Source organism: Leucobacter chromiireducens subsp. chromiireducens (genome assembly GCF_016758255.1).
GTDB classification, from domain to species: domain Bacteria; phylum Actinomycetota; class Actinomycetes; order Actinomycetales; family Microbacteriaceae; genus Leucobacter; species Leucobacter chromiireducens.
Genome location: NZ_QYAD01000003.1, coordinates 460222 through 502342 on the forward strand (window position 1 = coordinate 460222; position 42121 = coordinate 502342).

Annotated in this window: 41 protein-coding genes and 1 rRNA gene (1 of these 42 cut by a window edge); 13 read left to right on the forward strand and 29 right to left on the reverse strand. The window is 68.3% G+C overall.

The annotated features are described in order from the left end of the window. On the forward strand, positions 1-742 hold the 3' portion of the coding sequence (locus D3226_RS10790; RefSeq protein WP_202382533.1) for a dicarboxylate/amino acid:cation symporter. It extends 665 nt beyond the left edge of the window; the window shows 742 of its 1407 coding nt (coding positions 666-1407); its start codon lies off the left edge, out of view; it ends in the stop codon at positions 740-742. A gap of 82 nt (positions 743-824) precedes the next feature. On the opposite strand, the gene D3226_RS10795 is transcribed toward D3226_RS10790, so the two are convergent. From D3226_RS10795 to D3226_RS10805, 3 genes are read right to left on the reverse strand one after another with little or no spacing between them, the layout of a single operon-like run. After that, the gene (locus D3226_RS10795) at positions 825-1538 is read right to left on the reverse strand and encodes a hypothetical protein (RefSeq protein ID WP_202382534.1); all 714 of its coding nucleotides are present in this window, start codon (positions 1536-1538) and stop codon (positions 825-827) included. Further along, positions 1535-2458, reverse strand: a complete 924-nt coding sequence (locus tag D3226_RS10800; protein WP_202382535.1) for an ABC transporter ATP-binding protein — start codon at positions 2456-2458, stop codon at positions 1535-1537. Before D3226_RS10800 ends, D3226_RS10795 begins: the two co-directional genes overlap by 4 nt. Continuing rightward, positions 2455-2820, reverse strand: a complete 366-nt coding sequence (locus D3226_RS10805) for a GntR family transcriptional regulator (protein WP_202382536.1) — start codon at positions 2818-2820, stop codon at positions 2455-2457. The genes D3226_RS10800 and D3226_RS10805 overlap by 4 nt, the downstream gene beginning before the upstream one ends. A 158-nt stretch (positions 2821-2978) precedes the next feature. Here D3226_RS10805 and D3226_RS10810 point away from each other — a divergent pair, with 158 nt between their 5' ends. Next, on the forward strand, positions 2979-3824 hold the full coding sequence (locus D3226_RS10810) for a siderophore-interacting protein (protein ID WP_202382537.1): 846 nt from the start codon (positions 2979-2981) through the stop codon (positions 3822-3824). Positions 3825-3955: 131 nt separating this feature from the next. Next, positions 3956-5296, forward strand: a complete 1341-nt coding sequence (gene gad / locus D3226_RS10815; RefSeq protein WP_202382625.1) for a glutamate decarboxylase — start codon at positions 3956-3958, stop codon at positions 5294-5296. An 84-nt stretch (positions 5297-5380) separates the two neighbouring features. Here gad and D3226_RS10820 read toward each other — a convergent pair whose 3' ends face one another. The 6 genes from D3226_RS10820 to D3226_RS10845 all read right to left on the reverse strand — a co-directional run bounded on the left by D3226_RS10820 (position 5381) and on the right by D3226_RS10845 (position 11222). Beyond that, complete coding sequence (locus D3226_RS10820; protein ID WP_202382538.1) at positions 5381-6460, reverse strand: ATP-binding protein; 1080 nt, start codon at positions 6458-6460, stop codon at positions 5381-5383. Next, positions 6457-7134, reverse strand: a complete 678-nt coding sequence (locus D3226_RS10825; RefSeq protein WP_202382539.1) for a response regulator transcription factor — start codon at positions 7132-7134, stop codon at positions 6457-6459. The genes D3226_RS10820 and D3226_RS10825 overlap by 4 nt, the downstream gene beginning before the upstream one ends. Before the next feature lie 331 nt (positions 7135-7465). Beyond that, positions 7466-8116, reverse strand: coding sequence for a response regulator (locus tag D3226_RS10830; RefSeq protein WP_202382540.1), 651 nt, complete (start codon positions 8114-8116; stop codon positions 7466-7468). Next, entirely contained in the window at positions 8113-9438 is a 1326-nt protein-coding gene (locus D3226_RS10835) for a sensor histidine kinase (protein WP_202382541.1), read from the reverse strand. Before D3226_RS10835 ends, D3226_RS10830 begins: the two co-directional genes overlap by 4 nt. Positions 9439-9480: 42 nt before the next feature. Then, complete coding sequence (locus D3226_RS10840) at positions 9481-10332, reverse strand: ABC transporter permease (RefSeq protein WP_202382542.1); 852 nt, start codon at positions 10330-10332, stop codon at positions 9481-9483. After that, complete coding sequence (locus D3226_RS10845; RefSeq protein ID WP_202382543.1) at positions 10329-11222, reverse strand: ABC transporter ATP-binding protein; 894 nt, start codon at positions 11220-11222, stop codon at positions 10329-10331. Before D3226_RS10845 ends, D3226_RS10840 begins: the two co-directional genes overlap by 4 nt. A gap of 114 nt (positions 11223-11336) precedes the next feature. Between D3226_RS10845 and D3226_RS10850 the strand changes: the two genes are divergently transcribed. Then, positions 11337-12386, forward strand: a complete 1050-nt coding sequence (locus tag D3226_RS10850) for a beta-eliminating lyase-related protein (protein ID WP_202382544.1) — start codon at positions 11337-11339, stop codon at positions 12384-12386. Positions 12387-12393: 7 nt separating this feature from the next. On the opposite strand, the gene codB is transcribed toward D3226_RS10850, so the two are convergent. The 3 genes from codB to lysE all read right to left on the reverse strand — a co-directional run bounded on the left by codB (position 12394) and on the right by lysE (position 14941). Beyond that, positions 12394-13728 carry a cytosine permease gene (gene codB / locus D3226_RS10855; protein WP_202382545.1) on the reverse strand — a complete coding sequence of 445 codons (1335 nt, stop codon included), beginning with the start codon at positions 13726-13728 and terminating at the stop codon, positions 12394-12396. After that, the gene (locus D3226_RS10860; RefSeq protein ID WP_202382546.1) at positions 13725-14240 is read right to left on the reverse strand and encodes a nucleoside deaminase; all 516 of its coding nucleotides are present in this window, start codon (positions 14238-14240) and stop codon (positions 13725-13727) included. The genes codB and D3226_RS10860 overlap by 4 nt, the downstream gene beginning before the upstream one ends. Before the next feature lie 92 nt (positions 14241-14332). Further along, complete coding sequence (lysE, locus tag D3226_RS10865; protein ID WP_202382547.1) at positions 14333-14941, reverse strand: L-lysine exporter; 609 nt, start codon at positions 14939-14941, stop codon at positions 14333-14335. A 171-nt stretch (positions 14942-15112) separates the two neighbouring features. On the opposite strand from lysE, the gene D3226_RS10870 reads away from it, so the two are divergent. Further along, a complete protein-coding gene (locus D3226_RS10870) occupies positions 15113-16003 on the forward strand; it encodes an ArgP/LysG family DNA-binding transcriptional regulator (protein WP_202382548.1) in 891 nt (296 codons plus the stop codon). Positions 16004-16025: 22 nt separating this feature from the next. Here the strand turns inward: D3226_RS10870 and D3226_RS10875 are convergent, their stop codons facing one another. Beyond that, the gene (locus D3226_RS10875; protein WP_337248977.1) at positions 16026-17354 is read right to left on the reverse strand and encodes a TRAP transporter large permease subunit; all 1329 of its coding nucleotides are present in this window, start codon (positions 17352-17354) and stop codon (positions 16026-16028) included. A 125-nt stretch (positions 17355-17479) separates the two neighbouring features. After that, on the reverse strand, positions 17480-19117 hold the full coding sequence (locus D3226_RS10880; protein ID WP_337248978.1) for an amidohydrolase: 1638 nt from the start codon (positions 19115-19117) through the stop codon (positions 17480-17482). Between the two features lie 112 nt (positions 19118-19229). Here D3226_RS10880 and D3226_RS10885 point away from each other — a divergent pair, with 112 nt between their 5' ends. From D3226_RS10885 to D3226_RS10895, 3 genes are all read left to right on the forward strand, one after another. Continuing rightward, on the forward strand, positions 19230-19901 hold the full coding sequence (locus D3226_RS10885) for a TetR/AcrR family transcriptional regulator (protein ID WP_202382550.1): 672 nt from the start codon (positions 19230-19232) through the stop codon (positions 19899-19901). Next, positions 19901-20824 carry an AEC family transporter gene (locus tag D3226_RS10890; RefSeq protein ID WP_202382551.1) on the forward strand — a complete coding sequence of 308 codons (924 nt, stop codon included), beginning with the start codon at positions 19901-19903 and terminating at the stop codon, positions 20822-20824. Before D3226_RS10885 ends, D3226_RS10890 begins: the two co-directional genes overlap by 1 nt. A gap of 165 nt (positions 20825-20989) precedes the next feature. Then, positions 20990-21565 carry a nitroreductase family protein gene (locus D3226_RS10895; protein WP_202382552.1) on the forward strand — a complete coding sequence of 192 codons (576 nt, stop codon included), beginning with the start codon at positions 20990-20992 and terminating at the stop codon, positions 21563-21565. Positions 21566-21629: 64 nt separating this feature from the next. On the opposite strand, the gene D3226_RS10900 is transcribed toward D3226_RS10895, so the two are convergent. From D3226_RS10900 to D3226_RS10950, 11 genes are all read right to left on the reverse strand, one after another. After that, on the reverse strand, positions 21630-22052 hold the full coding sequence (locus D3226_RS10900; RefSeq protein ID WP_202382554.1) for a hypothetical protein: 423 nt from the start codon (positions 22050-22052) through the stop codon (positions 21630-21632). 3 nt (positions 22053-22055) lie between these two features. Further along, a complete protein-coding gene (locus D3226_RS10905) occupies positions 22056-22847 on the reverse strand; it encodes a uroporphyrinogen-III synthase (protein ID WP_202382556.1) in 792 nt (263 codons plus the stop codon). A 195-nt stretch (positions 22848-23042) separates the two neighbouring features. Beyond that, positions 23043-23303, reverse strand: a complete 261-nt coding sequence (locus D3226_RS10910) for a DUF3618 domain-containing protein (protein WP_202382557.1) — start codon at positions 23301-23303, stop codon at positions 23043-23045. After that, positions 23300-23824, reverse strand: a complete 525-nt coding sequence (locus tag D3226_RS10915; RefSeq protein WP_202382559.1) for a phage holin family protein — start codon at positions 23822-23824, stop codon at positions 23300-23302. Before D3226_RS10915 ends, D3226_RS10910 begins: the two co-directional genes overlap by 4 nt. Then, positions 23821-24147 (reverse strand): YtxH domain-containing protein, encoded by a 327-nt coding sequence (locus D3226_RS14740; protein WP_237462684.1) that lies wholly within the window; start codon positions 24145-24147, stop codon positions 23821-23823. The genes D3226_RS10915 and D3226_RS14740 overlap by 4 nt, the downstream gene beginning before the upstream one ends. 95 nt (positions 24148-24242) lie before the next feature. Then, the gene (locus D3226_RS10925) at positions 24243-25577 is read right to left on the reverse strand and encodes a hypothetical protein (RefSeq protein WP_202382561.1); all 1335 of its coding nucleotides are present in this window, start codon (positions 25575-25577) and stop codon (positions 24243-24245) included. Next, positions 25574-26674: a CPBP family intramembrane glutamic endopeptidase gene (locus tag D3226_RS10930; protein WP_237462686.1), complete on the reverse strand. Its 1101-nt coding sequence runs from the start codon at positions 26672-26674 to the stop codon at positions 25574-25576. Before D3226_RS10930 ends, D3226_RS10925 begins: the two co-directional genes overlap by 4 nt. A 114-nt stretch (positions 26675-26788) precedes the next feature. Beyond that, entirely contained in the window at positions 26789-28174 is a 1386-nt protein-coding gene (locus D3226_RS10935) for a glycine--tRNA ligase (RefSeq protein WP_202382564.1), read from the reverse strand. A 169-nt stretch (positions 28175-28343) separates the two neighbouring features. Beyond that, entirely contained in the window at positions 28344-29720 is a 1377-nt protein-coding gene (locus D3226_RS10940; RefSeq protein WP_202382565.1) for an NAD-dependent succinate-semialdehyde dehydrogenase, read from the reverse strand. Positions 29721-29956: 236 nt separating this feature from the next. After that, positions 29957-31465, reverse strand: a complete 1509-nt coding sequence (locus D3226_RS10945) for an APC family permease (RefSeq protein ID WP_202382566.1) — start codon at positions 31463-31465, stop codon at positions 29957-29959. A 166-nt stretch (positions 31466-31631) separates the two neighbouring features. Continuing rightward, complete coding sequence (locus D3226_RS10950; RefSeq protein ID WP_202382567.1) at positions 31632-32570, reverse strand: 2-hydroxyacid dehydrogenase; 939 nt, start codon at positions 32568-32570, stop codon at positions 31632-31634. A 59-nt stretch (positions 32571-32629) separates the two neighbouring features. Here D3226_RS10950 and D3226_RS10955 point away from each other — a divergent pair, with 59 nt between their 5' ends. Next, positions 32630-33457 carry an endo alpha-1,4 polygalactosaminidase gene (locus D3226_RS10955; protein WP_202382568.1) on the forward strand — a complete coding sequence of 276 codons (828 nt, stop codon included), beginning with the start codon at positions 32630-32632 and terminating at the stop codon, positions 33455-33457. 34 nt (positions 33458-33491) lie between these two features. Here the strand turns inward: D3226_RS10955 and D3226_RS10960 are convergent, their stop codons facing one another. Further along, on the reverse strand, positions 33492-34052 hold the full coding sequence (locus D3226_RS10960) for a pyridoxine/pyridoxamine 5'-phosphate oxidase (RefSeq protein ID WP_202382569.1): 561 nt from the start codon (positions 34050-34052) through the stop codon (positions 33492-33494). A 101-nt stretch (positions 34053-34153) separates the two neighbouring features. On the opposite strand from D3226_RS10960, the gene D3226_RS10965 reads away from it, so the two are divergent. Then, the gene (locus D3226_RS10965; protein WP_202382571.1) at positions 34154-35263 is read left to right on the forward strand and encodes a type I restriction endonuclease; all 1110 of its coding nucleotides are present in this window, start codon (positions 34154-34156) and stop codon (positions 35261-35263) included. Positions 35264-35345: 82 nt separating this feature from the next. On the opposite strand, the gene D3226_RS10970 is transcribed toward D3226_RS10965, so the two are convergent. Next, entirely contained in the window at positions 35346-37793 is a 2448-nt protein-coding gene (locus D3226_RS10970; RefSeq protein WP_202382572.1) for a M28 family peptidase, read from the reverse strand. A 272-nt stretch (positions 37794-38065) separates the two neighbouring features. Next, complete coding sequence (locus D3226_RS10975) at positions 38066-39043, reverse strand: FUSC family protein (RefSeq protein ID WP_202382574.1); 978 nt, start codon at positions 39041-39043, stop codon at positions 38066-38068. Between the two features lie 460 nt (positions 39044-39503). Here D3226_RS10975 and D3226_RS10980 point away from each other — a divergent pair, with 460 nt between their 5' ends. From D3226_RS10980 to D3226_RS10990, 3 genes are all read left to right on the forward strand, one after another. Continuing rightward, positions 39504-39728 (forward strand): hypothetical protein, encoded by a 225-nt coding sequence (locus tag D3226_RS10980; RefSeq protein WP_202382576.1) that lies wholly within the window; start codon positions 39504-39506, stop codon positions 39726-39728. Between the two features lie 214 nt (positions 39729-39942). Then, entirely contained in the window at positions 39943-40524 is a 582-nt protein-coding gene (locus D3226_RS10985) for a TetR/AcrR family transcriptional regulator (protein WP_202382578.1), read from the forward strand. After that, a complete protein-coding gene (locus tag D3226_RS10990; RefSeq protein WP_202382580.1) occupies positions 40521-41672 on the forward strand; it encodes a GDSL-type esterase/lipase family protein in 1152 nt (383 codons plus the stop codon). Before D3226_RS10985 ends, D3226_RS10990 begins: the two co-directional genes overlap by 4 nt. A gap of 160 nt (positions 41673-41832) precedes the next feature. Here D3226_RS10990 and rrf read toward each other — a convergent pair. Further along, a 5S ribosomal RNA gene (gene rrf / locus D3226_RS10995) occupies positions 41833-41949 on the reverse strand. Positions 41950-42121 lie beyond the last annotated feature (172 nt).

Below are 42121 nucleotides of genomic sequence, written 5' to 3' on the forward strand. Positions count from 1 at the left end.
GATCATCCGCATCGCACCGCTCGGCACGGTCGGCCTGATCGGCAACGCGGTCGCCGAGTACGGCTGGAGCACGATGGGCTCGCTCACCGCGTTCGTCGGGGTGCTCTACCTGGGCCTCGCGCTCGTACTGTTCGTGGTCTACCCGATCCTGGTCCGCGCGCACGGGCTGTCGGTCAAGCAGTACTTCTCGGGCGTGTGGCCCGCCGTGCAGCTGGGCTTCGTGAGCCGCTCGTCGATCGGCACGCTGCCGCTCACGCAGCGCGTCACCGAACGCAACCTAGGCGTGCCGCGCGGCTACGCGTCCTTCGCCGTGCCGCTCGGCGCGACAACGAAGATGGACGGCTGCGCCGCGATCTACCCGGCAGTCGCCGCGATCTTCATCGCGCAGTTCTTTGGCATTGAGCTGACCATCGTGCAGTACCTGCTCATCGTGCTCGTCTCGGTGGTCGGCTCGGCGGCGACCGCCGGCACCACTGGCGCAACGGTGATGCTGACTCTCACGCTGTCGACGCTCGGGCTGCCGCTCGAGGGCGTTGGCCTGCTGCTCGCCGTCGATCCGATCATCGACATGGGCCGCACCGCGGTGAACGTTGCCGGCCAGGCGCTCGTGCCCGCGATCGTGTCGAAGCGCGAGGGCATCCTCGATGAGGAGCTCTACAACGCGCCGCGTCGCGGCCAGGCGTTCGACAACGAGGACGTGGACTCGGCAGCGGGCCCCACCCCCGCGGCGCAGCTCGCGTAACCACTCCATCAACGCACTCAGGCGAGGGCGATCCGGTTCACTCCGGGTCGCCCTCGCCTGTTGTTCTGTGCCGCGACTCCGCTTAGCGCACGGAAGCTCGGCGCATCGCGAACCAGGTCCCCACGAGCGCAACCAGGATCGCGAGGACTGCGCTGAGCGCAACCCCGCCACGGGTGATACCCGCGAAGATCTCGCCCAAGTTTGGCGCGAGAATGAGCACCGTCAGCGCGAGCGCGAGGCCGAGTGCAAGACCCAAGATCCCGGGGCCCTTCGCTCCGAAGCGCACCCAGATCGCACCGAAGAGCCCACCCACCGTGAGGCAGAACAGCACCCCGAGGAAACCGCTCACCGCGAGGATCAGGGGGTTGCCGGCGCCGACCGCGTACACGTCGAGCACGTACGCGTTCGAGAACCAGTGCCCGGTGGCGAGCTCGAGGCCGAGGAGCGCCACGAGCAGCAGCGCAACGTAGGCGGCCTGCAGCACATTCGAGATCATCGTGCCGAGGATGAAGTTGCGGCGCGTGGTGCCGAGGGCGAGCGCGAAGGGGTAGGTCGTCGCGACGGCCTGCACGCCGTAGTAGATGAGGAAACCGGGGAGCGACCACACCACACCCATGTTCATACGCGCGCCATCAATGTATTCGGCACTGCCGCTGGCCATGCCGGTGGCGCGCTGAATCGCGAGCGCGATGATGATCGACACAAGGAGCACGATCACCAGGATGATCGCCGGGGTGCCGAGATAGTTGCTGAGCCTGTTGAGGTGCAGCCGGGTGACCTTCAGTGTGCGGTTCATGAGCGGTTCCCTTCCAGGCTGGGCGTGCGGGCGGCGTCGGCCGCGAGGTCATCGTTCACGCCGTAGGCGGCAACGAGGTCCTGCAGCGAGACGGGGGTGATTTCAAGGCCGACATCCGTCGCCGCGGCGCGCGCCTCGGGTGTGAGCGCCTCGTCGACCACCGCGGACGCAAGCCCGCCGATACCGCGGCGCGAGAGCACCGGCCGGCCGACGAGGAACCCGTCGAGCGCGGACGCCTTCCCGGCGAGCTGATACGCACCGCCGCGCAGCTCCTCAACGTCCTCATGACGCACGACGCGGCCCTGGTCGAGCACGATGACGCGCTCGAGCAGCCGATCCATCTCGTCGATGAGGTGCGTGGAGAGGATGATGGTGCGCGGATGCGCCACGTAGTCACTCAGCAGCTCGTCGTAGAAGATGGCGCGCGCCGTTGCGTCGAGTCCGAGGTAGGGCTCGTCGAAGAAGGTGATCGGCGCGCGGGAGGCGAGGCCCAGCACGATGCCGAGCGCGGAGAGCTGGCCGCGCGAGAACTTCTTCACCACGGGCTTCGTGGGAATGCGGAACTGCTCAATGAGCCGGTCGGCGAGCTCCTGCGACCAGTTCGGGTAGAAGATCGCTGCGGCACGGATCGCGTGCTTCAGCTTGTAGTCGTCGGGGTAGCGCTGGTTGTCGCGCACGAAGCACATCTGCTCGATGGTTTCCGCCCGCTCGAAGGGGTCGTGGCCCGCGACGCGGAGGCTGCCTGAGCTCGGGCGATCCTGCGCGGTGAGGAGCGACATGAGCGTCGTCTTCCCGGCGCCGTTTCTGCCGAGCAGCCCGGTGATGGCGTTCGCTCGGATGTCGAGCGTGACCCCGTCGAGCGCCACGGCGCCGCGGTAGCGACGCGTGAGCTCGCGGGTCTCGATGGCGATGTCGGTCATGAGTTCGGCTCCTCCTTCTCGGAGATGATGCGGATCAGGTCTGTGGTGGTGAGGCCGAGCGAGCGGGCCTCCTCAAGCAGCGGGTCGACGTAGCGCTCGGTGAAGTCGCGCTGGCGCTCCGCCTGAATCTGGGCGCGCGCGCCGGGGGTGACGAACATGCCGATGCCGCGTCGCTTCTCGAGCACGCCCTGGTCCACCAGAACACCGAGCGCCTTCCCCGCCGTCGCGGGGTTGATGCGCAGGTGCGCGGCCAGCTCGTTCGTGGAGGGCACCTGCTCCCCTGCGGCGTACACCCCGCGCAGCACCTCGTCGGCGATGCGGTCGGCCAGCTGCAGAAAGATCGGTCGAGTGTCGTCGAACACATCCACCCCTTCCTTGGTTCATTACTTCACTAATGAACCTACGCACCACATTCCAGGTTGTCAAGAATCTCGCTTCATCAGATGATGATGTGGGTGGGCTTACTTCACACATTTCGTTGCGACGGGCCCACACCCCGCCCCCAGCAAGGAAGTGCCGCATGCCCGCTCAGAACATCACCGTCTCCCACGCCGACACCGGACTCGTCACCGCCGAGGTGGCACGAGCCGAACGCATCTCGCCCAGCTTCGTTCGCGTGACCGTGAGCGGGGCCGACGTGCGCGAGTGGCGCGGCCTCGGCTTCGACCAGTGGTTCCGTCTCGCCATCCCCGTGGCAGGCGACGCAACCCGGTTCGATCGGATGTCCGAGCGCTTCGACATGCGCGGCTACCTCCGCTACCTCACCCTCCCGAAGGCCACACGCCCCGCGATCCGCAACTACACCGTGCGCGAGTTCCGGGCGGAACTTGGTGAGATCGATATCGACTTCGTGGTGCACGGCGGCGGACACGACGATGAGCACGGCGGCACCGACGCCGGGGTGGCTGGGCCGTGGGCGACCGGACTCCCCGTTGGCGCACGCGTCGCACTGATCGACCAGGGCTGCGGCTTCGCGGCGCCGAGCGAGGCGGCTCCGCACGTGCTGCTCGCGGGCGACGAGAGCGCGCTTCCCGCCGTCGCAGGGATCCTCCGCGATCTCCCCGCTGAGGCAACGGGCGACGCGATCATCGAGGTGCCGGAGGCGGCAGACCGGCAGGAGCTCGTGCACCCCGCCGGCGTTCGCGTGCACTGGCTCAACCGGGCAAACACCCCCGCCGCTCGACCCGGCACCGCGGCGCTCGACGCGCTCCGCGCGCTCTCGCGTGAACCCGGCACCCGGATCCCCAGCCGCGCGTTCGTTGCCGGCGAGCAGCAGCTTGCGAGCGGCGGCCGCAAGCACCTCGTAAGCACGCTGGGCATCCCCAAGGAGGCGGTCACCTTCTGCGGCTACTGGCGGCAGAAGTAACGCCTGATCACACTCCCCAAAACTCGCGGCGCGGGCTATCGTGAGGGCAGGGCGACTCCGTCCGGGGCGTCCTCCCGGCACGCGAAGGAGCCACCGTGACCTCAGCAGACCGTTCCGTCTCCCTGCACCCCATGCACCGGCGCCCGGGTGATCCCGCCACGGTGGCGCGTCACCGCATCCCCGAGCAGGGCATGGATCCGCTCACCGCGTTTCACGCGGTTCGCGACGAGACGATGCTCGACGGGAATGCCCGGCTGAACCTCGCGACGTTCGTCACGACGTGGATGGAGGAGGAAGCCTCCGAGCTCTACCGCGAAGCGTTCGACAAGAACATGATCGACAAGGACGAGTATCCGCAGACCGCCGCGATCGAGCAGCGCTGCCAGCGGATCATCGCGGACCTGTGGCACGCACCCGACCCCGACGCGGCGCCCGCGACCTCGACGGTGGGCTCGAGCGAGGCGTGCATGCTCGCGGGGATCGCGCTGAAGCGCAGGTGGCAGCATCGACGCGAGGCTGCGGGCGCTGAACCCGCGCGCCCCAACCTCGTGATGTCGAGCGCGGTGCAGGTCTGCTGGGAGAAGTTCTGCAACTACTTCGAGGTGGAGCCGCGGTACGTTCCCGTGAGCGACGAGCACCCGATGCTCAGCGGGGCGGCACTCGACGCGGTGGTCGACGAGCACACCATCGGGGTGGTGGGCATTCTCGGCGTTACCTACACCGGAGCCTATGAGCCGATCGCGGAGCTCGCCGCGGCGCTCGACGCGATCGAGCGGGATCGCGGACTCGACATCCCGATCCACGTTGACGCCGCCTCAGGGGGCATGGTGGCGCCGTTCATCCAGCCTGAGCTGGAGTGGGACTTCCGGCTGACGCGCGTCGCCTCCATCAACACCTCGGGCCACAAGTACGGGCTCGTGTATCCGGGGCTCGGCTGGGTCGTGTGGCGAGACGCAGCGGCGCTGCCCGAGTCCATGATCTTCCGGGTGAGCTACCTGGGCGGCGAGACGCCGACGCTGGCACTCAACTTCTCGCGCCCGGGCGCGCAGGTCCTGCTGCAGTTCTACCTCTTCCTCCGGCTGGGCCGCGAGGGCTACGCCGAGGTGCAGTCGGAGTCGCAGCGGATCGCTGTGCACCTGTCGAGCGCGATCGGCGCGATGCCCGCCTTCGAGTTGGTGAGCGATGGCACCACGATCCCCGTGTTCGCGTGGCGGCTCCGCGCGGAGCACACGGACAACTGGACCCTCTTCGACCTGTCGGACCGGCTGCGCATGCGCGGCTGGCTGGTGCCCGCCTACCCGATGCCCGACAACCTTGCCGAGCAGATCGTGCAGCGCATCGTGGTGCGCAACGGCCTCACGATGGACCTCGCGGATGCGCTCCTCGACGCGATTCGAGAGGAGACCGCCTACCTGGAGTCGCTGACGAGCCCGCTGCCGCACCCAACCGCGCACCCGGCGTTCTCCCACTGACCCCCTCCGCCCTCTGAATCGGGGTCACTTGGGCAGGGTGTTGCGCGTGGGCGGATGGCGACACCCTGCCCAAGTGACCCCGATTCAGGGGGCGGCGGGGAGCCAGGCCGTGGCGCGCAGGCCGCCCTCCGGCTGCGGGGTGAGCACCAGGGCTCCGTCATGCACGCGCACGATGCTCTCCACAATCGCGAGGCCGAGCCCCACCCCCGCGGAATTGCGGCGGGTGCGCGTGGCGCCCCGCTGAAACGGCTCGGTCAGCGTGCGCACGAGCTCAGCGTCAAGCACGGGGCCCGAGTTCGACACGCTCACTTCGACGACACCGTCGCCCCGCCGCGTCTCGATCCGCACGGTGCCCGCGGTGGGCAAGTTGTAGACGATCCCGTTGTGCACGAGGTTCGTGATGAGCTGCAGGAGCAGCGCGGGTGAGCCGCTCGCGAACACCGCTGGGCCGTCCGCTTCGAGCGCCACCCCGTGACGTTCGGCAAGGGGCAGGAGCGTCTCGATGGCCTCTTCAGCGAGCAGTGAGAAGTCGACGCGCTCGGGCGTGAAGGATCGCTGACCGCTCCGGCTCAGGAGGAGCAGCGCTTCGGTGAGCTCAATTGCGCGCTCGTTCACGGTCGACAAGCGGTCGATGAGCGCTGCCGGATCGAGTTCGGGATCGCGCCGGGCGACCTCAAGCGTGGTGCGGGTGATCGCCAGCGGCGTGCGGAGCTCGTGCGAGGCGTTTGCCGCGAAGCGCTGATGTTCGCCGACGTTTGCCTGCAGTTGCGCGAGCATCGCGTCGAAGCTGTCGGCGAGCTCGCGGAACTCGTCGCCCGGCCCCTCGAGCCGCACCCGCGCACCGAGGTCACCCGCCCCCGCGGCACGCGCGACGGCGGTGATCTTCGCGAGCGGTGCCAGCATGCGCCCGGCAAGCAGCCAGCCGCCGACCACGGCGACGACAAGTAGGAAGACGAGGGCCCAAGCTGCTGCCGGCAGGAATGCACGCACCAGGTCGTCGCGGCCGGGCATGAAGATCTCGTAGATCAGCGCCGCGTCCTGCGGCACGTAGCGCAGCAAGAAGCCCCACACGACCGCGAGGAGCGCGACGCCGGAGAGCATCAGGAACGCGACGTAGCTGAGCGTGAGCTTCAGCCGCGCACTGAACCCCGGCGGCCGGGTCACGCGGGCTCCGCCTCGCCCGCCTCGATCCGGTACCCCACACCCGGAACCGTCGAGATAATGCCGGGCTCGCCGAGCCGCTTGCGCAGCGCCGACACGGTGATGCGCACGGCGTTCGTGAAGGGGTCTGCGTTCTCGTCCCAGGCGCGCTCGAGCAGTTGTTCGGCACTCACCACGCCACCCTCCGCCGCCACGAGTACCTCCAGCACCGCGAACTGCTTTCGCGTGAGCGCCACGTACTTGCCTTCTCGGAACACTTCGCGCCGGAAGGGGTCGACCCGCAGCCCCGCAATCTCGCGCACGGGCGGGCGGTGGTGCGCTCGGCGACGGTCGAGCGCGCGCAAGCGCAGCACGAGCTCCTGCAGCTCGAAGGGCTTCGTGAGGTAGTCGTCGGCACCGAGCTCAAACCCGGAGGCCTTATCGTCGAGCCGATCGGCCGCGGTGAGCATGAGGATCGGGATCCCGGAGCCCGACTCGACGATTCGTGCGGCCACCTCGTCCCCCGAGGGGCCCGGAATGTCACGGTCAAGCACCGCGAGGTCATACTCGTTCACGCTGAGCAGCTCGAGCGCGGTATCGCCGTCACCCGCGATGTCTGCCGCGATCGCTTCGAGGCGCAAACCATCGCGAATTGCCTCGGCCAGAGCTGGCTCGTCTTCTACGAGTAACACGCGCATGGCTCCATGCTACGAGCCTGCGCGTATCGCGGGCGTATTGATTTTCGCACCAGAACTACACACGTGTAGTTTCCATCCACAGACCTTTCCCCAGCTTGTGGATAGATTCGTCCACCGCTTGTGAATAGTGGGGATCGACGCGCCCGGCTTGTCGCAGCGCGTCACCCAACTGCGCCGATGGCGCGCCCGGGCCCCTCCTCGATTCGACACGAAACTCCCCGGAAATCCGCGTGATTCCGCCGAACTCGAAGAATTCGCTCCATGAACCCGGCCCGAAAAACTACAGCTGTGTAATTCTCCACAGGCTGGGGACAGTCCTGTGGAGAACGTGTTAAAAACCTGGGGAAACGAGGATTCCGCACTCGAATGCGCGGGTCACCGCGCGGGTCCGATCGGACACCTCGAGCTTCTCGAAGATGTGCAGTAGGTGAGTCTTCACGGTCGACTCGCCGATGACCAGCTGAGCGGCGATCTCGGGGTTGCTGAGGCCCTGCGCGACGAGCCCAAGAATCTCGGTCTCGCGGGGTGTGAGCCGCGGCCGCGCAACAGGGGTGCGCATGCGCGCAACAAGCTGGGCGGCGATCGACGGCGCAAGGACGGTCTGGCCCGCCGCAACCGCTTCAACAGCGGCAAGCAGTTCGGCGGCCGGGGCTGCCTTCACGAGGTACCCGCTCGCCCCCGCCTCGATTGCGGCGAGGATCTGCTCGTCCTCTTCGTAGGTGGTGAACACCAGCACGCCGGGAGCGGCGGCAGCGCCCGGATACTCGCCGCGCGCGATGCGCCGGGTCGCTTCCACCCCACCCATTCCCGGCATGCGCAAGTCCATCAGCACCACGTCGGGCTGCGCATCACTGAGCAGCGCGAGCGCGGCCTCGCCTGATTCTGCCTCCCCCACCACCGTGACACCGGCCTCGGTTTCCAGCAGGCCGACAATGCCGGCGCGCACAATCGGGTGGTCATCGACCACGAGCACTCGGCTCATTCGCGGCCCCCTTCCATCGTGCGCGGCGACAGCCGCGCCTCCAGCACGGAACCCGCGTGCTCGGCCGCACCAAACTGCACGGCACCTCCGATGGCCCGCGCTCGCTCCGCAAGACCCGTGAGCCCGAAACCGCCGACCGCCGCACCGGGCGAAGCCTGAGCCGAGCCGTCGTGTTCCGCGGCAGTGTGCGCGGGCCCCACCCCATTGTCGACCACGCGCAGCAGTGCGCCGCCCCCGGGGAGACCGGTGAGGGTGAGCGTGACGCGCGTTGCACGGGCATGCTTGCGGGCGTTCGCGAGGCCCTCCTGCGCCGCGCGCAGAAGCACGACCTGCTGCTCGCGATCAAGCGGCACGTCCTCAAGGGCACACGCCACGGCCAAGCCGGTGTCGGCCTCCAGGCGCGCCGCGACCCGCTCGAGCGACGCGTTCAACCCGCTCTCGCCGAGCGGTTGCGTGGTTGCGACGAGTGCCCGCGCCTCGGCCACCGACTCGCGCGCTGCTGCCGACACCCGGCCCGCGCGCTCGGCGGCCCGCGCGGAATCGCCTGCGGCGAGCGCGCGCTCGGTCTGCTCGCTCAGCATGACAAGCCCCGCGAGGGTCTGCGTGAGCGTATCGTGCAGTTCGCGTGACAGCCGCTCGCGCTCCGTCGCGGCCCCGCGCGCCACCGACAGTTCAGCGACCTCGGCCTGCGCAAGACGCAGTTGCTCCGCGAGCTCGCGGTGCCGCTCCCCCTGCTCGTAGATCGACGTGATCCACATGCCCAAAATCACCGCGAAGGTGAACGAAGCGCCGCCGATGCCCGCAGCGGTGAGCATCGGGTTCGGCACGTCATGGCGGAGGAAGGAAACGCCGGCGCCCACCGTAATGATCAGCGCAAGCACCGCACTCCAGGCGACCGCGCGCAATCGCCCCCGCCGCCGTGCAGCGCGCGCGCCGAACCGCGCAACGTCTGAGGCGCCGACGCCCGCGATCACCCAAATCATGGGATAGACGATGGCCTGCAGCGTGGCGAAGCTGGTGCTCACCGCCGCCCCGAGGCCGACAACGAACACGACACCGGCGAGGAACACGAGATCCCACCAGATCCGCGGCTCGTCGAAGGCGGCGCGGCGCAGTGCCGGGCGGCCGAGCACAGCGTACAGCACCACGAACGCGCCCAGCACTGTGAGTGGCGCCACCACGTCGCTCGCGGCGAGGCCCCCGCCGCTCGCCCAGTTCAGCGCACCAATGCCGCCCGGCACGCACATGACGAGCACGAGCACGACGACCCCGAGGTCCCACCACCGCAGCGGGTGTGGTCGGTGCTCGGTCTGCGCGCTCATGGCATCACTCTCTCACGGGCCCCGGACATTTCGCGGCCCGGCTTACGACCGACGCTGCCACCGGAACGTCAGGAGGCTCACCACAAGACCCGCAATGAGCCATCCCGCGAGCACGAGGGCGACCGTGCCGATCTCCCAACTGCCGGAGAGCTCGGCTGCCGCCAGGTGGTCGGGCAGGAATACGCTGCGCATCCCCTGCGCGAGCCACTTCAGCGGGAACACCGATGCAACGTGCTGGAGCCACTCGGGCAGCATGGTGAACTGCAGGTAGATGCCAGAGATGAACTGCAGAACGAGTACCACCGGGATCACGACCGCCGAGGCGCTGCGCGACGAGCGCGGCAGCGCCGAGAGCGCGACCCCGAGGAGCGTCATCGTCGCGATACCGAGGAGGAACAGCCAGGTGAGGCGCAGCCAGGCCTCCGGCTCACTCGGCAGCTCAACACCGAATGCCATCACGGCGAAGGCGAGCAGCAGCGCGAGTTGCAGCACCGAGGTGATGAGCGTCACGCCGATCTTGCCAATGAAGTAGCTGACGGGCGAGAGCGGAGTGCCCCCGAGCCGGCGCAGCCAACCATCGCTACGCTCGCGCGCGATGTCGATCGCAAGATTCTGCACACCCGCGAGCAGCGGACCAGCGGCAACAAGCCCGGGCAGGTAGTACGCCGCCATCGAGACGCCCCCGGTGCCGTCGGGCAGCTGCCCCACCTCGCCCATCGATTGGAACGCTGCGCCGAAGATACCGAGGAGCATGATCGGAAAGAGGAAGGTGAAGAACACGGTGTCGGGCACGCGGAAGTACCCGCGCAGTTCGAATCCGATTGCGCGCACGCCATCGCTGAGCACGCCGCCGCGCGCCCGCGGGCCGGCCGCCCGCTCCTCTGTCTGCGTCATCGCGCGTCCTCCTGTCCATTCTGGGCGATCAGCCCGAGATACACCTCTTCAAGATCCGGGCGCCGCACCTGCAGCTCGCCGGGCTCGCCGCCCGGGATCCCCGCTGCGAGCGCCGCCTCCCGCAGCTGCGCCACACGCGCCGCGGGCGCCTCGCTGCGCTCCTCGTGAAGCACACCGGCGGCATCGCGCCAACTCACCACTGGGACACGCGATTCGGCGCCGCCGAGCTCCGCGGGCGGGGCCTCCGCAACGATGCGCCCGCCCGCGAGCACACCCACGCGATCCGCGAGCCGCGCCGCCTCGTCGAGGTAGTGGGTGGTGAGCAGGATGGCCACTCCCTCCTCTGCGAGCCCCTCGAGCATCTCCCAGAACTGGCGCCGGGCGGCGGGGTCAAAACCCGTCGTCGGCTCGTCGAGGAACACCAGTCGGGGGCGCCCCACGATACCGAGCGCGACGTCGAGACGGCGCTGCTGCCCGCCCGAGAGCTTCGATGCGCGCACGCCGGCCTGCTCCGTGAGACCAACAAGCGCAAGCACCTCGTCGATGCCGCGCGGTCGCGCATAGAGCGCACCAAAGTGCGAGATGAGCTCGCGCGGGGTGTATGGCCCGGCATCGCCGGTACTCTGCGCCACGATGCCGATCTCGGCCCGCCACGAGCGTGGGGCGGCGAGCGGATCTTCGCCCAGCACGCGCACCTCGCCGGCGTCGGCCCGGCGCACCCCCTCGAGGATCTCGATCGCGGTGCTCTTGCCCGCACCATTCGGCCCGAGCAGCGCGTAGGTTTCACCTGGCGCCACGTCGAGGTCGAGGCCGGAAAGCACCTCGCGGTCGCCGTATCGCTTCTGCAGTCCGCGCACCCGGATGGGGGCCGCGTCACGTTCGTGGATCATGCCTCTAGCCTCGCGGGAACGCGCGCCGTGCGGCAGCGACCAAGCGACGGATTTCCGCATCCACCGGTCGGTGGATGCGCGCGGCACGGGCCTGGCCGGGCGTAGGCTGGAACGGTGACCAGCACCGCAGCTTCTGTACCCAGCCCGCTTCCCCGTTCATTCGCGTCCGACAATTGGGCCGGCGCGCACCCGGAGGTGCTCAGCGCCCTCACAGCGGCGAACGCCGGCCACGCTCCGGCCTACGGCGGCGACCCGTGGACCGCCGAGTTCCAGGAGCTCACGCGCACCCTCTTCGGCTCCGAGACCGAGGCGTTCCCGGTGTTCAACGGCACCGGCGCGAACGTGCTCGCGCTCCAGGCCGCGCTGCCCCGCTGGGGCGCGGTGATCACCCCCCGCACGGCCCACATCAACGGCGACGAAGCGGGTGCCCCGGAAAAGACCGGCGGCCTCAAGCTGCTGACGGTGGACACCCCGGACGGCAAACTCACCCCCGAGCTTGCCGCACGCGAGGCGTGGGGATTCGGCTCGGAGCACCGCTCGCAGCCGCTCGCGCTCTCCGTCTCGCAGGTCACCGAGCTCGGCACCTGCTACACGCCGGATGAGCTGCGCGCGCTCGCCGATTTCGCGCACGAGCACGGCATGGTGCTGCACATCGACGGCTCACGGCTCGGCAACGCGGCCGCTCACCTCGGCGTCTCGCTCGCGGCCCTGACGAGCGAGGTGGGCGCTGATCTGCTGAGCCTCGGCGGCACGAAGAACGGACTGCTCGGTGCCGAGGCCGTCCTCGTCTTGCGGCCGGAAGCCGCGCCGGGCATGAAGTTCCTGCGCAAGATCAACCTGCAGCTCGCCTCGAAGATGCGTTTCATCTCCGCGCAGTTGCTCGCGCTCTATGGCGGCGACCTGTGGCACCGATCCGCGAGCCACGCGAACGCGATGGCGGTGCGGCTCGCGACGGGCATCGAGGCAATTGACCAGATTGGGATCGCGCAGCCCGTTGCCTCAAACGCCGTGTTCGCGACGATGCCCCAGGCCACCGCCGCTCGTGCGCAGGAGCGCTTCGCGTTCGGCGCGTGGCCCGGGGACCCTGAGCTCTACCGCCTCATGTGCGCGTGGGACACGACGCCCGAGGACGTCGACGCGCTCCTCGCCGCGCTCGCGGGCTGAGCCTGCGCTACGCCACCTGCGGCGCGCGGCGCGGGGTGAATCGCGACAGCGCGAACGCGAGCACCAGCGCGGCGATAATACCCACGACGGGCGGGATCCCGATCCCGAGCTCGCCGGCGCCCCACGCGAGCGCGCAGGCGACTGCGTACACGCCGAGGTTCAGCCAGTTGAAGCGCGGCAGCGCCTCACCCTCGGGCATCTGCGTACGCCGCCAGCGTGCCAGGTAGTCGCCGATGATCACGCCGCCGAGCGGCGGGATGAACGTGCCGAGCAGGCCGAGGTACTGCGGCAGGTGCTCACCCACTCCGAGGAGCGCGAGCACGGTGCCGATGATGGAACCCGCGATGACGAACGGGGTCTTGCTGGGCCGCTCGAAGAGCTCTGCCCCCGCGACGCCGAAGGAGTACGCCGCATCTGCGTTCGACTTCCAGAGGTTGCCGAATAGCAGGAACAGGCCCCAGCCGATGAGACCGAGCTGGAAGAGCACGAGCACGAAGTCGCCCTCCCCGAACGTGATCGCCCCGATCGCACCGAAGAAGATCATCAGGCCGTTGCCGATGAGGAAGCCGACGACGCACGCGATGACCGCCTGCTTTCCGGTGCGGCCGAAGCGGGTCCAGTTGGGCGCCTGCGTTCCTGCGGAGACGAAGGTGCCGACCACGGTGGTCACCGCGACGGCAAGCGTCATCTCGCCAGCGGGCTCGATCGCGGCGAGGCCGGCCCAGCCGCCCACCTCTTCGAGCGAGCGGAACATCACCCAGAACGCGAGGATCAGGATCAGCGGAGTCGAGATGAGCGACACCCAGTACATGCCGCGGTACCCGTAGACGGCGGTGGCGCACATCAGCGCGCTCACCACGATCATGACGACCGCGCGCGGTCCGAATCCATTCCACTCGAACGCCTGCGCCGTGAGTTCGCCGATCGTGCCGACCACCACGCCGTACCAGCCGATCTGCGTGCCACCGAGCAGCACGGATGCGAGCTTCGAGCCGCGGGTGCCGAGCGTGTAGCGCGCCATGACCACGGTGGTGAGGCCCGTGCGGGCGCCGATCCAGCCGAGCACCGCGACGTACGCGCCGAGCACGAGGGAACCGATCGCGATCACCACGAGCAGGTCTCGCAGCCCGAACGCCTGGCCGAGCGATGCGCCCGCCAACATGGTGGGCGTGAACACGGTGAAGCCGAGCAGCACCACCATGAGCGAGAAGAAGCCCTTGCGCGCGTGCTGCGGGACCGGGGTCACCGGGTAGTCGGGGTCGACGACGCGCGCGTCGGCCGCGGGCGGTTCCTGCGTGACGCGGTCCTGGGCGGTGGGCTCGGGGGACGTGTCCCGGCTCACGCGCGGGGCTCGATGCCCGCTGCGGCCGTGCCGAGCTCCTCGGTCTCCACGCCGATGTCCTCAGCCCAGATCTCGGGGCGCTCGTCCATCATGCGCTGCATGAGCCCGCGGCAGGTGTCGTCGTCGGCCGCGACGAGCTCGACGCCCTTGCTGCGCAGCCACTCCTCGGACGCCTCAAAGCTGTCGCTCTCGCCGATCACGATGCGCGGAATGTCATAGAGGATCGCGGTGCCCGCACACATCGTGCAGGGCGACAGCGTCGTGTAAAGGGTGCACTCGCGGTACACGCTTGCGGGGAGGCGGCCGGCGCGCTCGAGGCAGTCGGTCTCGCCGTGACGGATCACGCTGCCGTCCTGCACGCGGCGATTGCGGCCCACCGCGAGCACGCGGTCGCCCTCCGGTCCGTGGTGCACGAGTGCGGCGCCGATCGGCACCCCGCCCTCGTCCCAACCGAGCTGTGCCTGCTCGATCGCGAGGTCGAGGTATTTCCGGTCGTTGTCGCTCAATGCCATGACTCAAATCGTACCGCGCGCCGGATGCCTGCACGGTCGGCGCGGGGCGCTCGGATCCCGCACTCCCGGAGCCGGAGCTGATCGATCCCGAGCTACATGCCGCCGAATGCGAGCCGCGCCGCGATGATGAGCATCACACCCGCCACGACTCCGTCGAGGATGCGCCACGAGCGCGGGGTCGCGAAGAAGCGGGTGAGCGCGCGTGCGCCGTACCCGAGCAGGAAGAACCAGGCGATGCTCGCGAGCGCGCCGCCGAGCGCGAACCACCAGCGCCCCGGATCGCCCTGCGCGTTGCCGATCGAGCCCATGAGCACCACGGTGTCGAGATAGACGTGCGGGTTCAGGTAGGTGATCGCGAGGCAGGCGAGAATCGTGCGCTTGAGCGATCCCGCCGAGCCGGAGTCTGCGACCAGCACCTCGGGCTTCATCGCGCGCCGCGCGGCCGACCAGGCGTACCAGAGCAGGAAGGCGACGCCGCCCCAGCGCACGATCTCAAGCACGAGGGGCGCTCGCTCGATCAGGTAGCCGATCCCCGCGACACCGAGGGTTTCGAGGAGCGCGTCGGTGAGGCCGCAGATGAGCACGACGGGCAGCACGTGCTCCCGGCGGATGCCCTGGCGCAGCACGAATGCGTTTTGGGCGCCAATCGCGACGATGAGGGAGAAGCCGCTGCCGATACCGACGAGGAAGGGGACGATCATGCTTCGACGCTAGGGCCAGGCGGGCCGGCGTTCCAAGTTCAGCGTGCCTGAATATTCTCATGCATCGTAAGATTTGCTTCAGAAGCAGGCGGCTGCCGCGCAGAGGCCGTCGCGTGCCCTACCACCGGAGCGCCCGCATGCGCACCGACCACCCTTCAGCACAGGAGCACCGTGGACTTTCCCGTCGAACACCTGGCCACCTTCACCGCGGTCATCGATGAGGGCAGCTTCGAGGGCGCGGCGCGGCGCCTGCACATCACCCCCTCAGCGGTGAGCCAGCGCGTGCGCGCACTTGAGGAGCGGGTGGGCTCCGTGCTCGTGCAGCGCACCCGCCCGGTCGCGGTCACGGAGGCGGGCGCAGCCGCTCTGCGGGCGGCCCGGCAGATCGCCCGCGTCGCCGACGATGTGGCCGCCGAGCTGGGGGCCGGGCCGGCGGCGGGCACCCTGATCCCGATCGTCGTGAATGCAGACTCGCTCGCCACCTGGGTCGTGCCCGCGCTCGCCCGCGCGGCCCGCGAAACCGGCGCTCGTTTCGAGGTGCTGCGCGCCGACGAGACTGTGTCGACGGAGCGGCTCCGCCGGGGTGAGGTGATGGCCGCGCTCACCGCCACCCGCGAGCCCGTGCCCGGCTGCACGTCGACGCGGGTGGGCACCGACCGGTACCGCGCGGTGGCGAGCCCCGAGTTCGTGGCCGAGCACTTCCCGAGCGGCCTCACGGTTGAGGCGCTTCGCCGCGCGCCCGCGGTGGAGTTCGATCGGCACGACGCGTTTCAGCAGCGCTTCCTCCGGAAGGTGACGCGCGCCGATGTGCACCCGCCGCGCCACTTTGTGCCCTCGTCCGCCGAGTTCGCCCTCGCAGTCGAGCTCGGCATGGGCTGGGGCATGCTGCCCGAACTGCAGTGCACGGAACCGCTCGCCGCGGGGCGGATGGTCGAGCTCGACCCCGCCTCCGCGATCGAGCTGCCGCTCTACTGGCAGCGATGGAAACTGCGCTCCCCCGTGCTCGACACCCTGTCTCGGGTGATCGAGGAGGAGGCGGCCACCGCATTGGGCGCCCGCTGATGCGGCGGACGCCCGCGGCGTCCTAGCCGCCGAAGCTCGCGTAGCCCGCGATCAGGTACGCGATGAACGACAGCACCGCCGCCACGCCCGCGTAAGGCAGGATCGAGAGCATCAGGCTGAGCGGTTTCACGCCCACCGACTTCGCGGCAAGCACCATACCGTCGCCGTACATGCAGGTGGTCGAACCGAGGGCGGCGCCCGAGAAGACTGCCGTGCCGGCGAGCACGGGGTCAACGCCCATGCCAATCGCGAGCGGCAGCACGACGGGCGTGATCACCACGGCGAGGTCCCAGAACGCGCCGGTCGCGTAGGCGTAGATGCCGCACACGAGGAAGACAACGGCGGGCAGCAGCGCGCCGTACATTACGGGCTGGGTGGCGTCGATGATCCAATCGGCAAGCTGCAGATCGATGTTGATCTGCTGCATCATGAACGCGAGCACGAAGAGCACCATCACGTAGCCCATGCTCGTGATGCCCTCGAACGCCTGGTCGAGCACGCCCTTCAGCGTGAGGCGGCGCTGTGCGACGTAGAGGATGATCGCGACCACGACCGCGGCCGCGGCGCCCTTGATGATGTCGACCTCGGTGAAGATGGTCACGAGCACGAGCGTGACGATCGGGATCAGGAAGTTGAACGGCAGGGGCCGCGTGCTCTGCTGCCCGTCTTCGGCGAGCTCGAACGCGCGCTCCTCAGGCGTGAGCCCCTCGGGCAGGGTGTCCCCGGTGCGGGCGACGCGCGCCTGTTCACGCTTCAGCGGCCCAACGAGCGGCAGTACGCCCAGGGCAAGCAGCAGGCCGATCGCGAGCGCGAACCAGCCGAAGAAGATGGTGGGAAGCCCCGAGAGGTACGCGCCGAAGCCCGAGCCGTTCACGGTCACGCCGTCTTGCTCGAGCAGCGCGGAGAAGAACACGGCCCAGGTAGAGAACGGGATGATCACGGCAATGGGTGCGGAGGTCATCTTGACGATCGTGCCGACCATGGTGCGGGGCACGCCGTGCCGGTCGGTGACGCGCTTCATGGAAGTGCCGACGGTGAGCGCGTTCAGGTAGTCATCGATGAACAGCGCGATGGTCAGCAACCAGGTGAGCAGTAGCGACTTGCGGCGCGAGTTCACGAAGCCCTCGGTCCACCGCGCAAAGTCGTTCGCGGCGCCCGATGCGTTGAAATAGGCGATGAGGATGCCAAAGAGCACCACGACGAGCGCGAGCCAGTGCACGGTCTCGTTGGTCAGCGAGGCCCCGAAGGCACCGACGAAGGTGTCAAAGAATGCCCACCCGCCCAGCAGGATCGTGCCAACGAGCACGCCCGAGAGCAGGCCGAACAGTGCGCGCTTGGTGAGCACCGACACGATAAGAACGGTGAGAACTGGCAGCAACGCCAGGGCTGTGTTTTGGACCACGGTGGCCTTTCGGGCGGGCGGCGGCTGTGCCGCGGGCGGAAGAGAGAGGGCGGTGTCGGGCGAGTGCCCGCGCGTCAGCCCTCGTGTGAGGTGTGCAGGCCGTCGAGGTAGGTGGCCAGTACGGGGAGTTCGACGAGATCATCGCCGGGGGTGTCGAGCGGGTCCTCGGCCCACACGGCAAGGTCGGCGCGAGCGCCCGGACGGATCACGCCCAGGTCGTCGTCGCCCTGCGCGAGGGCGGCGCCTCGCGTGTAACCGTGCAGCGCCTCCGCGGCGGTCAGCCGCTCCTCGGGCTCGTACACGAACGCGTCGCGCGCGCCGGGTTCGCGGCGCAGCATCGACCAGGCAAGGCCCACACGCGCGTCGAGATCGGCGATGGGCCAGTCCGAACCGAGCGCCAGGGGGGCGCCGGCGCGCAGCACGCTGCCGGCTGCCCATGCGCGCGCCGCGCGCACGGGGCCCAGGCGGCGTGCCCACTCATCACTGCCGTCGGCGATGCGCCACTGCAGGTGGGGCAGCTGCAGCGAGGCGGTGATGCCCGTCTCGGCGAGCCGCGCAAGATCGCGGGGGTCGAGCGTCTCCAGGTGTTCGATGCGGTGCGGCACGCCGGAGAGCGCCCGGCTCCCGACGGTCTCGTACGCGGTGATCGTTTCGCCGACCGCGCGATCGCCGATCGCGTGCGTGGCGATCTGGAAGCCTGCGGCGTGGAACTCCTGCACGGCGGCGACGAAGTCGGCCTGGTCGGGCCAGAAGCCGTCGAGCCCCTGTCCGTCGGCGTCGGCCTCGTAGAGCCAGCCGGCGCCCGTGTCGATCACCCCGTCGGCGTAGAGCTTGATCACGCCACCGCGCCAGCGGTTTCCGGCGCGGTCACGCTGCGCGGCGATGGCGGCGCGCTCCGCGGCGGTGTAGACGGGCTTCACGTCCATCCCGCTCACGATGCGTACGGGCAGGCCGAGGCCCGAAGAGTCGAGCGCCTCGAGCAGGTCGAGGGTGCCGGAGTTGCCATCCATGATGGTGCCGCCCGTGAGCCCGGAGCGGCGCATGCGCGCAAACGTCGCCCGTGCGGCTTCGAGGGTCTCCTCGGTGCTCGGTTTCGGTGCGACCTCGAGGATGGGCTGGTACGAGCTGTCTTCGCGCAGCTCGCCGGTGGGCACACCCGCGCCATCGACGACGATCTCCGAGCTGTCCTCAAAGGTTCGCGCACCGGTGATGTCCGCGCGGCGCAGCGCCTCAGTGCTCGCGAGCGCGGTGTGGAAGTCGAAGAAGAACACCATTGCGGGCACCCCGGCGACCGCCTCGTCGATGAGCGCCGAGGTGAGCTGCGCGCCCTCGAACACGGCGTAGTCGAGGTTCCAGGCCCGCACCCAGCCGTCGCTCGTGTCTCGGCGCACGCGCTCAGCCTCTGCGGCGAGCGCCGTCCGGAGACCCGCAACGTCTTGGACGCGGCCGAGGTCGATGCCCTGGCAGAGTTCCACGCCCTGAATGGGGTGGAGATGCGCGTCGATGAGGCCGGGGGTGATCGTCGCACCACTCGCGTCATCCACCTGCGTGTTCGAACCGCGGAAGGCCTCGGCAATCTCCTGGGCTTCGCCGACCGCGAGGATGCGCCCATCGGCGATGGCAATGGAGCGCGGCGCCGGTGTGGCGTCCCCTGCAACCATGGTGTGCACGCGGGCACCAGAAATGATCAGCTCGGCGCTCGTGTTCGGCACGCGGTCCTCCCCCGGGGTTTCGTGAGACCCCGTATCCTCGAAGTGACGCGGAGCACCATCAATTTACGCAGATTCAATATGCAATGCAAACACCGCGGCACAAGGGGGTTCCATGACTTCGGCGCCTGAGGCTCGCCGAGCGGCTGGGCGACCGCGCACCGCTGTGCTCTCACACGAGCGGATTCTCACCGCAGCGTTCGAGCTCGCAGATGTACGCGGCGCCGATTTCACCCTCGCCGCGCTTGCCCGCCGCCTGGAGGTTCGCCCCTCGGCGCTGCACCACTACTTCGCGGGAAAGGACGAGCTGATCGCGGGGATGCGCGGCCAGCTCACCGCGCGCGTGGGCGACCACGGCTTCGACGCGCTCCCCTGGCACACGGCGATCGTGCCGTGGGCCCGCGCCTACCGCGCCACCTTCGGCGCGCACCCGGGCATCATCGCCGCGCTCGCAACCCTGCCCGTGGCTGACGAGCCCGAGTCGATCATCGATTACGAGCGGATCGCTGCGGCCATGCGCCGCGACGGCTACCCCGAGCACCGCATCGTGCCCGCGCTCGTGGCGATCGAGTCGTTCATCATCGGCTCAGCCCTCGACTCGCTCGCGCCCGACGACAACCTCCGGCCCACGAGCAATGCCGCGATCGCCCCGGCGCTCACCGCCGCCGAACTTGCCGCACGCGCGCACGCGACCGCGCAGGGCCGCAGCACCGCCGAGGAGACCTTTGAGTTTGGCCTCGTCGCCCTCATCGCGGGCCTCCGCACGGCAGGGAGCACTGCCCCCTAATGCTCGGTGTGCTGCAGGGGTTCGCGCTCATCCTCGGGGTGATCGGCGCGGGCTACCTGGCCGCACGCTTCGGCGTCGTGCGCGGCGAAGAGCGGCGCGTGCTCAACAACGTGGCGTTCTTTGTGGCCACCCCAGCCCTCCTCTTCGCGGTGCTGCACGACAGCGATCCCGGCATCATCTTCTCCCCCGTAATCCTGATCACAAGCCTGTCTGCCCTCATCGTCGCGGCCCTCTTCGTGCTCGCCTCACGGCTCCGGTTCCGGCGCGACCTGGCAGCCACCACGCTCGGCGCCACCTGCTCCGGCTACGTCAACTCGAACAATCTCGGCCTGCCGGTCGCGGTGTACATCCTCGGCGACGCAGCCTACGTCGCCCCGCTGCTGCTCGTGCAGCTGGTCATCTTCGCCCCCGCGGTGCTCGCAATCCTCGAGACCACGCGGGGCAATCAGCGCGGGGCACTCGTCGCCCTGGGCCGCGCCGCGTCGAACCCGATCATCCTCGCCTCGGTCGCCGGTCTCATCGTCGCGCTGGTCGGCCTCCCCATCCCCGAGCTCGTGCTCGCCCCCATCGAGATGCTCGGCGGCGCCGCGATCCCGATGGTGCTGCTGAGCTTCGGGATGTCGCTGCGCGGTCAGCGGGCGCTGCAGCCGGGCACGGGGCGCGCGGCCGTCTTCACCGCGTCGGGCCTGAAAGTGCTCGCCATGCCCGCGGTCGCCTGGCTGCTCGCGACAGCGTGTGGCCTCTCCGCGCACGAAGTGTTCGTCGCGACCATCATCGCCGCGCTGCCCACCGCCCAAAACGTGTACAACTACGCGGCCACCTATCGTCGCGCCGAGACGATGGTGCGCGACACCGTGTTCCTCACGACCTTTGCGGCGCTCCCCGTCATCGCGTTCATCGCCTGGGCGCTTGGCGGGTCATAGCTGAGAGCGCACACGCGCAGTCGATGGGGATCGCGGCACACGCCGCCCCGCTATTCCCGCTCCCCCGGTGCGGGAATAGCGGTCGCATCCCGGGCGTTACAGACTGCCGGGTAGCGGCGCGTGCCGCGACCTCACCGCCCCCAATTCTCAAGGAGACCCATCACCGTGAGCCCGCGCACCGCACAGACCAGCGCCCCCGTTCTCGACACGCTCGCCGAGCGCTGGAGCCCCCGCGCATTCGACGCCGATCACTCGTTCCCGGAGGGGGCGCTGCGCGGCATCTTCGAGGCGGCCCGCTGGGCGCCGAGCGCAAACAACTCGCAGCCCTGGCGCTTCATCCTCGCGCGCCGCGGCACCGAGCACTTCACCGCGATTGAGGAGACGCTCGCCGGCTTCAACCGCATGTGGGCGGGCAGCGCTGGCGCGCTCGTTGTGAACGTCGCAGAGGTGGCGAACGCTGAGGGCAACCCGCAGCCGTGGGCCGAGTACGACCTGGGACAGGCCGTCGCGCACCTCACCGTGCAGGCACACGCCGAGGGCTTCCACGTGCACCAGATGGGGGGCTTCGACCGTGACGCGATTCGTGCGGCCTTCAACCTGGATGCGCGGTTCGAGCCTGTCTCCGTGATGGTGATCGGCGCGATCGGCGATGCCGAGCAGCTGCCCGAGCCGCTCCGTGAGCGCGAGCTGGCACCCCGCACGCGCATCGTGCTCGAGGACCTCTTCATCGCGCGCGACTAACCCCCCGCGCACGGGTCAGCGCGCAGGTGGGTCGGGCTTCCGGCCCACCGCCGCGACCCGGTGCCTAGTCGGTATCGAGGGTGACTGAGCCCGAGCCGTCGTCAAGGCGCAGCGCACGCACCAGCTCGGCCGCGTGCACGGTCGACAGAATGACGCGGGAGAACGAGTCGAACTCGCTCACCCAGCCGCGATCCTCCGCGGTCTCGGGTGCCGGCTCGAGGTCGATCACCACGGCGTCGCGGCCCTTGCGGGCGAGCACGAAGTCGCGGCCGGTAAAGCTGCGCCAGGTGCCCGAGGCAAGTGTGCCGGGCACGTGGCTCCCGGCAGCGCGCACGCCGCGCAACCACACCCACGGGTCAGCGGTGATCACCGCTGAGGTGATGGCAGAGCGATCAAGCGTAATGTCGCGACGGCGCAGCGCGGCCACCCGCTCCGCACGCGTGAGCCGGATCACCACCCGGTCCTCGTGCACCTCGACGCGCGCCATGGCCTAGTCCAGCATGTCGCTCTGGTCGATGACCGATTCAACGGTCTCGATCAGTGCGCGCTTCATCGCGTAGTCGGGGTGAGCGGGATCATCCGCGTCGGCGGGCAGACCCACCGCCGCAGCGGCCTCGAGCGTGTTGACGCCCACGCAGGCGACGATCGTGTTCTCGGGGAGCTTCGGGAACTGGGCAGCGACCTCTTGCGCGATCTTCGCGGACGCGACGAGCAGCGCATTGATGCGGCCCGACTCGATGTCCTCGCGGATGTGCACAGAGGCGGGGACACCGACGGTGCGGAAGGCCAGCACCTGAGTGACATCGTGCCCGCGGTCGATGAGCCCCTCCGTGAGCACGGGGATCGCGACGTCGGATCGGAGGGTGAGCACGCGGAGCACGTCCCCCGTGTCGATCTCGGTCCACTCGTCGAGCAGCGCGTGCGTGCTGTTCTCCGCCTCGGGCGTGCGGGTGATGTGGTAGCCGGCGTCGCGGAAGGCAACGGCGGTCGCCTCGCCCACAATCGCGACGTTGGTCTCCGCGGGGATGACCGCGTTGTGGTGCGTGAGCACATCGGCAACGGTCGAGCTGGTCGCCGTCATCCAGTCGAACTCACCGGCTTCGAGGCGCTTCAGCGCTTCGACAAGCTTCTCTTCCTCGCTCGTGTGAGCGAAGTCCACGAGCGGAGAGGTCACCGTATGAGCACCCTGCTCGCGCAAGGCCTTCGAAACTAAATCCCCCCAGGTGCCGCCGCGGGGGATGAGAACCCGCAGCCCACTGAGCGGTTTTGCCTCTGACGACATAGACCCCACTCACTTGACGACAATAAGAAAGACCAACTATCGAGTCGCTGATGGACCTGGAGCTGGTCGCGCACGGAAAACCGTTATCCCCTATTCTCACCCCGAGTCGCCCCGGAAGCAAAATGAGGGCCCCCGAGACCGGTAACGGAATGGAACTGTGACCTCGGTGAAGGGCTGGGCGACTACGCTCCGTGCTCAGCGCAGGCGGCGCGAGACCGCGCGAGCGATCCCCCACACCACGAGCCCCGCGGCGACCGCGACGCCCGCAACTCCCGCAGCGAACACCAGCGGGTTCTGCTCCTTCTCGGCGGCAATGCGGCGCTTCGCGTCGGCCACCGAGTCGTCGATGCGCTGGGCGTAGTTCAGGCGCCCCTGCAGCTGCGTCAGCGTGTCGTAGAGCTCGGTGCGCGCCTGTGCGGCGTCCGCGACGCCCTGCTCACGGTTCCAACCGCTCATCGCCAGTTTCCTTCCTCGCCGACGCGCGGCATTCGGTACTGCTCGCCCTGCCCAGTACCCTCGGACGTCCGGCCGCCCGGCTGCGCGCCGGCACGCGGGGCACCAGGCTCGGGCACGGGGGTCGTCGCGTTGAAGCGCACCTCGCCCATCGCGGCGACATCGTCACCCACTCGCCCGAGCGTCTCCTCGGGCACGGGGTTGCCGCGCTTGATGAGCGCAACTCCGGCGAACACCGCGCCCGCCGCGAGCAGCAGGAGAAGCGCCGCAACGACGAGCGCCGCCAGCCACCAGGGCCACACGAGTGCGAGCGCAGCGATGGCAGCGATCACGAGCGCCTGGAGCATGAAGAACACGAAGAACAGCGCGATAGTGATCGCGCCGGCGCCGATGCCGGCCTTCTTCGCCTTCGATGCAACCTCGTGCTTTGCGTTCTCGTACTCGATCTTTGCGAGCGAGACGATCTGCTGCGGCAGGCGCGAAAGCAGTTCGAACGTGCCGGCCTGGTCTTTCTTTCGACTCATTCGGCATCGCCCGCTTTCGCTGCACTGGGCTCCGGCTTGGCATCCGCCGAGGCGGAGCGCGCGGGAGCCGACGTGCTCGGCGCTGCCGGGTCACGAGTCATCGCGTCGAACGCGCCCTTGCCTGCGCGCACCACGGTCGCCTTGAGCTGGTCAACGCGCCCCTGCGCGGCATCCCGCACCACGCCGACGCCGCGCTGCACCGGCTCCGTGTTCCACACGGACTGTGCGCCGCGCTTGATCTGCTCGTAGCGTTCCCGACCCGCGCGCGTGCCCAGCACGTATCCAACGGTCGCTCCGAGAACGAATGCGATCTTGCCCTTCATACTGCCTCCAGCCGAAATCGTCCGGTGTTCCTGGCAAGCCTACTCCGGCTTCCCTGGCTGTTGCATACCGTTTGCGTCATATACCCGAGATCGAATCACTCAGCGATGCCCGCGAGGTGTCTGCGCAGGCGCACGGAGCGCGCCCGCGCGTCCTCCAGCGCCGCGGGAATCGCGCCGCCGTGGAGCGCCGCTCCGACAGGCAGTACCTCGGATCGGGCCGCGCACCACACCGCAAGGCGATCAGCCGCCGCATCGCGACTCGCGGCGGAAGCATATGGCGCAAACTGCATCCATGTGCGTCCGGTGCCGCGCGGAACAAAGCCGGCGCCCTCGACCGCCTCGCGCGCACGCGCGGCAATACTCGCCTGCGCAGCGCCCTGCGGCTCGCCCGCTGGGCCACGCGCGTGCGCGCTCCAGCCCGTCGCGCCACGCTCGGCGCGCACACTCCAGGTCGCGCCATCCTGCAGCACGACCGTTTGCACCGCTGCGCAACGCTGCTGCTCAGCCGAGAACCCGGGGTCGTCGATGCTCAGCGCACCCACCGCGCGCGTCGGCCCCACGCGCAGCTCCTCGAGCTCCGGCAGCAGTTCGGTCGCGGCACGAGCGTCGACGCCGATTACGAGCGCCCGGGCCACCAGTTCGCCCTCGGGGCCAGCGGTGTCAATCAGCCAGCTCTCTTCCGCTTCGCGGATGCGCGCGGGCGCCGTCTCAGCGAACTCCACGCGGTAGAGCGCGAGCCGGGCGACGAGCGCGTCGCGCAGCTCACCCCAACCGGCGGCCGGTGCGACGAGAGTTTCACGTGCAACATGACGCTCCACCGTGTCGAGTGCCGCACCCGAGAGCGTGCCCACGCGGGTCATCGCCTCGTTCAGCCCGGGGGCGATGAGCGCCGCGTCAATGTCGTCCGGGTGCACCCCGTAGGCGTCTCGCGCGAGCGGTTCGACGAGCCGGTCAAGCGCAGCCGCTCCCATGCGCGCACGCACGAGGTCGCCGAAGGCGTGCGTCTTGCCGATCGTCAGCACGGGGCGCACCCGGTCGACCGCAGCACGCAGCGCGCCGGCTGTGCCGAGCACGGCCATCGAATCGGCGGCCAATGGCACCGCGGGGATGCCCCACACCGCCGGCTGCGGCTCCGGCACCCAGTTCCGCTTGGCGCCGCGCAGCAGCACCGGGCTGGGTGGCGAGGTACGCGGCGTCGCGCGCTCCTCCGCGGGATCACCCGGGGTGATCGGCGCAGCGATGTGAGCAAGGAACTCTTGCAGCTGCCCGTCCGGGTCGGTGACGCCACGTGGATCGCTGAGCGTTTCCCACCCGGCACCAGCCGCCGCTTCCGGCGCGGGGAACACACGCACGCTCAGTCCCACCTCGGCGAACTCGAGTGCTGTCGCGAGCTCGACGAGCCCATCGCCGACCACGCATACATCGATCATGCTGCGCCCCCGGTCCAGCCCTGGACCGGGCCGTTCTGCGGCGGGGTCGCCGGGGCGACCGGCACCGCGCGCTGCACGAGGTCGATGCGGGTGCGACCGTGGCGATCCCGAGCGAAGACCTTCAGCGTCAGCCAGATGAAGAGCCCGAGGCCCACAATCTCGCCGATCACGCTACCGAGCCCACCGCCGTCGGCTGTCTGCGCGGTCGAACCGCCCACACCGGCCGTCATGAAGCCGAACGCAATGAGGTTGTTTACCACGTGGATGGCGATCGCGGCCTCGAGCCCGCCCGTGCGCCAGCTCAGCCAGGCAGCCACCCCACCCATGAGACCCACCGCGGCGAGCCCCCAGATGTCGTAGATGTGCGCCGCCGCGAAGCCCACGGTGGGGATCAGTATCGCGAACCACGGATTCTTCAACCACGCACCAAGCACCTGCATGAAGAGCCCACGGAACACGACCTCCTCGGCCGTCGCCTGGAACGGCACGAGCAGGATGATGAGCAGCAGTGACCAGAGCGCGGCGTTCACGTCGAACTCGCTCGCGGGACCCTCTGCGGGGGTGGAGACCACGGTGGGGTTCATGAGCAGTTCGACGCCCATGGCCACGGCGTTCATCACGAGCACGGAGACCACGGCCACGCCGAAGAGCTTGCCGAGCAGCCCCCAGCGAATGCGGGCGGCGACCGACCATACGCGGCCCACCGGGCGGATGCCGAGGGTGAGCATGGCGAGCAGCACCGCCGGAATCATGATGATGATCGACACCATGCTGAGTGCCACGGAGACCGGGCGCTGCGTGTCGATCATCTCTGCGGCGCCCGTCGCGACGTCCGTGAGGTAGGTGGGGTCGAAGATCATCATGATCGGCATGAAGATCAGGGTCACCACAACCGTGAGCACCCCGAAGTACACACCCGAGAGGAGCAGCAGCACCAGCGGCTTCCACCAGGTGTAGCCCTGCATGCCGCGCAGCAAGCGGTGGTACTCGAGTGGCTCGGTCTCCACGGTCTGCAGCTGCATCGGCGGCTGCGCCCACGCGTACTGGGGCTGCGCGGGCTGGGGCTGGGAGGGGTGCTCCGGTCCAGGGCTTGTCATGGCTCCCATTCTCCCATCTCTCCCCTGGGCTGTCCGGGGAAACCCGCGAATCCCACAATGCACACAGCCCCGAGCCGGGATCGGCTCGGGGCTGTGTGCATGAGGCGCTGGGCGTTACGCGCCGCGCAGGCGCGCAGCGAGGTACGCGTGCAGCTCAGCGCGGGGCACGCGCTCCTGCTGCATCGTGTCGCGTTCGCGCACGGTCACGGCGTTGTCCTCGAGCGAATCGAAGTCGACGGTCACGCAGAACGGCGTGCCGATCTCATCCTGGCGACGGTAGCGGCGGCCAATCGCGCCGGAGTCGTCGAAGTCGACGTTCCAGTCCTCGCGGAGGTCCTGTGCGATCTCGCGCGCGGCGGGCGAGAGTGCCTCGTTACGGCTGAGCGGCAGCACGGCCACCTTGACGGGCGCAAGACGCGGGTCGAGTGCGAGCAGCGTGCGCTTGTCAGTGCCGCCCTTCGAGTTCGGCACTTCCTCCTCGCGGTACGCATCGACGAGGAACGCCATGAGCGAGCGGGTAAGGCCGGCGGCCGGCTCGATGACGTAGGGCGTGTAGCGCTCGTTCTTCGTCTGGTCGAAGAAGCTCAGGTCCTTGCCCGAGTGCTCCGAGTGCGTCGAGAGGTCGAAGTTCGTGCGGTTAGCGATGCCCTCGAGCTCGCCCCACTCGCTGCCGGTGAAGCCGAAGCGGTACTCGATGTCTGCGGTGCGCTTCGAGTAGTGCGAGAGCTTCTCCTGCGGGTGCTCGTAGAAGCGCAGGTTGTCGGCGTTGATGCCGAGGTCGGTGTACCAGCGCATGCGCTCGGCCATCCAGTATTCCTGCCACTCCTCGTCCGTGCCCGGCTCGACGAAGAACTCCATCTCCATCTGCTCGAACTCGCGGGTGCGGAAGATGAAGTTGCCCGGCGTGATCTCGTTGCGGAAGCTCTTGCCGATCTGGCCGATGCCGAACGGGGGCTTCATGCGCGCGGCCTGGAGCACGTTCGCGAAGTTCACGAAGATACCCTGCGCCGTCTCGGGGCGGAGGTAGTGCATGCCCGCCTCGTCGTCGACGGGGCCGAGGTAGGTCTTCAGCAGGCCGGAGAAGGCGCGCGGCTCAGTCCACTGACCGCGGGTGCCGCAGTTGGTGCAGACGATCTCGGCGAGGCCGCCCTCGGGGGCGCGACCCTTCTTCTCCTCGAACTCCTCGATGAGGTGGTCCTCGCGGTAGCGCTTGTGGCACTGCAGGCACTCCACCAGCGGGTCACTGAAGACCTCGACGTGGCCTGAGGCCTCCCACACCTGCTTCGGGAGGATGACGCTCGAGTCGATACCCACGACGTCGTCGCGCTTCTGCACCATGGTCTTCCACCACTGGCGCTTGATGTTCTCCTTCAGCGCCGTGCCAAGGGGACCGTAATCCCATGCGGAGCGAGATCCGCCGTAGATCTCACCCGCCTGGAAAACGAAGCCGCGGTGGCGGGCGAGGGCGATGACCTTATCAAGGCGGGACTGTTCAGCCATGTTCGTGTGTCACTCCAAGGTGCAAGCGGGGATCTTGGGAATACCGGCCGGAGCCAGCATCCGCCCAGTCTACTCGCGTTCCTGAACAGCGGTTCGGGGAGCGTCTGCCGGGCGATCCTGAAACGACGTTGGCCCGCCTCGGAAGCCGAGGCGGGCCAACGTGCAGCGCTTACTTCGCGGTGAAGAAGAGGCGGCGGTTGGCGAACTCGCCGATGCCCACCGGGCCCATCTCGCGGCCGAAGCCGGACCGCTTCACGCCGCCGAAGGGCAGCTCGGCTGCCTCAGCGGCGATCGTGTTGACGTGCGCCATGCCCACCTCGAGGCGCGAAGCGACACGGGTGGCCCGCGCCTCATCGGTCGAGAAGACGGAGCCGCCGAGGCCGAGCGCGCAATCGTTTGCGAGCTCAAGCGCCTCTTCGTCGCTCGACACCTTGTACACGGTAGCCACCGGTCCGAAGATCTCCTCACCGTACGAGGGGGCCTCGCGCGGCACGCCCGTGAGCACTGCGGGCGAGTAGTAGGCGCCGGGACCCTCGGAGAGCACGCCGCCCGCGAGGAGCGTTGCGCCCTCGGCGACCGCCTGCTGCACCTGCGCGTGCACAGTCTCCGCTGCGGTGCGCGTGGAGAGCGGCGCGTACTGGCCCTCTGCGAGCGAGAGCTGGTCGCCCGGCTCAAGCCCCTCGGCAAGCTTGACCAACTCGGCAACGAACTCGTCGTAGATGTCGTCCATCACGATGAGACGCTTGTTCGAGTTGCAGACCTGGCCACCGTTGTAGGTGCGGAAGTTCCACGCCTCGGCCGCCACGGCTGCGACATCGTCACTGTCGAGCACCACCATCGGGTCGATGCCGCCGAGCTCGAGCACGCACTTCTTGAGGTGCGTGCCGGCCTGGGCGCCGATGATGGCGCCGGCGCGCTCCGAACCGGTGAGCGAGACACCCTGCACGCGGGGATCCGCGATCATGGTGGCGATCTGGTCGTGCGAGGCAAACACGTTCTGGTAGCCGCCCACGGGCACGCCGGCCTCCTCCATGATCTCCTGGATCGTGAGGGCGGAGCGCGCGCAGATGTCCGCGTGCTTCAGGATGATCGTGTTGCCGAGCACCAGGTTCGGGGCCGCGAAGCGCGCCACCTGGTAGTACGGGAAGTTCCACGGCATGACGCCGAGCAGCGTACCGATCGGCTTCTGCTCGATGAGCGCCTTACCGGGGATGGTGCTCGGAATCTCGACATCGGTGATGAGTCCCGGCCCGTAGACCGCGTAGTACTCAATGATGTCGCGCGCGAACTCGACCTCGTCGATCGACTCGGCGAGCGACTTGCCCATCTCGAGTGCGATGATGCGCGCAAGCTCGTCCTTGCGCTCCTCGAAGAGCTCGGCCACGCGCTTGACGACGGCGGCGCGCTCCTGCACGCTCTTCTCGCGCCACTCGCGGTAGACGGCATCGGCGGCAGCGAGCTTCTGCTCAATCTGCTCATCCGTTGCGGATTCGAAGGTCTCGACAATCTCGCCCGTCGCTGGGTTCTGAACTCGATACTTCGCCATTATTTATCGTTTCCTGTCTAGTGTTCAGCGCGCATAGTCTGCGGCTGTCCCCCTATCGTCGCACTCCGGACCGGGGGATTTCGACCCCCGCGCAAGAAAGTCCGGCAACACCCAGGCAGCACAAAGCCCGGGCCGCGGCGTGCGCCGGGCCCGGGCTTCGTACTGTGTACGCCGCGCATCGTGTAGTGCGGGGCGGCGGGGACGCGACCACCGCTGGCCGCGATCCTAATCTGCGACTACTGCACCGAGACCTGGCCGGTGCGGCGACGGATCTCATCCGCCACCTGCTTCGCGTCGCCCGACGGCGCCGTCGAGAGGCGATCCGGACGTGCGATGAAGAGATACAGCAGTCCGGTGACGAGCACCACGCCGAGGCCGAGCAGCACAACGTAGTCGGTGAGGAAGTTGCCCGTGTCGCCCGGCTGCGCGAGCAGGATCATGGCGAAGACGCCGTACGCCAGCGCGAGCACGTTCACCACGATGCCGAAGCGGCCGAGGTTGAAGGGCCCGGCCGGACGCCATCCCTGGAAGCGCTGCTTCAGCGAAGCGAACACGACCATGTGGAAGGCGAAGTAGATGCCAAGGATCGCGAACGAGGTGACGGGCACCAGAATGCCCTCGTTGAAGTAGATGAGTACGCAGATGAGCGCGGGCACCGTGCACGCGACGATGAGCGCGTTCGTGGGTACCTTGCTGCGCTCGGACACCTGCGACAGCCAGCGGTGGCCGGGGAGCATGCCATCGCGCGCGAACGAGTACAGGAGGCGCGAGGCCGCGGCCTGCAGGCTCAGCACGCACGAGATGAATGCGAGGATCGCGATCACGAGGAAGATCTTCGCACCAACCGTGCCGAGAGTGGCCTCAAGGATCGCGGGGATCGGATCCCCCTCCTCGCCCGCCACGATCGCCTCGAGGTTCGGGGCCGCGAGCACGTAGCCCGCGAACGAGAACAGCGCCGAGATCGCGCCGACCACGATCGTCATGAGCATGGCGCGCGGGATGCGGCGGGCCGGATCCGACACCTCCTCCGCAACATCGCCGCAGGCCTCAAAGCCGTAGAAGAGGAAGAGACCGGCGATCGCGGAGGCGAGGAAGACTGGCACGTACGAGCCGTCGCCCTCGGTGCCCATGGTGTCGAAGAAGACGCCGAACGAGTGCTTGCGCTGGAACAGGAGCAGGTAGAGCCCCAGGCCGATGACGCCGATGAGCTCCGCGAAAAGGCCGATCCGCGCGATGCGGGCGAGCCACTTCGTGCCCGAGAAGTTGATGAGCAGCGCGAGCAGCAGCAGCCCGAGGCCGGTGAACAGGGTCGACTCGGGGGTGAGCGTGATGCCGAACAGGCTCGTGATGAAGCCGGCGCCGAACTCTGCGACCGCCGTGATCGTGACGATCATCGCCCAGATGTACACCCAGGCGGCAAGCCAGGCGTAGCGGCGGCCCCAGAGGCGGCGTGCCCAGGGGTAAATGCCGCCGTGGATCGGGTACTGCGACACGACCTCGCCGAACACGAGGGCGACGAGCATCTGGCCGCACGCGACGATGATGATCCACCAAATTGAGGGCGGGCCGCCCGTAGCGAGCGCGGTCGCAAAGAGGGAGTAGACGCCGACGAGCGGCGAGAGGTAGGTGAAGCCGAGGGCGAAGTTCGCCCACAGGCTCATGGAGCGGTCGAACTTGCCCTCGTAGCCGAGGACGGCGAGGTGCTCGTCATCGGCGAGGCGACCGGTGGGTGGGGTTGCGGACATGCGCTGTGTTCCTTTCGGATCGACACTGATCCGGGGGACCGAAGTGTCCCCGCTGGAGCGAGCATAGACCCGCGCGCCGCTCAGAGAAAAGCGATTCTGCACAGTGCTGCACCGCGGGCGCTGTGCACGTTTCCCGTGGCGCGGCGCCCGCGGTATCTGCGCGGAGCTACACCCACTCCCCCAGCACGAGGTTCTCGGGCGCCTCACCCGCCTGCAGGTGCGCGATCTGGCGGCGAATGAGCGCCACCATGCGCGGCAGCATGGCGGTCGAATCGCCGCCGACGTGCGGGCTGATCAGCGTGCCCGGGCACTCCCACAGCGGGTGGTCAGCGGGAAGCGGCTCGGGATCGGTGACGTCGAGCGCTGCGCGCAGGCGGCCGCGCTGCAGTTCGGCGACGAGCGCATCGGTGTCGACCACGGGGCCGCGCGCCACGTTGACGAGCAGTGCGCCGTCGGGCATGCGCGCGAGCTCGGCCTGACCAAACATGCCGCGGGTCTCGTCGGTGAGCGGTACCGCGACGAGCACGATGTCGGCATCCGCGAGCGCATCGCCCAGTTCGTCAAACCCGCGCACCGGCACCGTCTCGCCCGCAAGGTTCCGGTCCTCGCGGGCGGTGCGGGCGAGGCGCGTGATCCTGGTCTCGAAGCCGGCGAGTCGGGCCTCGATCGCCTTCGAGACACCGCCGTAGCCGACAATCAGCACGCGCCGGTCAGCGATACTCGGGAAGGATCGCAGCTCCCACCGGTGTTCATCGCCGGCGCGCACGAACTCGGGGATGCCGCGCTGAGCGGCGAGGGTCAGTGCGAGCGCGAGCTCCGCGGTTGAGGCCTCGTGCACGGTTGCGGCGTTTGCGAGCGGCACCCCCTCGGGCAGATGCTTCGCAACTCCGTTGTACCCGATCGATTGCCACTGCACGAGGCGCGCCTCCACCGCGGCGAGCGCGGCAAGCTGTCGTGCGCCACCCCAGTACGGCGGCACGACGATGTCGAAGCGCTCGCGCGGGGCGGGCTCGGCGAGATCCCACTCAACGAATTCGACGCCGGGCACCTCCCCCAGGGCTTCGCGCAGGCCTTCAGCGGGCAGGGAGACGACGAGGTCACTCATGCCCCGAGTGTATCGCTCAGCGTGCCTCGTTGACGGGTGCGTTCCGCGATACTGGTTCCGTGACGAGATCTCAACGCGCACTTCCCGCTGTACTCTCGAGCGGGCTCGCCGCCCTCCTGCTCCTCACGGGCTGCGCGGCGTCGCTCGCCCCAGACATCACGCTGCCGCCGACGGGCGGCACCCCCGACTATCAGCTCGGCGGCGCATCCGAGCCCCCGCCCGGTGTGACGATAGTGGCGCGTGATCGCAGTGCGGCGCCCGCCGAGGGCGTGTACTCGATCTGCTACGTGAACGGCTTTCAAACCCAGCCGGGAGAACTCGCAGAGTGGCCCGACGAAGCCCTGCTGCGCGACGATGCGGGCGAGTTGGTGCACGATCCGGCGTGGCCCGACGAGGTGCTGCTCGACACGCGCACCGCGGCGACGCGCGATGCGATCCGCGAGGTCGTGGACCCGTGGATCGAGGGTTGCGCACGCGATGGCTACGACGCCGTCGAGTTCGACAATCTGGACACGTACAGTCGCTCCGCGGGCGTGCTCACGCGCGCCGACAACGTCGAACTCGCTGCCGCACTCGTCGAGACCGCGCACGCGGCCGGGCTCGCGGCGGGGCAGAAAAACGCCGCGGACGACGTCGCGTTGATGCGATCCCAAGCTGGTTTCGATTTCGCGGTGACCGAAGAGTGCATGGTGTTTGCCGAGTGCGAGAACTTCGCTGAGTTCTACGGCGCGCACGTGATCGACATCGAGTACACCGACGAGCTACCCCGTCCGTTTGCCGAAATGTGCGTCGACCCGGCGGCACCGCGCTCGATGGTGCTGCGTGACCGCGATCTCACGGTCCCCGGTTCCGCCGAGTACGCTTTCGAGACCTGCCCGGCGGAGTAGTCGCGCGCGGGGTCCATGCACGGCGGCGCGGTGCTCAGCCCGCTGGCGTGGCCACGATCGCCTGGCGCCATCCGGCGTCGCCGCGCGTGTACTCGACGCGTGTGTGCTGCCGGTCTTCACGCGCCTGCATGAACTCGAACTCGGTGGGGCGCAGGGCGTAGCGCTGCCAGTCGAGATTCGGCTGCCCGGTGTAGCTGGGCCGCCCGGCCCAGTCGCGCTGCGTCGCTGCATCGTCGAGCGGCACGGCGACGCCAGTGACGCGCACCTGGCGTCCGAACTCGCGCCAGAAGAACAGCATCGAGCAGCGCGGGTCGGCGGCGATCTCGATGCCCTTCCGCGAGGTGCGGTGCGTCGAGAAGTGGTATCCGTCCGCATCAACGTCTTTGAGGATGAGTGTGCGGGCGACGGGCTCACCGTCAGCGCGTGCGGTCACGAAGGCCATCGTGTGCGGCTGGCGCTCGCCGCTTTCGATCGCCGCGTCGAGCCAGTCGAGGAAGAGCGTGTCCGGATCCGCGGGCATGGTCGCGGGGTCGAGCACAGGCAGGGGCTGCGGGAAGGCGGGCAGGCTGCGGAGACGGGTTTCGAGTTCGCTCATGCCCTCAGCGTACGCCCGCCCCATCCAGGCGTCTCACTAACAGCATTGACTTTTCATGGCTATGATCAAGGCAATTCGTTGTGTTTTATAGGGAGTCTTGTATGTCAGCTGAAATCCGAGAGCGACTCAACAGCCTGGCGGCGAAGCTTGAACAGCAAAAGTCTTCAATCGAGACAGAGGAAGCAACGAAGAACGCGTTTGTGATGCCGTTCATCTCGCTTGTTCTCGGGTACGACGTGTTCAACCCCCATGAAGTCGTCCCGGAGTTCACCGCGGATGTCGGCACCAAGAAAGGCGAGAAGGTCGACTACGCGATCGTCAAAGACGGTGAAGTCCAGATTCTGATCGAGTGCAAGCATGTTGGAGCACCACTCAACATCAAGCACGCCTCGCAGCTTTTCCGCTATTTTGCAGTCACCAGCGCCCGAATCGCAATCCTGACCAACGGCGACGAGTATCAGTTCTATACAGATTTGGATGCCCCCAACAAGATGGACGAGAAGCCCTTCCTGGTCATTCAGGTTTCGGATCTCGACACCGCTTTGATCCCTGAGCTCAACAAGTTGGCGAAGGACGCCTTTGATCTCGATTCGATCATCAACGCCGCCGAAGAACTGAAGTATGTAGGCGAGTTCAAGCGCGTGCTTACGGCGCAGTTTGCGGAGCCGGATGCGGAGTGGGTGAAGTTTCTTACTGCCCGCGTGTACGAAGGCGCATTCACGCAAAAGGTTCGCGGACAGTTTACGGACCTCGTAGCAAAGGCAATGAAGCAGTTCCTGAACGACCGCGTAAATGACCGCCTCAAGGCCGCACTTGGCGGTCAGCCTTCTCAGTCCGACGACACCTCAGTGTCCTCCTCTGCTGCCAGCACTCACGTCGCCGAAGCGTCCGTAGACGCGGCGGCAGAGGAACACGATGGAATCGTCACGACATTGGAGGAACTCGAAGGGTTTCAAATCGTACGCGCGATCATCTGTAGCGAGGTCGCTCCAGGGAGAATCGCGCAGCGTGACAACAAGACCTACTTTGGCATCCTTCTCGACGACAACAACCGCAAACCACTTGCACGGCTTTGGTTCAACACGTCACAGAAGTACATTGGGATCTTCGACGCTGACAAGAATGAGACGCGTCACCCGATCGAGACGCTCGATGAGATCTATCAACATGCGGAGGCCCTGCGCCAGACCGTGAGCTACTACAGCGGGTAAAGCCGCACGACGCACACACTGCGGCCCCGGCGAGAAGGATGTCCTCTTCGCCGGGGCCGCAGTTTGCGGGCGAGCAGTCTCGCTACTCGCTGGCCGCCTCGCGGCGACGCGCCACCATGATCGCACCGCCGGCGACGAGCAGCAGGGCGCCCGTCGCTGCACCGATCAGCAGCAGGTTGTTGCCACCCGTTGCCGCGAGCGCGTCATCGGGCTTCGCAACCGGCTTGGTGCCCGGCTTGGTCGGCGTGACGGGCGGCTTCGTTTCACCAGGCTTCGCCGCGGCGAATTCGAGCGTTACGAGCTCGCTCGGGTTGCCCGCCACATCGGTTGCGCGGAACTCGACACTGCCCGCCGCGTCTCCGAGGGGCACGACGACCGTGGTCTCGATCGGCATCGGATCTGCCGAACGACGCAGCGCCGCCGGGAGGGGCGCTTCCTGCCACTCCCCGCTCGGGAGGACGCGGTACTCGACGCCAGCAACGCCAGAGGTCGCATCCGTCGCGCTCACGGTCACTTCACCGCGCGTCGAGGCGCTCGGTGTCGCGGTGAGTACCGGCGCACCCGTGTCGATGCGGATCGAACGCGAGTCTTCAGCGACGTTGCCACTCGCGTCGGTTGCCCGCACGCTGACGACCGTCTCGCCCTCGGCGCCGACCTCAATCGGCGCGGTGTAGGGCTGCCATTCGCCGCCGTTCACCGAGAACTCAACAGTGGGCGCGGTGTCGCCCGCGTCCGTCGCCGAGAGCGTAAGCTGCACGGGCCCGCTGCGGTACCAACCCGCAGCGTTTTCGCCCTCGGGAGCAGCGAACTCAATGCTCGGCGCAGCGGTATCGTGCGCCAATCCGATCTGTACAGTCCCGGCGCCGGTGACCTGCTGGTCCAGCACCGCACCACGCGAGCCGTCTGCGGCGAGCGCTGCGAAGTCGCACTCGAGGGCGGGAGCCAGTGCCTCTACCGTGCCGGCTTCGTCGGTGCGGCCAACCTCGCGCCAGCCATCGTCCTCACCGCACGACATAGCCACGGGAACATCCGCCTGCGGCTTCTTCTCCGTGTCGGCGACCGTCACTGCGACCGGGTTGAGCGCCGCGCGGAACGCGGATCCGCCGATGAGCTCAGCCGCGATCCCAATCCGCTCCTGCGAGATGTTATCGATCGTGTCCGAGGGCTTGTGATAAGTCGGTTCGAGCACAATCGAGCTCGTTGCCGACCAGAACATCCAGCTGAACACCGCAGCATCGATGCCCACGTCGTGGAACGACTGGTGATCGCTGCGGCCCACGACGCCGCGGTTCAGATCCCCGCGCCCCGTGATGTTCGACAGCGCCGATGCCTGCTTGAGCACCGCGTTGTCCTCGTTGTCCTTGTTGACCGTCAGCCCCCAGAACTCAAACGGCTGCTCAGCCGTTCCGAGGAACGAGGTGCCCGCCATGTCCATGTTCCACGCGCCGATGGTGCGATCGATCTCGTCCGGGCTGAGCTGCGTGGCGTGTGTCTTCGACCCCACGATGCCCTTCTCCTCAGCGCCCCAGGTGCCCACGCGAATCTCGGTGTTCAGCGGGTACTGGCTCATGATGCGCGCGGACTCGAGCAGGATCCCGACGCCCGAGCCGTTGTCGCTCGCGCCCGGGCTTCCCACCACGGAGTCAATGTGCGCACCGATGTAGACGATGGGTGCGTTCTCTGCGTTCTCACCCTGGGCGGGCCGCACGCCAATCGTGTTGGAGCTCTCGAGGCTGCTCTTTTCGGTGGTGAGGGCGAGCGAGAGCGGCCCTCCCGCGAGGAGCTCGCGGATACGCTGGGCCTGGCCATCTGCGGCGCCGACCACCTGGATGCCGGTGGCCGCAGCGGAGACGTTGCCGACTGCCGCAAGCGAGCTGTTCTGCGTGGTCTGCGCGACGATGACGCCGGCGGCGCCTGCCTCGGCGAGCTCGACGATCTTCGCGTTGCGCGCCGCTGCGGTCGCGTTCCAGTTCAGCAGCACAAACTTCCCGGCGACGGCGGCCGGGTCGAAGCCCTCACCGGCGCCGACATCCACAACCTCTGCGGTGACGGGCGCATCCGGGCCGGTGAAGAGCGCGTTGCTCGCCGGGCGGAACTGCCAGCTCACCTGCAGGCCCGCGTCGCGGCTTGGGGTCGCGTTTGCGAACAGGGATTCGCTGACGGGGAACTTCTCGATCTCGGTGCTGAACCCGTAACTGTTCAGCAGGTCTTGCACATAGGCGTTGGCTCGCACCTCGGCGGCGGTGCCCGCGACTCGTGGGCCGATATCCACCGCGAGGTGACGCACATGCTCAAACACCGTCGCGTCGTCGACCTGAGCGGCGAATTCTGCGGCGTAGCCGGGCAGGTAGGTCCCCGAGGTGATTGCGGAGATCGCGCCGCGGGGCACCGGGGCGGGTGCGGGATCCGCGGGCGCAGCGTTCGCCGCGACAGGGGTCAGCGCGAGCGGGAGCGCGATCGCGGCAGCACCGAACGCGCCGAGCGCGCGGCGCCGAGCGGGCGGTGGTGTTCCAGTGGGTGTTGCAGACATGCGGAATGGGTGTCCTCTCTGACAACCGTGTCCTCACCAGGCCCCTCGCCGAACGCACGCCAAATACACCCTCCCGAACATGTGGTTCTGCTATGAACCCCTGCCGGGCCGGCTACCGAGCACACGCGCCATAACCCGGCAAAGCACCTGGTCAGAAGCTGTGGTGTGGGGCGCGATTGCACCCCTCAGTGACTCTATCGAAGTTCACACACGGCGCGCTCGCCTCCCAGCCCGCCGTGGACGAATGCGGCGAATCTCACCGAAACTCGTGCTCACTGTCTCCGCACTTCCCACGTCCCGGCCGCGCGAAGCCGTGCACCGAGCCACTGTGCAATCGCGCTGCAGATCACCGCGACGACGACAGAGAGCAGGATCGCCTCGATTCGGCCCGCCCCGAGAGCGAGCATCGACCCCCCCGGGTTGCTCGTCAGGAGGATCGCGGGCGTGAGGAACGTCACGAAGAGCGTGTAGTTCCCCGCCCGGAGGTACGCGACGCACAGGAACATGGCGGCGACCGCGACAACAAACGGCGCGGGATCGGGCAGCAACGCAACCAGCACCGCCGCCGCAGCGCCGACGATGGTGCCGATCGTGCGATCCCGCGCGCGAGCCCGGCGCTGATCCGCACCAACCGCGAGAATCATGCAGAACGACAACAGCGCCCAGCTCGCAAAGGGGAAGTGCAGGGCGTCAGAGACCAGCACAATGAGCACGGAACCTGCGGCGAGCATCAGGCCGTAGGCAATGCGCTCGGGCGCCGTGCGCGAGGGCGGCGGCAGTGCCCGCTTGGGCGGCATGAGCTGGGCGATCCCCAGCATGCATGCGGCCCCGATAACCGAGCCGAGCGCAACCTGCCACAGCTGGGTGTCGGTCTGCGCGATTCCCGCGAACACCACGAAGTTCACCGGCGAGCGCGTCAGCGAGGCAACCTCACCCAGGCGGAACAGTCCCTGCACGAGGCACACGACGACCAGGCCGATGAGCGGCACGCCCTCACCGAACTCGCCGGCCAAGAAACCCGCGATCGAGACAATCACGGCCCAGAGCGCGGCGATGGCGCGCACGCTGGGCCGCAGCGCCCGCGCAGGCGAGAGGAGCAGCATGATCGCGAGATAGCCCGCGTGCGCGACAGCGGGGCCGTACGCCCACGCCGTGCCGCCGAGCACCGCTGCACCGATGGCGAGGAGTGCGCCCGAGTAGGCCAGCGCTTTGAGCGGAAGCCGAAACGAGAGTCGCTGCAGCTTCGCCATTCGCTCCCCTTCCCCGACACTCAAGCTTCAGGATATCCGGCGGACCGCTCGCGCCCGAGTGTTCACACTTGATCGAGAACCGCCAACTTCCCCGCCATTCCCAGCTCGCCCTCTTACCTTCGAGGCACACGCACCCGCAGCCGCAGGTGCCCGGAATACGGGGGACAGATGCGACAGGATCAGGCGCCACTCCCGCGAGGGACCGCGCTGCGACGCGCGCTCCTTGCGGGCACATTCAGCTTCGTCACCATGGTGATCATCGCACTCGCACTGCTCGTGTGGGTCGTCGGCGTCGATTCGATCCTCGCGCCGCTCGGCTCCGCGGCGCTCTTTGGCGTGTGCCTCGGCGGCTCAGCGTTCCTCGTCTGGCTGCTGCTCGTGGGGCGACGCCCGGAGTGGCCGCTCTCCCGCACCGCAGTCGTGGCGGTACCCACTCACGCTGCTGCTGTTCTTCATCATCATGCTGCTCACGGCGCTCGCCAGCACCGTGTCTTCCCTGGCCTCGGGCTCCACAATGGGTGGAGTCGGGTTCGGCGTGGTCGCGTTTCCCCTCATCTTTACGCTGATCGCACTCCCCGGCGCGGTGGGCGGCGCCATCCTCACGGTGATTGTGCGCGGCTCGACCGAGCACCGCACAGCGCCCCCAAGCCACGCGGCCCCACTTCCGGAGGGGCACACCGCATGAGTGGGATCCTGATCTGGAATGTGCTCGGAGTCCTCACGCCCGTTGCACTCATCACGCTGATTGCGATCCTCTGGCGTCGCTGGGTACGCGCAGGCGCAGCACGGACTGAACCCGACCCGCCCAGGGGGAGGAAGCCCCGCACTCCCGAGGCATCAGGGAGCACCCCATAACCTCATGAGCGTTGGCCAAAACCTACAGGGTGTAGGATTTGATCATGGCCCGCGCTAATCTCACCCCCGAACGCCTGATCACAGCTGGTGCAGAGCTCGCCGACACCGCGGGGCTCGAGCAGCTCACGCTCAGTGCCCTCGCGAGACAGTTTGGGGTGCAACCCGCGAGCCTCTACTCGCACCTGGCAAGTCGCGACGAACTCATCGCCGGCGTACATCGATTCGCTCTCGGCGAGCTGGCCCAGCGGGTCGCGGAAGCGGTTGCGGGACGCGCGGGGCGCGATGCGCTCATCGGTCTCGCCAACGCACACCGGGACTATTCCCGGGAACGACCAGGGGCCTGGGAGGCCCTGCTCAGGCCCGCTTCTCCGGAGACCGCACGCTCCGCTGAAGCGGCGCAGCTGAGCACGCTCACGCTCGCCGTGCTGCGCGGATACAACACCCCAGAAGACAGCCTGGTCGACGCGACGCGCTTCGTCGGCGCAACCATCAATGGGTTCCTCTCGCTGAGTCGCTCCGAGAGCTTCGCCCACCGCAGCGACGATGTGGCGCGCTCCTGGCTGGCCGCGCTCGATGCGATCGACCGGGCGCTCACCTCTTGGCCCCGAAAGGACACCCCAGCATGATCATCACTCCCATTACCGCGGAGTTTGTCTCTGACGTTGCCGAGCTCGTCGAGACTGAGCGCGGGATCGCGCCCCACCGCCTCCCGGCCTGGGTACGCCGGCAGTTTCCGGACCCTCAGCTTCTCGCGATGGAAGGGCAGCCTTCCGGGGTACGGGTACGCTTCACCACGCAGAGTCGAGAGGTTGCACTTGTTTCGCACGCGCACCGCGTCGTGTACCGGGGCGCAGACCGGCCGCGCGGCCGGGTCGACGTCGTCGTCGACGGTGCGTTCATACTCAGCGATCCGCTCAGCGGGGGTGACGCCACGGAGGTGGATCTCATGACCGGCCAGGCGGTACCCCGCAGCGGTGAGCCGCACGTCACACAGTTCGCCCTCCCCGAGGGCACGCACGAGGTCGAGATCTGGCTCCCCCACAACGAAGGCCTGGAGCTCCTCGAACTGCGCTCGGACGCCGCACTCTCGCCGACCACGAGCCGCAAGCCCCGGTGGGTCCACCATGGAAGCTCCATCAGCCACGGCTCCAACGCGCTCACGCCCACCGAGATTTGGCCTGCGGTCGCTGCACGGCAAGCGGGGCTCGAGCTGAAGAACCTGGGCCTCGGAGGCAGCTCGCTCGTCGACCCATTCATGGCGCGGGTGATCCGCGACACGGAGGCGGACCTCATCAGCGTGAAGTTCGGGATCAATGTGGTGAACCTCGACGGGATGCGGCTGCGCACGTTTGTACCCGCCGTACACGGATTCCTCGATACGATCCGCGACGGGCAACCCCAGACACCGATCGTCCTCATGTCGCCGATCTTCTGCGGCATCCACGAGAACACCCCGGGGCCGGGCGCCTTCGATCCAAGTTCAATCGGCTCCGAGCAGGTCCGCTTCGTCGCGACCGGCACGGAAGGTGACACTGCGCACGGCCGCCTGACTCTCCGCGTGATCCGGGATGCGCTTGGTGACATCGCTGCGCAGCGTCAACGTGACGACACACATCTTCACTTCGTCGATGGGCTCGACCTCTATTCAGAGGCGGATGCCAAGCGCTTCCCGCTCCCCGACAACCTGCACCCGACGGCGGAAGCCCATGCCCTGATGGGCCACCGCTTCGCGGATCGGCTGCTCGCGGGCCCCCACCCGCTCGTCGCCTCGTAGCCGGGAAGCTTCAGGTCGCCTGGACCGCGGACTCCAGGCGGCCCACTCCCTCGCGGACAGGCGCAATGAGCGCCTGTTTTTGGGGTCAAAAAAAGGGAGGGCCACACCCGCAAGCCACCATCACTGGTGACCAACAAGTGCAACCCTCCCTATAAAAGGTGTCCGGCGGTGTCCTACTCTCCCACACCCTCCCGAGTGCAGTACCATCGGCGCAGTCAGCCTTAGCTTCCGGGTTCGGAATGTAACCGGGCGTTTCCCTGACGCTATAACCGCCGTAACTCTATCAACATATCAACCACACCCACCCCACAAAAAGGGTGTTGTGTGTGGCCGTCCGTTGGGAACCACAAAGTGGACGCGAAACATCGTTACATCTGAAAACCTATGCCCACCCAAAAGGTGGTGGAAATCAAGTCATCGGCTTATTAGTACCAGTCAGCTCCACCCGT

Excerpts from the sequence above, each read along its gene's own strand:
- D3226_RS10795 (WP_202382534.1), bottom strand. The coding sequence starts at position 1,538 with ATGAACCGCACACTGAAGGTCACCCGGCTGCACCTCAACAGGCTCAGC.
- D3226_RS10800 (WP_202382535.1), bottom strand. The coding sequence starts at position 2,458 with ATGACCGACATCGCCATCGAGACCCGCGAGCTCACGCGTCGCTACCGC.
- D3226_RS10810 (WP_202382537.1), top strand. The coding sequence starts at position 2,979 with ATGCCCGCTCAGAACATCACCGTCTCCCACGCCGACACCGGACTCGTC.
- gad (WP_202382625.1), top strand. The coding sequence starts at position 3,956 with ATGCACCGGCGCCCGGGTGATCCCGCCACGGTGGCGCGTCACCGCATC.
- D3226_RS10825 (WP_202382539.1), bottom strand. The coding sequence starts at position 7,134 with ATGCGCGTGTTACTCGTAGAAGACGAGCCAGCTCTGGCCGAGGCAATT.
- D3226_RS10830 (WP_202382540.1), bottom strand. The coding sequence starts at position 8,116 with ATGAGCCGAGTGCTCGTGGTCGATGACCACCCGATTGTGCGCGCCGGC.
- D3226_RS10835 (WP_202382541.1), bottom strand. The coding sequence starts at position 9,438 with ATGAGCGCGCAGACCGAGCACCGACCACACCCGCTGCGGTGGTGGGAC.
- D3226_RS10840 (WP_202382542.1), bottom strand. The coding sequence starts at position 10,332 with ATGACGCAGACAGAGGAGCGGGCGGCCGGCCCGCGGGCGCGCGGCGGC.
- D3226_RS10845 (WP_202382543.1), bottom strand. The coding sequence starts at position 11,222 with ATGATCCACGAACGTGACGCGGCCCCCATCCGGGTGCGCGGACTGCAG.
- D3226_RS10860 (WP_202382546.1), bottom strand. The coding sequence starts at position 14,240 with ATGGCATTGAGCGACAACGACCGGAAATACCTCGACCTCGCGATCGAG.
- lysE (WP_202382547.1), bottom strand. The coding sequence starts at position 14,941 with ATGATCGTCCCCTTCCTCGTCGGTATCGGCAGCGGCTTCTCCCTCATC.
- D3226_RS10885 (WP_202382550.1), top strand. The coding sequence starts at position 19,230 with ATGACTTCGGCGCCTGAGGCTCGCCGAGCGGCTGGGCGACCGCGCACC.
- D3226_RS10890 (WP_202382551.1), top strand. The coding sequence starts at position 19,901 with ATGCTCGGTGTGCTGCAGGGGTTCGCGCTCATCCTCGGGGTGATCGGC.
- D3226_RS10900 (WP_202382554.1), bottom strand. The coding sequence starts at position 22,052 with ATGGCGCGCGTCGAGGTGCACGAGGACCGGGTGGTGATCCGGCTCACG.
- D3226_RS10905 (WP_202382556.1), bottom strand. The coding sequence starts at position 22,847 with ATGTCGTCAGAGGCAAAACCGCTCAGTGGGCTGCGGGTTCTCATCCCC.
- D3226_RS10910 (WP_202382557.1), bottom strand. The coding sequence starts at position 23,303 with ATGAGCGGTTGGAACCGTGAGCAGGGCGTCGCGGACGCCGCACAGGCG.
- D3226_RS10915 (WP_202382559.1), bottom strand. The coding sequence starts at position 23,824 with ATGAGTCGAAAGAAAGACCAGGCCGGCACGTTCGAACTGCTTTCGCGC.
- D3226_RS14740 (WP_237462684.1), bottom strand. The coding sequence starts at position 24,147 with ATGAAGGGCAAGATCGCATTCGTTCTCGGAGCGACCGTTGGATACGTG.
- D3226_RS10925 (WP_202382561.1), bottom strand. The coding sequence starts at position 25,577 with ATGATCGATGTATGCGTGGTCGGCGATGGGCTCGTCGAGCTCGCGACA.
- D3226_RS10930 (WP_237462686.1), bottom strand. The coding sequence starts at position 26,674 with ATGACAAGCCCTGGACCGGAGCACCCCTCCCAGCCCCAGCCCGCGCAG.
- D3226_RS10935 (WP_202382564.1), bottom strand. The coding sequence starts at position 28,174 with ATGGCTGAACAGTCCCGCCTTGATAAGGTCATCGCCCTCGCCCGCCAC.
- D3226_RS10940 (WP_202382565.1), bottom strand. The coding sequence starts at position 29,720 with ATGGCGAAGTATCGAGTTCAGAACCCAGCGACGGGCGAGATTGTCGAG.
- D3226_RS10945 (WP_202382566.1), bottom strand. The coding sequence starts at position 31,465 with ATGTCCGCAACCCCACCCACCGGTCGCCTCGCCGATGACGAGCACCTC.
- D3226_RS10950 (WP_202382567.1), bottom strand. The coding sequence starts at position 32,570 with ATGAGTGACCTCGTCGTCTCCCTGCCCGCTGAAGGCCTGCGCGAAGCC.
- D3226_RS10960 (WP_202382569.1), bottom strand. The coding sequence starts at position 34,052 with ATGAGCGAACTCGAAACCCGTCTCCGCAGCCTGCCCGCCTTCCCGCAG.
- D3226_RS10965 (WP_202382571.1), top strand. The coding sequence starts at position 34,154 with ATGTCAGCTGAAATCCGAGAGCGACTCAACAGCCTGGCGGCGAAGCTT.
- D3226_RS10970 (WP_202382572.1), bottom strand. The coding sequence starts at position 37,793 with ATGTCTGCAACACCCACTGGAACACCACCGCCCGCTCGGCGCCGCGCG.
- D3226_RS10975 (WP_202382574.1), bottom strand. The coding sequence starts at position 39,043 with ATGGCGAAGCTGCAGCGACTCTCGTTTCGGCTTCCGCTCAAAGCGCTG.
- D3226_RS10980 (WP_202382576.1), top strand. The coding sequence starts at position 39,504 with ATGCTGCTCACGGCGCTCGCCAGCACCGTGTCTTCCCTGGCCTCGGGC.
- D3226_RS10985 (WP_202382578.1), top strand. The coding sequence starts at position 39,943 with ATGGCCCGCGCTAATCTCACCCCCGAACGCCTGATCACAGCTGGTGCA.
- D3226_RS10990 (WP_202382580.1), top strand. The coding sequence starts at position 40,521 with ATGATCATCACTCCCATTACCGCGGAGTTTGTCTCTGACGTTGCCGAG.